This window comes from Aeromonas bivalvium (assembly GCF_000819765.1).
Taxonomy (GTDB): Bacteria; Pseudomonadota; Gammaproteobacteria; order Enterobacterales; family Aeromonadaceae; genus Aeromonas; species Aeromonas bivalvium.
The window spans coordinates 2,072-59,141 of the sequence record NZ_CDBT01000035.1; the positions used below are offsets into that span (position 1 = coordinate 2,072).

Here is a 57,070-nt window from a genome sequence, read left to right on the forward strand (position 1 = left end):
AGGCGAAGGCTTTACCGCCATAGTGCTTGGCCAGCACGTTGGTGATGGCTGCAGTCAGGGTGGTTTTACCGTGGTCAACGTGGCCGATGGTGCCCACGTTTACGTGAGGTTTGGAACGCTCAAATTTTTCTTTAGACACGACGTAGTCCTTCTAGGTTAAACCCGCCTACCGTCGTAGGCGGGGAATCTTAAATTACTTGGATTTACGCTCTTCGATCACGGCCTGGGCGACGTTGGTCGGGGCATCGTGATACTTGGCGAATTCCATGGCGTAGGAAGCGCGACCCTGGGTAGCGGAACGCAGGGCAGTTGCATAACCGAACATCTCGGCCAGCGGCACCAGAGCACGTACGATCTTGCCGGACGGACCGTCTTCCATACCTTCGATCAGGCCACGACGACGGTTCAGGTCACCGATCACGTCGCCCATGTAATCTTCCGGAGTCTCGACTTCCACTTTCATGATCGGTTCGAGCAGAACCGGGTTGGCTTTCATGAAGCCAGCCTTGAAGGCCATGGAAGCAGCGATCTTGAACGCCAGTTCGGAAGAGTCGACATCGTGGTAAGAACCGAAGTGCAGACGCACGCCCAGATCCATTACCGGATAGCCTGCCAGCGGGCCGGACTTCAGCTGCTCGCGGATACCCTTGTCAACGCCCGGGATGAATTCGCCCGGAATCACGCCACCTTTGATGTCGTTCACGAACTCGTAGGCTTTGCCTTCTTCCAGCGGGTACATGTCGATCACAACGTGACCGTACTGACCACGACCACCGGACTGCTTGGCGTGCTTGCCTTCGATATCCTTGACGGTATTGCGGATGGTTTCACGGTAGGCAACCTGCGGCTTACCTACGTTCGCTTCAACCTTGAACTCGCGACGCATACGGTCAACGATGATGTCCAGGTGCAGCTCACCCATACCGGCAATGATGGTTTGACCGGATTCTTCGTCAGTCCATACGCGGAAAGAGGGATCTTCCTGCGCCAGACGGCCGAGGGCCAGGCCCATCTTCTCTTGGTCAGCCTTGGTTTTCGGCTCAACCGCGATGGAGATTACCGGCTCAGGGAATTCCATACGCTCGAGGATTATCGGCGCTTTTTCGTCACACAGGGTGTCACCAGTGGTCACGTCTTTCAGACCGATGGCAGCAGCGATGTCGCCTGCGCGAACTTCTTTGATCTCTTCACGCTTGTTGGCATGCATCTGAACGATACGGCCGAAACGCTCGCGCTTCTCTTTGACAGAGTTCAGCACGGAGTCACCGGAGTTGACGATACCGGAGTAGACGCGGAAGAAGGTCAGGTTGCCCACGAACGGGTCCGTAGCAATCTTGAACGCCAGAGCAGCAAACGGCTCGTCGTCAGAAGCGTGACGCTCGTCTTTGGTCTCGCCGTCCAGCTTCAGACCGTCGATGGCAGCTACGTCGGTCGGAGCCGGCAGGTAGTCAACCACGGCATCCAGCATGGCCTGTACGCCCTTGTTCTTGAACGCGGAGCCACAGGTTACCAGGATGATTTCGTTGTTCAGCACGCGCTGACGCAGAGCTTTCTTGATCTCTTCCTCGGTCAGCTCTTCGCCGCCCAGGTATTTTTCCATCAGCTCTTCGGACGCTTCGGCAGCGGCCTCAACCAGGTTCATGCGCATTTCTTGCGCCTGCTCCAGCAGCTCGGCCGGCACATCTTCGTAGTCGAAGGTGACGCCTTGGTCAGCTTCGTTCCAGTTGATGGCTTTCATCTTGACCAAGTCAACGACGCCCTTGAAGTTCTCTTCTGCACCGATGTTCAGTTGCAGGGGAACCGGCACGCCTTTCAGACGGGTCTTGATGTGTTCAACGCAGCGCAGGAAGTTGGCACCGGTACGGTCCATCTTGTTGACGAACGCGATACGGGGAACCTTGTACTTGTTGGCCTGACGCCATACGGTCTCAGACTGCGGCTGTACGCCACCTACGGCACAGTACACCATCACGGCGCCATCCAGGACGCGCATGGAACGCTCTACCTCGATGGTAAAGTCCACGTGACCCGGGGTGTCGATGATGTTGATGCGGTGCGGCTGGAACTGTTTGCCCATGCCGGACCAGAATGCGGTGGTCGCAGCGGAGGTGATGGTGATACCACGCTCCTGTTCCTGTTCCATCCAGTCCATGGTGGCGGCGCCATCGTGAACTTCACCAATCTTGTGGCTTACACCGGTATAGAACAGAACGCGTTCGGTAGTAGTCGTCTTACCGGCGTCGATGTGAGCGGAGATACCGATATTACGGTAGCGCTCAATGGGGGTTGTACGAGCCATTGTCATCCTCTTACTAAGGAACCTGTCCCTAGATAATTGAAGGTGCGCAGGATCTTCAGCAGACCCTGCGCAAGCGGATTACCAGCGGAAGTGAGCGAAGGCTTTGTTCGCTTCAGCCATACGGTGAACGTCTTCACGTTTCTTGACAGACGAACCCTTATTGTCAGCGGCATCCAGCAGCTCGCCAGCCAGGCGCTGAGCCATTGATTTTTCACCACGTTTACGAGCGGCATCAACCAACCAACGCATTGCCAGGGCATTGCGACGTACCGGGCGAACTTCTACCGGCACCTGATAGGTTGCACCACCGACACGACGAGATTTAACCTCGACGGCCGGACGAATGTTGTCCAGGGCTTCTTCGAATACGGCCAGGTGCTCTTTGCCAGATTTGGTGGCAATGATGTCCAGAGCACCGTATACGATGGCTTCGGAAACAGATTTCTTACCGTCAACCATTACTACGTTGACGAATTTAGCCAGCAGCTCTGATCCGAACTTGGGATCCGGCAGGATTTTACGCTGACCAACAACACGACGTCTTGGCATTTCAAATTCTCCGTAACTTCAGGGGTTACCCAAAACTAGAAAGTTATCTAACTAGAAACGAATTAACGTTTGGCCTTACTTAACGGAGAACCATTAAGCTTTCGGACGCTTCACGCCGTACTTGGAGCGAGCCTGCTTACGGTCTTTAACACCGGCACAGTCCAACGCACCACGAACGGTGTGGTAACGAACACCCGGCAAATCCTTGACACGACCGCCACGGATCAGAACAACGGAGTGCTCTTGCAGGTTGTGACCTTCACCACCGATATAGGAGGTGACTTCGAAGCCGTTGGTCAGACGAACACGGCACACTTTACGCAGTGCAGAGTTAGGCTTCTTCGGGGTGGTGGTGTATACACGGGTGCACACGCCACGCTTCTGAGGGCACGCTTCCAGCGCAGGCACGTTGCTTTTTTCAACGAGCTTAGTGCGTGGCTTGCGAACCAACTGGTTAATAGTTGCCATCAAAAGGCTCCTGATAATGACTTCATAAACATGTGAAAAATCCTCCCCGCAGATACGGGGACGCGAAATTTTATGCCCTGTCGCCTAGGGAGTCAAGATTTATACAATCCGTGCCGTAAAAGGACACAGACTTTGGCACAGACACAGAGTCAAACTACTGAGTTATAACAAGAAATCATGACGCTAGCATGACCAGGTATGAGGCGAACCTTCAGCCTCAATCAGTGCCACCAACTCCCCCAGGGTCAGGGGTAGACCGGATCCCTGCCCCAAACCGCGGGCGGCGAGATCGTCGCTCATCACATAGAGTCGCTCCGAAGCCAGCCTTGCTTGCCAGAGCGGGCTCACCGCCGCCAGTACGGCATCCTGCATCAGTACCAGTGCATCCCCATGGCTGCGATAGCGCAGCGCCTGCTCCAGATCCTGGGTCAGAAACGGGGAGCTCAATATCAAATGGATCATGATCCCTCTCAGAAACTCAAATGCACGGGATAACCGGCCCAGAGACGAGTCAGCTCGGCCCTGGGCAGGCAACGCACCTCGATGGCGAGCGCGTCTGGCTGCACACCCCGCTCCCGCAGGGAGTCGGCGCAGACATAGACCTCTTCCACGTCGTACAGTTCGAGCAGCTTGAAGGTGGGCGCATAGTGGCGCTGCAAGATGGACTGGGGTCGCTGATCGGCCAGCAGCTGCAGCACCCCGTCTTCGATCAGGAATAGCGCCACCGCATCGGTCAGGGCCGAGCTGGCCAGCAAGGCATCCAGCCCCTCCCGACCCGCAGCCGAGCCATGGGGGGCATGACGACCGATAAAGGCAATCTTGTTCATGTCAGCTCCTAGAATTGCACGACGCGATCGGCAGTCAGGGCCGCTTCCGCCAGCTGGCCCAGGCCACTGAGACAGAAGGGCTCGGCCAGATTGAACTGGGCCTTGCCCACCTCGCTGGCCTGGGCCTGATCCAGCACACCGCGACGCATGGCCGCCGCCACGCAGACATCGATGCGGATCCCCTGCTCGATGGCGAGTTCGGCCCACAGCCGCACCAGATCGACCTCATCGGAGGCCGGGGCATGGAGCTGATTGCCGTTGCTCACCCCGTCCTGATAGAAGAAGAGGTGAGACAGGGTATGCCCCTCGGCCAGCAGGGCCCTGGCGAAGCGGTAGGCCGTGCTGGCCGCCTGGCTGCCATAGGCGGGCCCCGTCACCAGCAGTGCGAAACTCAGACTCATATCCGTATTCCCAAGAGGGTCCCCCCGGGGGACCGGAGACAAAAAAGCCCCTCCGGGAGGGGCTCATCACAGCGCTGCCGGATCAAAGATGGGCAATCGCTTCCACTTCAACCAGCACATCCTTGGGCAGACGCGCGACTTCGACGCAGGAGCGCGCCGGAGCGGACTCGCCGAAGTAGCGGGCATAAACCTGATTGAAGGCCACAAAGTTGTTCATGTCGCTCAGGAAGCAGGTGGTCTTCAGCACCTTGCTGGGATCAGAGCCAGCCGCCTTCAATACGGCAACCAGGTTCTTCATCACCTGCTCGGCCTGGGCCTCGACGCCACCGCTGACGATCTCCATGGTGGTGGGATCGAGCGGGATCTGACCCGAGGTGAACACCAGCTCTCCCAGCTTGGTGCCCTGCACGTACGGACCGATCGCGGCAGGTGCCTGCTCGGTTGCGATTACTTCTTTAGCCATTCATCTGTCCTCTTCTATGGCGCTCACTCGCTCTCATCTTCACCCTGCTTGCGCTGGCGGATGTAAAGATAGACGGTGTGTTTGGAAATATTAAGCTTGTCGGCGACCAGATTGATCGAATCCTTGATATCGAATATGCCCTTCTCGAACAACTGGGTCACGATAAAACGGTTCTTGGCGTTGTTCGCCACGGTCGGATCCCGGTTGATCTCGTCGATGGTGTTGTCCACCGTCTGGGCGACCAGCTCCTCCACGCTGTTGGCGAAGGTCTCGGGAGACTGACGCTCGACCTGCTGCGGCGTCGGGAAGAACTCGGCCACAAACTCGTGGAACGGCGCATTGATATGCAGGTTGATGCAGATAAGGCCGATCACCTGCTTGTCGCCGTTGCGAATGGCGATGGTGATCGACTTCATCAGAGCACCGGTCCGGCTGCGGGCGAAGTAGCTTTGCGTATAGTCCTGGCCGGTATTCTCGATGTCCTTGAGCATACGCAGTGCCAGATCCGTTATCGGCGCCCCCTCGTTGCGCCCGGTGTTGAAACCGTTCGCTATCTTGATCACCGACTCGTGCAGATTCTCCAGGGAGTGAAGTACCACCTCACAGTGCTTGCCGAACAGTTCGGCCAAGCCCTCGATCAGCCCCTCATAGGAGCGCAACAATTCCCTGTCTTCGTCTGTAAAAGTGCGACTGACCAGCTGTTCCTCGGGAAGCATTACATCCTCGATACCAACAGTCATCTTTTACCCCTGTAATCACGGTTACCTGACCCGAGTTTTCAATTGCGCACTGGCAATGTCAACTTTTTTTGATTTTTTGCTCTATAACCTTGCACTGGATCATCTGCTGCCCCGCGACGGTGCAGGCCAGGAGCGACACACAAGCAACAAAAAGGGCTCCTTGCAGGAGCCCTTTTTCAATCACGACAACGGAAGATTACTCTTCGTCGAAGCTACCGGATGCGTTGAGCAGATCCGCCAGATTTTGCTGGGCTTCATCGGCTGTCACCTGGGGCACACCGACAGCACGGGCTGCGGCGGCACGCTGGTTGATCCGGCTGTGGTGGTAGGCAAAGCCGGTACCAGCCGGGATCAGACGACCCACGATCACGTTCTCTTTCAGGCCACGCAGTTCGTCACGTTTGCCGCCAACGGCCGCTTCGGTCAGAACACGGGTGGTCTCCTGGAAGGAGGCCGCGGAGATGAAGGACTCGGTGCTCAGAGATGCCTTGGTAATCCCCATCAGGATATGACGGTAGGTGGCCGGGACCTTGCCCTCGGCAACCAGCTTACGGTTGGCAATCTTGACGCGAGCCACTTCAACCTGTTCGCCTTCGATCAGGTCGGTATCGCCGGCACTCAGGATCTCGCACTTGCGCAGCATCTGACGCACGATGACTTCGATGTGCTTGTCGTTGATCTTAACGCCTTGCAGACGGTAAACGTCCTGCACTTCGTTGGCGATGTAGTTGGCGACCGGGCTGATACCGCGCAGACGCAGGATGTCGTGTGCAGACTCAGGACCGTCAGCCAGCACTTCACCCTTCTCAACTTTTTCACCTTCGAACACGTTCAGGTTACGCCACTTCGGAATCATCTCCTCGTAGATATCGCCACCATCGGTCGGGGTGATGACCAGACGGCGTTTGCCCTTGGTCTCTTTCCCGAAGGAGATGGTGCCGGAGATCTCGGCCAGGATAGCCGGTTCCTTCGGAATACGTGCTTCGAACAGATCCGCAACGCGCGGCAGACCACCGGTGATGTCCTTGGTACCGCCGGATTCCTGCGGGATACGCGCAACCGCGTCACCCACACCCACGTTGGCACCATCCTCCAGGTTGACGATCGCCTTGCCCGGCAGGAAGTACTGGGCGGCTACGTCGGTACCCGGGATCATCACGTCTTTGCCGTTCAGGTCGACCAGTTTCACGGTCGGACGCATCTCTTTACCGGCGCTCGGACGCTCGTTGACATCCAGCACGACGATAGAGGAGAGACCGGTCAGCTCGTCGGTCTGACGGGTGATGGTCACACCATCGATCATGTGTTCGAACTGGAGGCGACCCGCCACTTCGGTGATGATCGGGTGGGTGTGCGGATCCCAGTTCGCCACGGTTTCACCGGCCGTCACGGCCTGACCGTCTTTCACTTCCAGCACGGAACCGTAAGGCAGCTTGTGGCTTTCCTTGGTACGGCCCATCTCGTCCATGATGGTCAGTTCGGTAGAACGGGAGGTGATAACCAGCTTGTCTTCGCTGTTGTGAACGAACTTGGCGTTCTGCAGCTTGATGCTACCTGTGTTCTTGACCTGGATGCTGCTCTCGGCAGCGGCACGGGATGCGGCACCACCGATGTGGAAGGTACGCATCGTCAGCTGGGTACCCGGCTCACCGATGGACTGGGCGGCGATAACACCGACAGCCTCACCCTTGTTCACCAGGTGACCACGGGCCAGATCACGGCCGTAGCAGTGAGCACAGTTACCGAAGTCGGTCTCACAGGTGATGGCAGAACGTACCTTCACGCGGTCAACGGAGTTGCGCTCCAGCAGGTCACACAGCTGCTCGTCGAGCAGGGTGTTGCGTGCTACCAGCACTTCGTCTTCGGTGCCCGGCTTGATCACGTCATCGGCCACCACACGGCCCAGCACGCGCTCACGCAGCGGCTCGACCACGTCGCCACCTTCGATCAGCGGAGTCATCCACAGACCGTCGGTCGTGCCGCAATCATCCTCGGTGATCACCATGTCCTGGGCCACGTCGACCAGACGACGAGTCAGGTAACCGGAGTTCGCCGTCTTCAGTGCGGTATCCGCCAGACCCTTACGAGCGCCGTGGGTAGAGATGAAGTACTGCAGTACGTTCAGACCTTCGCGGAAGTTCGCGACGATCGGGGTTTCGATGATGGAGCCATCCGGCTTGGCCATCAGGCCACGCATACCGGCCAGCTGACGGATCTGGGCGGCGGAACCCCGCGCCCCGGAGTCGGCCATCATGAAGATGCTGTTGAACGATGCCTGCTCTTCTTCTTCGCCCAGGGAGTTGACGTTACGCTCTTTGGACAAGTTCTCCATCATGGCCTTGGAGACGCGCTCGTTGGCGCTGGCCCAGATATCGATAACCTTGTTGTAACGCTCGCCCGCGGTCACCAGACCGGACAGGAACTGGTCCTGGATCTCGGCAACTTCGGCTTCGGCTGCCGCAATGATGTCTTTCTTGGCATCCGGGATGACCATGTCATCGATACCAACGGACGCACCGGACAGGGCCGCGTAATGGAAACCGGTATACATCAGCTGGTCAGCGAAGATGACGGTGTCCTTCAGGCCCTGCTTGCGATAGCAGGTGTTCAGCAGACGGGAGATGAGCTTCTTGCCCAACGCCTTGTTGGAGACGCACTTGATCCAGTTCTGCGGATTGGCATCGAGATCGGCCTGTTCGGCGGCAGTCAGTACCTTGGGCTCGTCGATCAGGGCGTATTCCATGCCTTTGGGCAGGATCAGGCTCAGGATCGCACGACCGACCGTGGTGTTCTTCATCTCGGTGTGTTCACGCAGGGAACCGTCTTCCTGACGCAGGTATTCGGTAATGCGTACTTTCACACGAGCATGGAGATCGGCCAGACCGGCGCGATACACTTTCTCGGCTTCTTTCGGGCCGGCCAGCACCATACCTTCGCCTTTGGCGTTGATACGGGCACGGGTCATGTAGTACAGACCCAAGACCACGTCCTGAGAAGGCACGATGATCGGCTCACCGGAGGCAGGCGACAGGATGTTGTTGGTAGACATCATCAGGGCGCGCGCTTCCAGCTGGGCTTCCAGGGTCAGCGGTACGTGGACCGCCATCTGGTCACCATCGAAGTCCGCGTTATACGCAGCACAGACCAGCGGGTGCAGCTGGATGGCCTTGCCTTCGACCAGAGTCGGTTCGAATGCCTGGATACCCAGACGGTGCAGAGTCGGTGCACGGTTCAGCAGAACCGGGTGCTCGCGGATCACTTCGTCCAGGATATCCCAAACGACAGCTTCTTCGCGCTCCACCATCTTCTTGGCGGCCTTGATAGTGGTCGCCAGACCGCGGGTTTCCAGCTTGCCATAGATGAAGGGCTTGAACAGCTCCAGCGCCATCTTCTTCGGCAGACCGCACTGATGCAGACGCAGGGTCGGGCCTACGGTGATAACGGAACGACCGGAGTAGTCGACACGTTTACCCAGCAGGTTCTGACGGAAACGACCCTGCTTACCCTTGATCATGTCGGCCAGGGATTTCAGCGGGCGCTTGTTGGAACCTGTGATGGCACGACCGCGACGGCCGTTGTCCAGCAGGGCATCGACGGACTCTTGCAGCATGCGCTTTTCGTTGCGCACTATGATGTCCGGTGCAGCCAGGTCCAGCAGACGCTTCAGGCGGTTGTTACGGTTGATCACGCGACGGTACAGATCGTTCAGATCGGAGGTCGCGAAACGGCCGCCGTCCAGCGGTACCAGCGGACGCAGGTCCGGCGGCAGCACGGGCAGCACTGTCATGATCATCCACTCCGGCTTGTTGCCGGACTGCAGGAAGGCTTCCATCAGCTTCAGACGCTTGGTGGTCTTCTTACGCTTGGTCTCGGAGTTGGTCTGATCCAGCTCCTCGCGCATGGTCTTGACTTCACCTTCCAGATCGATGGCGCGCAGCAATGCCAGGATTGCTTCGGCACCCATCTTGGCGTCGAATTCGTCGCCCCACTCTTCCAGTGCGTCCAGATAGTTCTCTTCGGACAGCATCTGGCTGCGCTCGAGGTTGGTCATGCCGGGTTCGATAACCACATAGGATTCGAAATACAGCACGCGCTCGATGTCACGCAGGGTCATGTCCAGCAGCAGACCGATACGGGACGGCAGGGACTTCAGGAACCAGATGTGGGCAGTCGGGCTGGCCAGCTCGATGTGGCCCATGCGCTCGCGACGGACCTTGGTCTGGGTCACTTCTACGCCGCACTTCTCGCAGATCACACCACGGTGTTTCAGGCGCTTGTACTTGCCGCACAGACACTCGTAGTCCTTCACCGGTCCGAAGATACGGGCGCAGAACAGACCATCACGTTCCGGCTTGAAAGTCCGGTAGTTGATGGTCTCAGGCTTTTTGACCTCACCGAATGACCAGGAGCGGATCATGTCAGGAGAGGCCAGACCGATCTTGATACTGTCAAACTCTTCGGTCTTGGTCTGAGCCTTCAAAAACTTGAGTAAGTCTTTCACGTGTTTCCCCTGTCAGGAGTCTAACCTCGGCGCCCCTGCTGCCAAAACAGCGGGGCGCCCACGTCAATTCTCGAACAATAAGAGCGGACTCTTACTCTTCGTCCAGCTCGATGTTGATACCCAGAGAGCGGATTTCCTTCAGCAATACGTTGAAGGATTCGGGCATGCCCGGCTCCATACGGTGGTCGCCATCCACGATGTTCTTGTACATCTTGGTACGGCCGTTCACATCGTCAGACTTGACGGTCAGCATCTCTTGCAGAGTGTATGCCGCACCGTAAGCCTCCAGGGCCCACACTTCCATCTCACCGAACCGCTGACCACCGAACTGCGCCTTACCACCCAGCGGCTGCTGGGTAACCAGGCTGTAGGAACCGGTAGAACGCGCGTGCATCTTGTCGTCTACCAAGTGGTTCAGCTTCAGCATGTACATGTAACCCACAGTGACCTTGCGCTCAAAGGTGTTACCGGTACGGCCGTCGAACAGGGAGATCTGACCGGATTCCGGCAGGTCGGCCAGCTTCAGCAGGGCCTTGATCTCACGCTCTTTGGCGCCGTCGAAGACAGGTGTTGCCACCGGCAGGCCCTTGCGCAGGTTACCGACCAGGGTACGCACGTCGTCGTCAGACAGCTCGGCGATGTTCACTTGCTGGGTGTCCTTCTCGCCCAGGTCATAGACCTTCTGCAAGAATTCACGCATCTCGTGCAGTTCGCGCTGTTCCTTGATCATGCGGTCGATCTTCTCGCCGATGCCCTTGGCCGCAAGGCCCAGGTGCACTTCGAGGATCTGACCGATGTTCATCCGGGACGGTACGCCCAGCGGGTTCAGTACGATGTCGACCGGACGGCCGAACTCGTCATGGGGCATGTCCTCGACCGGACAGATCTTGGAGATGACACCCTTGTTACCGTGACGGCCCGCCATCTTGTCACCCGGCTGGATGCGACGCTTGACCGCCAGGTAAACCTTGACGATTTTCAGTACGCCCGGCGCCAGATCATCACCCTGGATAATCTTGCGACGCTTGTTCTCGAACTTCTTGTCGAAGTCGGCGCGCAGCTCGATGTGCTGTTCGGCGATCTGCTCCAGCTCGATTTGCTTGGCTTCATCGTCGATGGCCAGTTCAAACCACTTGGAACGATCGAGCTTGTTCAGACGATCTTCGCTGTAACCGGCGGCCAGCAGCAGGTTGCGAGTACGGCCGAATACGCCGTCTTCCAGGATCTTGAACTCTTCGGTCAAGTCCTTCTTCGCTTCCTTCAGCTGCATCTCTTCGATTTCTTTGGCGCGCTTGTCTTTTTCCACGCCATCGCGGGTAAAGACCTGCACGTCAACTACGGTACCGTACACACCGTTCGGCACACGCAGGGAGGAGTCCTTCACATCGGACGCCTTCTCACCGAAGATGGCGCGCAGCAGCTTCTCTTCCGGGGTCAGCTGGGTTTCACCCTTGGGGGTGACCTTGCCGACCAGGATGTCGCCGCCCTTCACTTCGGCACCCACGTAGACGATGCCGGACTCGTCCAGTTTGGACAGAGCGGCTTCACCCACGTTCGGGATGTCGGCAGTGATCTCTTCCGGACCCAGCTTGGTGTCACGGGAGATACAGGCCAGTTCCTGGATGTGGATGGTGGTCAGACGATCTTCCTGCACCACACGCTCGTTCACCAGGATCGAGTCTTCGAAGTTGTAACCGTTCCACGGCATGAAGGCGACGCGCATGTTCTGGCCCAGCGCCAGCTCACCGAGATCGGTGGACGGACCGTCAGCCAGTACGTCACCGGCCATCACCGGCTCGCCCAGCATCACGCACGGACGCTGGTTGATACAGGTGTTCTGGTTGGAACGGGTGTACTTGGTCAGGTTGTAGATGTCGATGCCGGCTTCGCCAGGCAGCAGCTCATCTTCGTTGACCTTGATAACGATACGGGAAGCATCGACATAGTCGATCACGCCGCCACGCTTGGCCACCACGGTCACACCGGAGTCAACGGCCACAGCGCGTTCCATGCCGGTACCTACCAGCGGCTTGTCGGCACGCAGGGTCGGCACGGCTTGACGTTGCATGTTCGAACCCATCAGGGCCCGGTTCGCATCATCGTGTTCCAGGAAGGGGATCAGGGCCGCTGCCACAGAGACGATCTGTTGCGGGCTCACGTCCATGTACTGGATCTGATCGGCGTTCATAAAGGTGGATTCACCCTTGTGGCGGCACGGGATCAGTTCATCTTTCAGGCGACCATCTTCGCTGACTGCCGCATTGGCCTGAGCGATGACGTACTTGCCTTCTTCGATGGCGGAGAGGTAATCCACTTCGTCGGTGATCAGACCGTCGATGACCTTGCGGTACGGGGTCTCGAGGAAACCGTACTCGTTGGTGCGGGAATACACGGACAGCGAGTTGATCAGACCGATGTTCGGACCTTCAGGGGTCTCGATGGGGCACAGACGACCGTAGTGAGTCGGGTGTACATCTCGAACTTCGAAGCCGGCACGCTCACGGGTCAGACCGCCCGGGCCCAGCGCGGAGATACGGCGCTTGTGGGTCACTTCGGACAGCGGGTTGTTCTGGTCCATGAACTGGGACAGCTGGCTGGAACCGAAGAACTCTTTGACCGCGGCGGAGATCGGCTTGGCGTTGATCAGATCCTGCGGCATCAGGGTGTCGAGGTCGCCCAGGGAGAGACGCTCTTTCACCGCACGCTCGACACGGACCAGACCGACACGGAACTGGTTCTCGGCCATTTCACCGACGGAACGGATACGACGGTTACCCAGGTGGTCGATATCGTCCACCTCGTCATTGCCGTTACGGATGTCGATCAGGCGCTTCATGACTTCGACGATGTCGTCTTTGGTCAGGGTGCCCACGCCGGTCTCGTCTTCACGAGACAGACGGCGGTTGAACTTCATCCGACCCACGGTAGACAGGTCGTAACGCTCGGAAGAGAAGAACAGGTTTTCGAACAGCTGCTCTGCCGCTTCGCGGGTGGGTGGCTCGCCCGGACGCATCATGCGATAGATCTCGACCAGCGCTTCCAAACGGTTGGAGCTGTTGTCGATACGCAGGGTCTCGGACATGTAGGCACCGTGGTCCAGTTCGTTGGTGAACAGAACCTCGAAGTGCTTGAAGCCAGCTTGGGACAGGTTGGCGATCGCTTCCAGGCTCAGGGCCTGGTTGGCGGTCACGACCATTTCGCCAGTCTGGGGATGTGCGTAGTCCTTGGCTGCAACTTTGCCAACAACATACTCCACCGGCACCTCGATCTGGGTGATGGCGTCTTTTTCCAGCTGACGGATGTGGCGGGCGGTGACACGACGACCGGTTTCGACCACTACGGTGCCATTGGCAACGATGTCGAAGGTCGCGGTTTCGCCACGCAGGCGCTCGGGCACCAGATCCATCATCAACTTGCCATCCTTGACTTCGAAACCTATGGTCTCGAAGAAGGTGGCCAGGATTTCTTCGGAGCTGAAGTCCAGGGCGCGCAGAATGATGGACGCCGGCAATTTGCGACGACGGTCGATACGGACAAACAGGTTGTCTTTCGCATCGAACTCGAAGTCCAGCCAGGAGCCACGGTAGGGAATAACGCGGGCGTTATACAGTACCTTACCGGATGAATGTGTTTTGCCTTTATCGTGGTCGAAGAAGACGCCCGGGCTGCGGTGCAGCTGGGAGACGATGACCCGCTCGGTACCATTGATGACAAAGGTGCCGTTTTCGGTCATGAGCGGAATTTCGCCCATGTAAACTTCTTGTTCCTTGATGTCTTTGACGGTGCCGGCAGCTGCTTCACGGTCGTACAGAACCATACGAAGCTTGACACGCAGCGGCGCGGAGTAGGTCACTCCACGGATCTGGCATTCTTTTACGTCAAATACCGGCTCACCCAGGCGATAGCTGACATACTGAAGCTCAGCACTACCGGAGTAACTGGTGATCGGGAAAACGCTACGGAAAGCGGCCTCTAGGCCATATTCACCTTCCGGGTCAGCCTCGATGAACTGCTTGAAGGAGTCCAGCTGAATGGACAACAGATAAGGCGTGTCCAGTACCTGGTCTCGCTTACCGAAGTCCTTACGAATGCGTTTTTTTTCGGTATAAGAGTAAACCATAGGGTTCCTCAGCTCGCTGATAAGTGACCCACTCTGTCCCGCAGGACAGCTCTGTCTCAACACCGTTTTGTGTTGACCGGGCGAAAATGCGGCCCGGTTTGCTGGTGCACCGAGAGTCGCAAACGGTGTGAAAATGCTCTCAGTCTACAGCGCAAAAAGGCTGGTGAACAAAAATTCACCAGCCCTAGCCTGTTTTATCAGGCTAATCTACATGAATGCAGATTATTTGATCTCAACAGAAGCACCGGCAGCTTCCAGCTCTTTCTTCAGAGCTTCGGCTTCGTCTTTAGCGATGCCTTCTTTCAGGTTAGCCGGGGCAGCTTCAACCAGATCTTTGGCTTCTTTCAGGCCCAGACCGGTAGCGGCACGAACGGCCTTGATGACGGCAACTTTGTTGGCACCGGCAGCAGTCAGAACTACGTCGAACTCGGTTTTCTCTTCTACTGCTTCAGCAGCCGGACCGGCAGCAACAGCAACAGCGGCAGAAACACCGAACTTCTCTTCCATAGCTTCGATCAGCTCAACAACTTCCATTACGGACATGGAAGCAACGGCTTCGATGATTTGGTCTTTAGTGATAGACATGACAAAAATTCCTGATGTTGAATAAACTCAAACAGCCTAAATAGGTAAGAATCAAGCAGCAGCTTGCTTCTGATCGCGGACAGCAGCGATAGTACGAACCAGCTTGCCAGCAGAGGCTTCCTTCATGGTAGCCATCAACTTCGCAATTGCTTCATCGTAAGTCGGCAGGGTAGCCAGACGATCAATTTGTGCTGCGGCGATAAACTCACCGTTAAAAGCGCCAGCCTTGATTTCGAACTTTTGGTTCGCTTTGGCAAACTCTTTGAACAGACGAGCGGCAGCGCCCGGGTGTTCGTTAGAGAAAGCAATCAAGGTCGGACCGGTCAATACGTCGTTCAGGCACTCGTATTCGGTACCTTCTACCGCACGACGCAGCAGGGTGTTACGCACAACGCGCATGTACACACCGGCTTCACGAGCGGTTTTACGCAGGACGGTCATCTTGTCGACAGTCACGCCACGGGAATCGGCAACAACTGCGGACAGTGCGCCTTTGGCAGCTTCGTTGACTTCAGCAACAATTGCCTTTTTGTCTTCGAGTCCTAATGCCATTGGCTTAGCTCCTGGATTGAATCTGGGCCACCGAGACCCAGTACTGATACATCCCCCTGTTGCCAGAGGGAACGATGCGGTGGCAGGATTCCAGAAGAGAAAAGTCTTTCTCGCTGGGTTTCCGGCACCGTCTACGCAGGAAATATTAAGGCGTTGCCGCCTCCTGCGGTCTTGGACGGAGGTCGAAACCCCCAACCAATCAAGGCGCAAAATTATAGATTAAATTTTGCGCCTTGTAAAACCCATCAATTAGGCCTGAGCTTCCAGGGAAGCTTGGTCTACGGCAACACCGGCACCCATGGTGGTGGAGATGCTGACTTTCTTGATGAAGACACCTTTGGCGGAAGAGGGCTTGCCTTTTTTCAGGGCAACCAGCAGCGCTTCCAAGTTTTCTTTCAGCTGAACTTCGTTGAAAGAAACCTTACCCAGAGTGGTATGGATGATACCATTCTTGTCATTGCGGTAGCGGACCTGACCGGCTTTGGCGTTCTTGACGGCCTCGGCAACGTTCGGGGTCACGGTGCCCACTTTCGGGTTAGGCATCAGGCCACGCGGGCCCAGGATCTGGCCCAGTTGACCAACAACGCGCATGGCATCCGGGGATGCGATCACGACGTCGAAGTTCATCTCGCCTTTCTTGACCAGCTCGGCCAGGTCGTCCATACCAACCAGGTCAGCACCGGCAGCCTTGGCAGCTTCGGCGTTGGCACCCTGGGTGAATACGGCAACGCGAACGTCACGACCGGTACCGTGCGGCAGCACAGTGGCGCCACGAACGTTCTGGTCGGATTTACGAGCGTCGATACCCAGGTTGACAGCAACGTCAACGCTTTCAACGAACTTGGCAGTGGCCAGTTCTTTCAGCAGGGCAATGGCTTCGTTGATGCCGTACTCTTTGGTACCGTCAACTTTTTCGCGAATAACGCGCATACGCTTGGAAATTTTAGCCATTGTCTTAATCCTCCACTACCAGACCCATGGAACGAGCGGAGCCTGCGATGCAACGTACTTTTGCATCCAGATCGGCACCGGTCATGTCCGGCTCTTTGGTCTTGGCGATTTCTTGCAGCTGAGCAACAGTCACCTTACCAACCTTGTCTTTGTTCGGCTTGGCGGAACCAGACTGGATACCAGCGGCTTTCTTCAGCAGGAAGGAAGCGGGCGGGGTCTTGGTTTCGAAGGTGAAGGAACGGTCGCTGTAAACGGTGATCACGACCGGAGTCGGTGAACCTTTTTCCAGCTTCTCTGTACGGGCGTTGAATGCCTTACAGAATTCCATGATGTTGACACCGTGCTGACCCAGGGCCGGACCGACGGGGGGGCTTGGGTTGGCACTGCCAGCTTTAACTTGCAGCTTGATATAAGCTGTGACTTTCTTAGCCATTACAAAAATACCTCAAAAATGGGTTCAAACGCCTCGGAGACTTGCTCCTGCAAACGGCTCCCCAGCTAATAAAGGGGCAGCGAATTATAGAGATAATCGCTGCCCCTGACAACCGTTAAACGTACAGAATTCAATCAGCCCTTTTCGACCTGACCAAAATCCAGCTCGACCGGTGTCGAGCGGCCAAAGATCAGGACGGAGACCTTTACGCGGCTCTTTTCGTAATCCACTTCCTCGACGGTACCGTTGAAATCCGCGAACGGACCATCGGCAACACGCACCATCTCACCCGGCTCAAACAGGGTCTTCGGACGCGGCTTGTCGTGGGAGTCTTGCAGGCGATTGAGGATGGCATCGGCTTCCTTGTCGGAAATCGGCGCCGGGCGGTCGGAGGTGCCACCGATGAAGCCCATTACACGCGGTACGTTACGCACCAGGTGCCAGGTGGTTTCATCCATCAGCATCTGAACCAGCACATAGCCCGGGAAGAACTTGCGCTCGCTCTTGCGCTTCTGGCCGGCACGCATCTCGACCACTTCTTCGGTCGGCACCAGCACTTCGCCAAACATGTCTTCCATGCCATGCATCTTGATATGTTCACGCAGAGACTTTGCAACCCGGCCTTCATAGCCGGAGAATGCCTGTACGACATACCATCTCATGCGTTGTTCACGTTGTTCAGTCATGGCTAATCCTTACACGCCGGTAATCAAGTTGACCAACCAGACCAAGGCGCCGTCCAGAACGAACAGCAGCAAGCCCATGATGGCGGTCACCGCCAGCACAATCAGGGTTGTCTGAATGGCTTCCTGACGGGTTGGCCATACGACCTTGCGGACTTCCAGGCGAGACTCACGGGCGAAAGCCAGTGTTGCCTTACCCTTGGTGGTTTGCAGGGCTACCGCACCAGCGACAGCAATGACAACGACCACACCCAAGGCGCGGACGGCAGCGGCTACGTCGTGCAGCAGGTAGTTACCCACTACAGCGGCCGCCAGGATAATGAAAACCAGGCCCCAAAGCAGGGTATCCTTGCTTCCGCCCTGATTCTCAGAACTCACACTCATACAACCTACCTGTATCTGACGTTACCAAAGACACAAAAGCCCCGTACGAGACGAGGTGCATGGCAGGGGCGGAGGGATTCGAACCCCCAACCATCGGTTTTGGAGACCGCTGTTCTACCAATTCGAACTACGCCCCTGCATAAGAAAGCCCCTATTATAGGGGCTTTGCTTTATTTATGTAAGCCAAGATTAAGCGATAACTTTGGCTACAACACCAGCACCTACGGTACGGCCACCTTCACGGATGGCGAAACGCAGGCCGTCGTCCATCGCGATCGGGGCGATCAGGGTGACAACCATCTTGATGTTGTCGCCCGGCATTACCATCTCTACGCCTTCCGGCAGTTCGATGGTACCGGTCACGTCGGTGGTACGGAAGTAGAACTGCGGACGGTAGCCTTTGAAGAACGGGGTGTGACGACCACCTTCTTCTTTGGACAGCACGTACACTTCGGATTCGAACTTGGTGTGCGGCTTGATGGTGCCCGGCTTGGCCAGTACCTGACCACGCTCCACGTCTTCACGCTTCACGCCACGCAGCAGCGCGCCAACGTTCTCACCGGCACGGCCTTCGTCCAGCAGTTTGCGGAACATTTCAACGCCGGTACAGGTGGTCTTGGTGGTATCTTTGATACCAACGATCTCCACTTCTTCACCAACCTTCACGATACCGCGCTCTACACGACCGGTTACTACGGTACCACGGCCAGCGATGGAGAAGACGTCTTCGATTGGCATCAGGAACGGCAGGTCGATCGCACGCTCCGGCTCCGGGATGTAGCTGTCCAGGTGGCCAGCCAGTTCCAGGATCTTCTCTTCCCATGCGGCGTCGCCTTCCAGCGCTTTCAGCGCGGAACCACGGATCACCGGCAGGTCATCACCCGGGAAGTCGTACTCGGACAGCAGTTCGCGAACTTCCATCTCGACCAGTTCCAGCAGCTCTTCGTCATCGACCATGTCGCACTTGTTCATGAACACGATGATGTAAGGTACGCCTACCTGGCGGCCCAGCAGGATGTGCTCACGGGTCTGCGGCATCGGGCCGTCAGTCGCAGCAACCACCAGGATAGCGCCGTCCATCTGGGCAGCACCGGTGATCATGTTCTTAACGTAGTCGGCGTGACCCGGGCAATCTACGTGGGCGTAGTGACGGGTCGGGGTGTCGTATTCTACGTGGGAGGTGTTGATGGTGATGCCACGCTCACGCTCTTCCGGGGCCTTGTCGATCTGGTCGAAGGCGAAGGCTTTACCGCCGTAGTGCTTGGCCAGCACGTTGGTGATGGCTGCAGTCAGGGTGGTTTTACCGTGGTCAACGTGGCCGATGGTACCCACGTTAACGTGCGGTTTACTACGCTCAAATTTTTCTTTAGACATGATCGTCCCTCTAAACTAACGCTGAGTACGCGGTGGCAAGCTAACCACAGAACAGTTTATATGATGGATTTGAATTGGGTGGGAAAGAGAGGCTGGTACTGACTGGCCGATTTGAACTGCCGACCTCACCTTAGGTGTGACTCTCGGCATTGCCTGAGCCATATCAGCATCTTGGAGCGGGCAGCGGGAATCGAACCCGCATCATCAGCTTGGAAGGCTGAGGTAATAGCCATTATACGATGCCCGCATTTCTCTAACCCAAAGAACTCAAACCGCAGAGAAATATGGTGGAGGGAGAAGGATTCGAACCTTCGAAGGCAGAGCCGTCAGATTTACAGTCTGATCCCTTTGGCCACTCGGGAACCCCTCCATACTCGATTGTCACAACGGTAATTCTGCTTGCACCCGTTGTTTTGTCGCTCTTGTCTAGCAAATAGACGACTGACATCTAAGCGTCGCGCATTTTATTGTAAGGTTTTTGGTGATGCAACTGTTGCGCTCGGCAAAATGGCGATTATTGCCGGCATCCCGCCAAAAAACCGGCCCTGGCCGCACGATCCTGACGTGTCCCTTGTCGCTCTCCCCCCCTTGGTGTATGGTCGCCCAGCCCCAGAAACAGTGATGAACCCATGACGACAGAGCACAACCCCTATCTGCAATTTACCCGCGAACAGTGGGCTGTGTTGCGCGATGCAGTCCCCCTGACCCTGACCGAGCCCGCGCTCAAGACCCTGCAGGGCATCAACGAAAAGGTATCGCTGCAGGAGGTGGAAGAGATCTATCTGCCCCTCTCCCGCCTGCTCAATCTCTACGTCAAGGCCAAGCAGCGCCGCAGCCGGGTGCTGGAGCAGTTTCTCGGCCAATCCCGGGGCAAGGTGCCCTATGTGATCAGCATCGCGGGCAGTGTGGCGGGGGGCAAGAGCACCACGGCCCGCATCATGCAGGCCCTGCTGGAGCGCTGGCCCGAACACCCCAGGGTGGAGCTGGTCACCACGGATGGCTTTCTCTACCCCAACAAGGTGCTGGAAGAACGTGGCCTGATGCGGCGCAAGGGCTTTCCCGAGTCCTATGACATCCGCCGCCTGGTGGAGTTTGTCGCCGACATTCGCGCCGGACACGAGCGGGTCGAGGCCCCCGTCTATTCCCATCTGATTTATGATGTCATCCCCGACGAGACCAAGGTGATCGAGCAGCCGGACATCCTGATCCTGGAGGGGCTCAACGTGCTGCAAAGCGGCATGGATTACCCGCAAGACCCCCACAGGGTCTTTGTCTCGGACTTCGTCGACTTCTCCATCTATGTGGATGCGGATGCCGACCTGCTACGCACCTGGTATATCGAGCGCTTCCTCAAGTTTCGCAGCGGTGCCTTCGCCGACCCCGACTCCTACTTTCATCACTATGCCAAGCTGGCGGAGAGCGAGGCGACCCGGATCGCCGGCAATATCTGGCAGGAGATCAACTATCTCAATCTGCAAGAGAACATACTGCCGACCCGGGAGCGGGCCAATCTGATCCTCACCAAGGGGGCGGAACACGCCATCGAGCAGATCAAGCTGCGCAAATAACCGCAGCTGTCGGCAAACGAAGAGGGGGCCCGCAGGCCCCCTCTTCCGTTATCTGGGTCTCCTCAATCCCCCCGACGCAGGGAGAGCTCCCCCCCCAGGTAGAATTTGATCCCCTCCCCCGTCTCCAGTCGCAGAGCGCCACGATCATCTATGCCACGGGCGATGCCCCGGATCTCCTGCTCCCCCATCAGGAGGCGCACCGGCCGGCCGGCGAAGTGATCGAGCCGGTTCCAGGCCTCGACGAAACTGGCCAGCCCGTGCAGCTCGAAGGTCTGCATCGCCCGTTGCAGGTGGACTATCATGCGGGCGGCCAGTTGATTTCTATCCACCAGCTCAGGCTGGATATGGCGCAGCTCGGCCCAGGCCTGATCTATCTTCTCCCCTTCCCGGCTCGGCATCGCCAGGTTGAGGCCGACCCCGATCACCAGGTGGCAGCTGGCCCCTGCACTGCCGCTCATCTCCACCAGGATCCCGGCCAGCTTGCGCCCTTCATAATAGAGGTCGTTCGGCCACTTCAACTCCACCCCGGGATAGCCAAGGGATTCGAGCGCCTCGACCACGGCCACCCCCACCGCCAGGCTCAATCCCATGGCGGCCGCCATACCTTGCTCGAGCCGCCAATACATGCTGAGCAGCAGCTGGCAACCGAATGGCGAGACCCAGGGCTTGCCGCGCCGACCCCGCCCTGCAGTCTGGCATTCGGCCAGGCAGCTCTCGCCAGAGCGCAGCTGGTTGACCCGCTCCAGCAGATACTGGTTGGTGGAGTCGATCACCGCAAAGCTGTGGATGGGGGCCAGGGGCGCCAGACCCTGCAGCAGATCCCGATCGTAGAGCGCGAGAGGGAAGGCGAGGCGATACCCCTTGCCGGTCAGGCTGAACAGATCCAGCCCCAGCCCCTTGAGCGCCGCCATGTGTTTGCTCACCGCCGCCCGGCTGATGCCAAGCTGCTCGCCGAGCTGCTCGCCCGAGTGAAACTGGCCGTCGCTGAGCAGGCCTATCAGGGTCTGGCGGATCGGCGTCAGGCTCATGCCAGCACCTCGTCGAGCCAGGTCTCGCCACTGGCTCCCATGAAGCGCACCTCATGCTCCAGCAGGACCCCGAAGCGCTGCTGCACCGCATCGCGCACATGGGCGGCTAGGGCGATCAGCTCTACAGCCGTCGCGCCACCGCGGTTGACCAGCACCAGGGCCTGCTGCCCATGGACCTGGGCGCCGCCGATGGCGAACCCCTTGAGGCCGCACTGATCGATGAGCCAGCCCGCCGCCAGCTTGCTCTGCCCCTCCCCGGCCCCATAGACGGGCAGCGTCGGCCATCTCTCCTTGAGGGCATCGGCCTGGGCCGCGGACACCACGGGATTCTTGAAAAAACTGCCGGCATTGCCGAGCACGGCCGGATCCGGCAGCTTGGCCATGCGGGTGGCGCAGACAGTCTCGAAGATGGCCTGCGGGGTGGGCGCCGCCAGGGCGCCCAGGGGGCCATAGCCGAGCACGGGCAGCCAGGCCTTGGGGAGCGCCAGCCCCACCGCGGTGATCAGGTGACTCTCCTGATAGTCGTGCTTGAAGATGCTGTCCCGATAACCGAAACGGCACGCCTCGGCCGGGATCCGCTCCTGCTGGCCAGTATGCCAGTTGAAGGTGTCCACATGACGACAGAAGGAGGCCAGCTCCACCCCGTAGGCGCCTATGTTCTGCACCGGAGCGGCACCCACAGTACCCGGGATCAACGCCAGGTTCTCCAGCCCGGGCATCCCCTGGGCCAGAGTGTGACAGACCAGCTCATGCCAGGATTCGCCGGCCGCCACCTGCAGCAACCAGTGATCCCCGCCATCCTCCACCTGGATGCCCCGCAGGCGATTGTGGATCACCAGCCCCTCGAAATCGCAGGTGAACAGCAGATTGCTGCCCCCGCCCAGGATGAGACGTGGCTGATCCAGAAACTCGGGGGTCGCCATCAGGGAGGGCAGCTCGTCCACCCGGGTGAGTTCGGCCAGCCAGCGGCAGCGGGCCGCGAGAGAGAAGGTATTGAGGGCCGACAAGTCGGCGTGAGCGGTGAGTTTCATCTGCGGGTCCCGGCAATGACAGGCCGCCAGTCTACCTCAACTGGGTTCGAGGCGAGAAATCCCGCGGCCGATCGTCCCACGCCCGCCTTCGCCCCCGAGCCATGGCGATGCCGATATGGCCCCCGGCAGGGCGAGCCCCCTTTGCGGACTCACACGGCTGGTTTAGAGTAGAAAACTCACCCTCCTGAAGGACAACTGATGAACAACCAATTTGCCGTGATTGGCCTGGGACTGTTTGGCACCGCCCTGTGCGAAGAGCTGGAGCGTCAGGATGCCGAGGTCCTGGCCATCGACATCGATGAGGTGAGGACCCGCCAGGTGGCCACCTTCTGCAGCCATGTGATAGTGGCGGACGCCACCGACGAGAACACGGTCGCCGAACTGGGCCTGGCCGAGTTTGACATCGTCTTCGTCGCCATCGGCGACAGCCTGGAGACCAGCATACTCACCACCCTCGTCCTGAAGGAGGCGGGAGTGAAGAAGGTGTGGGTCAAGGCCCGCGACAAGTTCCACGCCAAGATCCTGAAGAAGGTCGGGGCAGACAAGGTGATCAATCCCGAGTGGGACATGGGCCGCCGCGTCGCCCAGAGCATGTTCGATACCCGGCTGGTCGACTACCTGGAGCTGGGGCACGACATGGTGCTGACCGAATTCGTGATCGGTCTGCAACTCAACGATCGTACCCTTGCCGACCTGGACCTGCTGCAACAGACCGAGTTTCAGCTGCTGGCGATCAAGCGGGGGCAGACCCTCCACAACGTGCTGACCGGCACCCTGACCCTGGCCCTCGGCGATATCCTGATCCTGGCGGGCAACAAGCATGCCATCGACCGCTGGCTGGACAAGCAATGAGCTCCCTGTGGCGTGATACCTACACCTTCGCCATCCGCCCGGATAATGCCTCCCGCTGGAGCGAGCCCAAGCTCATCCTCGGCAGTTTTCTGGCCATACTGGCGGTGGGCACCCTGTTTCTGGCCCAGCCCTCCAGTCACTATGGCGAGGTAAGCTTCATCAATGCCCTCTTCACCGCCACCTCGGCCATCAGCGTGACCGGGCTGGGGGTGGTGGACACCGGCAGTGCCTTCACCCTGCAGGGCCAGCTGTTCCTGCTGGTGCTGATGGAAATTGGCGGTCTGGGGCAGATGACCATGACGGTGCTGTTGCTGGCCCTGCTCAGCAAGCGGGTCGGGCTGCGCCAGCAGGTGCTCGCCAAGGAGGCCCTGGGTCAGGAGGGGTCGATCAACATAGTGCGCCTGGTCAAGCGCATCATAGTGTTCGCCTTCCTGGCCCAGCTGATCGGCGCCGCCATCATGGCCCTGCGCTGGGTGCCCGAGCTGGGGTGGCATCATGGCCTCTACATCAGCTTCTTCCACGCCGCCTCGGCCTTCAACAACGCCGGTTTCTCGCTGTTTGCCAACAATCTCATGGACTACCGGGACGACCCCCTCATCAGCCTGACCATCTGCGCCCTGCTGATCCTGGGGGGCATAGGCTTCACCGTCATCATGGATCTGGTGCGCACCCGCAAATTTCGCAAGCTCAAACTCCACAGCAAGCTGATGCTGGTGATGACTCCGGCCCTGCTGCTGGTCGGGACCCTGATGTTCTGGCTGCTGGAGCACAACAATCCGGGCACCCTGGGTGGCCTCACCCCGGGCCAGCAGTGGCTGGCCGCCTTCTTTCAGTCCGCCAGCGCCCGCACCGCCGGCTTCAACACTGTGGATCTGGGTCAGTTCGGGCCACCCGCCCTGCTGTTCATGATGATGCTGATGTTCATCGGCGCGGGGACCACCTCCACCGGGGGCGGCATCAAGGTCACCACCTTCGCCGTGGTGGTACTGGCGACCCGGGCCTTCCTCACCAAGCGGCCCCATGTCACCGCCTTCGATCGCACCATAGCGCCCCAGGTGGTGACCCGATCGCTCGCCATCATCATCGTCAGCGCCATGGTGCTGATGCTGGCCATGTTCCTGCTGATGGTGACCGAGGATCTGCCGTTCGACCGCATCATGTTCGAGACCATCTCGGCCTTTGCCACCGTGGGGCTCAGCACAGGGATCACGGCCCAGCTCAGCGAGCCGGGCAAGCTGATCCTGGTATTGGTGATGATCTGTGGCCGTCTCGGCCCCCTGACCCTGGCCTTCATGCTGGCCAGGCCGAGCGAGACCCGCATCCGCTATCCGGAAGAGAACGTGCACACCGGCTGACCGTCTGCCACATGACAACGCCGCAATACCAACGGGGCCCGAGGGCCCCGTTGGTATTGCGCTTTGACCTTGTTCCTCAGACCGCCTTCCCCTTGCCGGCCCTGCGCGGTGCACCGCGCCCCGTCGACGAGGTGGCGGAACCGGGTTTGGTGCCGGGCTTCCTGCCCCGCCCCGCAGCGGCCGACTTGCGTTTCGGGAAGGAGCGACGCCCGGCGCCCTCCTTGGGCAGACCGCTGAAATCGGCCCCCGAGCTGTGGCGAGCCCCCTCAATCAGGCCATTGAGCTGCTCGGTGAGTGGCCCCATGAAGTGCTGGTAACTGCCATGACGCTCGGCAATCTGGCCCAGGCTCTGCTCCCACAGCGCCGTCATGTCCGGGGTGGTGGCACTCTCGGGCAAGGCCTGTACCAGGGCGCGGCCGGTCGGGGTCGCCTTGATGCTCTTGCCCTGGCGATGCAGAAACTGGCGCTTGAACAACAAGTCTATGATGCCGGCCCGGGTCGCTTCCGTGCCCAGGCCATCCGTCTCTCTGAGCGTCTTGCGGATCTCGGGATCCTGTACGAAGCGGGCTATCCCCGTCATGGCGGCCAGCAGGCTGGCATCGGTGAAGGCCTTGGGGGCCTGGGTCATCTTCTCCAGCAGCTCGCCCCGCTCGCAGAGCAGTTGCTCCCCCTCTTTCAGGGCAGGCAGGGTGCCGGCCTTCTCTTCGTCGTCCTCTTCTTCCACCCCGAGCAGCGCCTTCCAGCCAGCCTTGACGATGCGCCTGGCCTTGGCCTGAAACAGCCCCCCCTCGATGCGCAGCAGCACCCGACTGTCGTTGTACTCGAACGGCGGGTAGAACTGCAGCAGATATTGGCGCGCCACCAGGCCGTAGATCTTGTTCTCATCCGCCGACAGAGTGGCGCCGTTGCCCTGTTTTTCGGTGGGGATGATGGCGTGGTGGGCATCCACCTTGCTGTCGTTCCACGCCTTGCTGCGCAGGCTGCCATCCGCCTCGGCCACGGCGCTGGCCAGCGCCGGTGCCGTGGCGGCGATGGCATCGCGCACCCGGGGGGCCCGACCGAGATGATCCCCGGGCAGGTGCCGGCTGTCGGACCTGGGATAGGTGATGAGCTTGTGGCGCTCGTAGAGGCTCTGGCAGATATCCAGCACCCGCTTGGCGTCCATGCCGAACCGCTTGGCGGCATCGATCTGCAGGCTGGAGAGGTTGTAGGGCAGCGGCGCCGCCTGTTTCCGGGCCTGCTCCTCCACCTCTTCGACCCGTGCGGCCTTGCCCGCGATGCGGTTGACCACGTTCTCGGCCAGGGCACGCCTGAGCACCCGCCCCTCCTCGTCCTGCCAGGGCTGGCAGGCCTCTGATGGCAGCCACTTGGCGCAGAAGCGCTCATTGCCCGTGGTCGCCACATGGGCCAGCACCTCGTAGAAGGGTTTGGGGACGAAGGCCTCGATCTCGAGATCCCGGCGCACCACCAGACCGAGCAGGGGGGTCTGCACCCGGCCGACCGAGAGCAGGGCGCTGCAACCTGCCTTGCGCCCAAGCAGGGTATAGGCCCGGGTCATGTTGATGCCATAGAGCCAGTCGGCGCGGCTGCGGGCCAGGGCCGACACCGCCAGCGGCACGAACTCCTTGTTGTCGCGCAAGCCTTCGAGGGCACGACGTACCGCCGGGGGGTTGAGATCGCTGATGAGACAGCGCTGCACCGGCCTGGATTTGGGGTAGCCGAGAAAGTCGATCACCTCGTCCACCAGCAGCTGCCCCTCCCTGTCCGGGTCGCCGGCATTGACCACGCAATCGGCCCGCTTGATGAGCCCCTTAATGACGGTGAGCTGGCTGCGGGTCTTGGGCTTGGCCACCAGTTGCCACTGGGCCGGGATGATGGGCAGCTGCTCCATGCGCCACTGCTTGTAGGCGGCGTCGTAGGCATCGGGCTCGGCCTGCTCCAGCAGATGGCCGATGCACCAGGTCACCACATCTCCCTGGGCCGTTTCGATGTAGCCCTCCCCCTTCTTGTGAGGCTTGGGCAGCACATCGGCGATGGCACGTCCCAGGCTGGGTTTTTCCGCGATGAAGAGTCGCATGGCTGACACACCTGAATACTGTATATGTAGCCAGTATACCCAGTCCGCCGACAAAGCCCAAGTCGGCTCCAGCGGGCAGGCAGCGACCGATACGACTCGTAGTGACGCAGCGTCCGGGCAGCTTGGACTAAGCTGCTGAAGACTGCCCGCCCCATGAGAGCGGCAGGCTGCCGGCGCAGACATCCCGGCCTGGCGCCAGAAGGGACTCATTTGTGAAAATTATTCAGCATTCCTATATGCTATGAATTAAGAATCAGAATAATAACGACTTTTTGGATTTCGCAATGATGGGTGTCAAGCTTTCATCTGGCGCCAACTACTACCATATGGGTATTAACCACCTAGGAACTGCCACCATGCTTGGATCCCTCTTCAAGAAGACCTGGTTCTGGCTCCTGCTGCTCGGGGCCCTGCTGGGCGTCGCGGCACTGGGCGTCACCGCCACCATACTGCACAAGACCAGCTCCACCGAGTTCTGCGTCTCCTGCCACTCCATGCAGACCCCGCTCGCCGAATACCAGGGCAGCGTCCACTTCCAGAATCCCAGGGGCATACGGGCCGAGTGCGCCGACTGCCACATCCCGGGGGATCCCACCTCCTACCTCTGGACCAAGATCCGCGCCGTGAAGGACATCTATCACGAGGCGATCGGCACCCTGGATACGCCGCAGAAATATCAGGATCGCAAGCTCTTGATGGCTCAACATGTCTGGGACGAGCTCAAGGCCAATGATTCGGCCACCTGTCGCAGCTGTCACAGCTATGAAGCGATGGACGTGCTGGCCCAGCGCCCCAATGCCCGCGCCGAACACCCGGTCGCCATCAAGGAGGGGCAGACCTGCATCGACTGCCACCGCGGCGTCGCCCACATCATGCCTGACATGAGCGGCCTGGCCGCCGCCGGGGCGAGCGAGCTGGCCCAGGCCGCCGCCAAGACGCCGGCCAGTGTCACCACCCGCTACGCCATCGCCACCACGCCGCTGTTCATGGATGCCAAGACAGACGCCAACCAGGGCAACCTGATGCCCTCGACCCAGGTGCAGATCCTCGCTAACGACAATGGTCGTGCCCAAGTCGAGATCGCCGGCTGGCAGCAAGAGGGGGTCGCCGATGTCTTCTACGCCGCCCCCGGCAAGCGCATCCTGAGCGTACTGCTCGGCGACGAGGCCAAGAAACAGCTGGTCACGGGGACGAGCGAGACGGATGCCAGCACCAAGCTCACCTGGCATCAGGTGAAACTGACCGCCTGGGTCGACGAGACACAACTGATCGGCGACCAGGAGAAGCTGTGGCAATACGCCTCTTCCCTGATGTCCGCCAACTGCACCGGCTGCCATGGCCTGACCGCCCTGGATCACTTCAATGCGAACCAGTGGATCGGCGTCATCAAGGGCATGGAACCCCGCACCTCCCTCACCCCGGAGCAGGCGCGCATGCTGACCCAGTACGTGCAAAAACACGCCAGTGACACCCATTCGGCTCTCTGAGGCAGGACACCAAGGAACTGTTATGACTCTCTTCAACGATAAAACCGCGAACCTGTCCCGCCGCCGCCTGCTCAAGGGCATGGGCGCCTGTGCCGCCCTGCCCCTGCTCGGCGGCCTCTTTCCCAAGAGCGCACTGGCCAACGCCATCAGCACGGCGCTCGATCAGTTCACCACCCTGGTACCGGCCCAGAAGGGCATACTCACCGGGGCCCATTGGGGTGCCTTCGAGGCCATCGTCGAAGATGGCCGCATGGTGCGTGTCCAGCCGGTGGCGGACGATCCTGCCCCGAACGACCTCATCGACATGGCCCCCTATCAGGTCCATGCCAAGAACCGCATCAAGTACCCCATGGTGCGCAAGAGCTGGCTCGAGCATGGCCCCGGCGCCAGCCCCGAGCTGCGCGGGGCAGACGAATGGGTACGGGTGAGCTGGGACCAGGCCATCGACCTGGTGGCGGGCGAGATCAAGCGGGTGCAGAACCAGTTCGGCCCTCAGGCGATCCATGCCGGCTCCTACGGCTGGAAGAGCGTGGGCCTGTTCCACAACAGCCGCACCCTGCTGCACCGGCTGATGAACCTCTCTGGCGGCTTCACCGGCTATGCCGGCGACTACTCCACCGGGGCCGCCCAGGTGATCATGTCCCACGTCATGGGCTCCATCGAGGTGTACGAGCAGCAGACCGCCTGGCCCAACGTGGTCGAACATGCCGAGCTGGTGGTGCTGTGGGGCGTCAATGCCCAGGTCACCCTCAAGAACAGCTGGAACATGCCGGACCATGAGGGGCAGGCCGGTTTCCAGGCCCTGAAGGAGAAGGGTACCCGGGTCATCAGCATAGACCCCGTCTATAACGAGACCGCCAAGCTGCTCGGCGCCGAGTGGCTGGCCCCCAACGCCTACACCGACGTGGCCATGATGCTGGGGGTGGCCCACAGCCTCTACAGCGCCAAAAAGCACGATCAGGCCTTCCTGGATCGCTACACCAGCGGCTTCGACCAGTTCCTCGACTACCTGCTCGGCAATACGGACGGCCAACCCAAGAGCGCCGAGTGGGCGGCGGCCATCTGCGGGGTCGAGGCCGGGCAGATCACCCAGCTCGCCCTGGACATGGCCGCCAAGCGCACCATGATCATGGCGGGCTGGGGCATGCAGCGTCAGCACCACGGCGAGCAGCCGAACTGGATGCTGGTGACCCTGGCCGCCATGCTGGGCCAGATCGGCCTGCCGGGCGGCGGCTTCGGCTTCAGCTATCACTACTCCTCCGGCGGCAGCCCGACCGCCAAGGGAGGCATACTGTCCGGCATCTCGGCCGGGGACGCCCCCAAGAACAGCCCGGCCCCCATTCCGGTGGCCCGCATCGCCGACTGCCTGGCCAATCCCGGCAAGACCATCGACTTCAACGGCCGCAAGGTCACCTATCCGGACATCAAGCTGGTCTATGTGGCGGGCGGCAACCCCTTCCACCACCATCAGGATACCAACAACCTGCTCCAGGCCTGGCGCAGACCCGAGACGGTGATCGTCCACGAACCCTATTGGACTGCCACCGCCAAACATGCCGACATAGTGCTGCCGGTCACCACCAGTTACGAGCGCAACGATCTGGAGATGGGGGGCGACTACTCCCAGCGTTACGTCTTCCCCATGCACCAGTGCGTGCCGCCCCAGTTTGAGGCCCGCAACGATTTTGACATCTTCCGCGCCGTGGCCGCCAAGCTGGGCATGGAGGAGGCCTATACCGAAGGCAAAGACGAGACTCTCTGGCTCAAGCAGATGTATGACGCCATGGCCCTCCAGGCCCGGGGCGCCAAGGTGGCGCTGCCGCCGTTCACCATGTTCTGGGAGTCGAACAACTATGTGCGCTTCCCGGTGCCCGAGGCCAACAAGCAGTGGATCCGCCACGGCGATTTTCGCGAGAACCCGCTGCTCAACCCCCTGGGCACCCCGTCCGGCAAGATAGAGATCTTCTCCAACACCATCGCCAGAATGGGCTATGCCGACTGCGCGGGCCACGCCAAATGGTTCGAGCCCAAGGAGTGGAAACAGGGCCCGGCGGCGGCGCAGTATCCCCTCTCCCTCAACACCTCCCACCCAACTCAGCGGCTGCACTCCCAGCTCGACAACACCCCCCTGAGGGACAAGTTCGCGGTGGCGGACAGGGAAGCCATCATGATCCATCCCGACGACGCCAAGGCCCGAGGCATAGCGGATGGGGATCTGGTGCGCGCCTTCAACGATCGCGGCCAGATCCTGGTGGGGGCGCTGATCTCCAAGGATGTGCGTCCCGGGGTGGTGCGCATCTGTGAAGGGGCCTGGTTCGACCCCGCCGAGCCCGGCAAGGTGGGCGCCCTGTGCAAGAACGGCAACGTCAACTGCCTCACCTTCGACGAAGGGTCGTCGAGCCTGGCCCAGGGCAACTGCGGCCACATGGCCCAGCTGCAGATAGAGAAGTTTGCCGGCACGGCGCCCGCCAATACGGCCCATGCCGTCCCCGCCAACGCCTGACCCTGCCTGCTGACCATGAAAAACGGCGCCGAAAGGCGCCGTTTTTATGACTATTGAGACACTGGCCGGGTGATCCGAGCATGGCTTGATGGCTCAACCCCCTTTTTCAGAAGTCCCCTTCTGCCATAGACTCCTGACACACTCCACCCACGAGGGGGGGCCAGAGCCCGGGCCGATAATTCAGAAGTCCCCTTCTTCCATATACTCCTGGGCACACTCCACCCACGAGGGGGGCCAGAGCCTGGGCCGATAATTCAGAAGTCCCCTTCTTCCATATACTCCTGGGCACACTCCACCCACGAGGGGGCCAGAGCCCTGGCCGATAATTCAGAAGTCCCCTTCTTCCATATACTCCTGGGCACACTCCACCAGCTGCGGCCAGAGATCTTCCGGTACCCAGGCATCCGGGTCATCCTCGTCACCGTCATACTGGGTCCAGAAATAGGCACGCAGCCCGCTGGCGAATTCGTCGCTCACCTCTGCCAGCTCGGAGAGGGGCCCCAGCCAGGCGATGCGGCGCAGGCCGCTGGCGAGATCATTGATGGCATCGACCAGGGCGCGATTGTCCGGGTTCTGCTCCACCAGCAGGGTGAAGCGCTCCCGGGCCTGCTCGGTCTGGTCCTCATCCAGCTCACCCACGTCGGCCAGCAGGTCGATGAACTCTTCCAGCAGGTACTCGATCAGTCCCTCCCTCTCTTCAAACCACTGGATCTGGGCCCCTTTGGTACCCAGTACGGAGGCATCAAACGAATCATCAAGATGGCACAATGCCCACGGATCGTCGGTCATGAATCTTTTCCTCAGGCGTCAACAGATGCCACATAGTAAGCCCGGCCCGCCCCCCTCGCCACTCTGGATGGGGGGAGGCCCGGCATGAAACAAGGGGTTGGCGTCGTGCGGCCTCAGCCGTCGACTCGCGCCACCTTGGGCAGGGAGAGGGAGGCCGCCAGCCCCCCCAGTTCGGCACGCCCCATGATGAGGCTGCCGCGATAGGCTTCCGCCAGATCGGAGACGATATTGAGGCCGAGCCCGGAGCCGGGCACCTTCTCATCGAGGCGTACCCCGCGCAGCACGGCGCGGGCGATCTGATCCTCCGTCATGCCGGGACCATCATCCTCGATGCGCAGACTGATCCAGCCCCCCAGCTCGGCGCTGGAGACCCGCAGCCGACCCGCCGACCACTTGTAGGCGTTTTCCAGCAAGTTGCCGACCATCTCGTCGAAGTCCTGCTCCTCGACACCGACCGCCAGGGTGGCAGGTACCTGCAGATCCAGCTCCCTGCCCGGATAGAGGCGGGAGAAGGCGCGGCAGATGTACTCCACCCGTGCCCGCACCGGGGTGGAGACCCCGAGCACCTTGGCGGCGCCGGTCACCCGCGCCTTGCCCAGGTGATAGTCGATGTGGCGCTGTATCTTGTCGAGCTGCTCCAGCATGGGCCCCTGCTCCTCGGGGGGCAGCTGGGTCAGCTGGTTGCGCATGATGCTCAGCGGCGTCTTGAGGGCATGGGCCAGGTTGCCCGTGTGGGCCCGGGCCCGCTGCAACAACTCGCCATAGTGGTGCAGCAGGCGGTTGATATCCTCCACCAGGGGCTGGATCTCCAGGGGATAGCGCAGGCGGAACCCCTCCTGGTGCCCCTGATGGACTCGCACCAGCTCGCGCCGCAACAGGTGGAGCGGGCGCAGGCCATAGACTATCTGGAAGGTGAAGCCGAGCAGCAGGCCGGCGGCGGCGAAGCCCAGGCCGAGGAAGAGGCCGATCCGGGTCTTGCGCAGCGTCTCGGTCAGGGCCGTACTGTCCTTGGCCATCACCAGGGTAAACACCCGATCCGAGCCGGGCAGCAGGACATTGCGGGTCATGATCAGCAGGGGCTCCTGATTGGGCCCCCTGCCGAGGAAGAGATCCGGATCCCCGAAGGCGGACTTGAGGCCATGGCTCTTGAGGTTGGTGTCCCAGAGCGAGCGGGAACGACTGACGATCTGCTCCCCCAGCTCCAGCTGCCAGTAATAACCGGAATAGGGCTGCCGGTAGCGGGGATCGGCCATGGGTTCGGTGACCGCGGGCAGGCCGCTGTGCTGCACCTCCAGTCGCGCCAGCAGATCATAGAGCTGCAACCTCAGGCTGTCGGCTTCCGCCTCCTGCCAGTAGTTGCGCATCATGGTCTGCAGGCTGAAGCCGGTGGCGGAGAGGAAGAGGCCGCACCAGATGAGGGCGATGGCCACCAGCCGTCCCCGCAGGGTCCGTACCAGCCTCATTCAGGGCGCCCCTGTGCCCCTTGCTGCCGAACCAGGCTCATTCGTTGATCCGGTAGCCGAGTCCGCGCACCGTCTCGATCAGGTCGGCGTGGGTCTTCTTGCGGATCCGGCCGATGAAGACCTCCACCGTATTCGAGTCGCGGTCAAAGTCCTGGGCGTAGATGTGGTCGATAAGCTCGCTGCGGGACACCACCTTGCCCTTGTGCTGCATCAGGTAGCCGAGCACCCGGAATTCGTGGGCGGTGAGCTTGATGGGGGTTCCCTCGTACCACACCTGAGAGGCGGCCATGTCCAGGCGAACGCCGCCAATCTCCAGGATGGAGCTGGCGTTGCCGGCGGCGCGGCGCACCAGGGCATGGACCCTGGCCACCAGCTCGGCGACCTGGAACGGCTTGGTGAGGTAGTCATCGGCCCCGGCGTTGAGCCCCTCTATCTTCTCGTGCAGCTGGCCACGGGCGGTCAGCACCAGCACGGGCGTCGTCATCTCCTTGCTGCGCCACTCCTTGAGGATGCTCAGGCCATCGCGCCCCGGCAGGCCGAGATCCAGGATGATGGCGTCATAGGGTTCCGTCTCCCCGAGGAAACCGGCCTCGTTGCCGTCGTGGCAGAGATCGGTGACGAAACCGGACTGTCGCAGTTGCTCGGCCAGCTGGTTGGCCAGGGTCTTTTCATCTTCAACGATCAGAATGCGCATGGATTGGGTCCAATGAATGGGATATCACTCGGCGACGGGCGCCGGCGGAATGAAGAGGTGTTCGAGATGATGGCCCTTGAGCCACACCATTTCCAGGGTATCGGCGCGGTAACCGACCTTGATGACGCTGTTTTCCCGATCGATCATCCTGAGCTCGTAGAGCCAGAGCCCATCCTGTTCGCTCAGGTCGACCCGCAGCACCCGCCCAGGCAGATGAGCCGCCGCCGCCATCACCTCGTGGAAGGGTTTCACCCGTCCCTCGCTGACCGCCTGTTGCAGCTGCGCCTCGCTCGGCTCGCCATGGGCAGCCAGGGAGCACAACAGGGCAAACAGACCCAGGGCTCTATTCATGGGGGATTCATCTCCAGAAACCTAGCATAATCGCGGTTATAGTCTGCCAGCCCTGAATCCGGAATGAATATGATCCCGCGCACGTTTTTCCCCATACTGGCCCTGTTGCTCAGCCTGACACCGCTCTGGGCGGGGGCACAGCAGGCGCGGCTCGAGATGGCAGAACTGATGAAACTGCTGGTGGCGAAAGGGTATCACGATATCCGGGAAGTCACCCTGACCGAAGATCGGTTCGAGGTCGATGCCCTGGACGACGCCTCCCGACGGGTGCGCCTGGTGGTGGATGCCCGCAGCGGCGAGCTGCTGAGCCAGGAGCGGCAGTAAGGGCCACCCCTTCCGTTTCCAATGCAAAAGAGGCCATCAGGCCTCTCTTGCATTGAGCTTGTCGCGACGCTGCGCCTTGGGGCGACCGCGCCAGGGCTTGAGCAGCTTGTCCCGCCGCGGCCAGAGCAACGCCAGGGCCAGCAGCAGATAGATGAGCGGCTCCTGCCAGCCGCTCTTGACCGACCACCAGTAGTGCACAGGCACCAGCAGGGCCACGGCATAGATCCAGTTGTGCAGCCGCTGCCAACTCGGCCCCATGGCCCGCAGCAGGGCCGGGATCGAGGTGATGCCGAGCGCCAGCAGCAGCAACAGCGCCACCATGCCCACCACTATGTAGCTGCGCTTCACCAGCTCGCCACCGATGAGCCCCCAGTCGAACTGCAGATCCAGCCCCAGCCACACCATGAAATGCAGGCCGGCCCAGGCCGCACACCAGAGCCCGAGGGGGCGGCGCAGCTTGACGAGCTGGCCCTGGCGCCAGCGTCTGGCCAGGGGTGACACCAGCAGGGTGAGCAGCAGCAGATGCAGGGCCCCCTTGCCGAGATAGTGGGTCAGCCCCTGCACCGGATCTCCCCCCAGCAAGCCGGCCGGCACGGCATAGCCCAGCCAGAGCAGGCACCCCAGCGCCCCCAGATGCACCAGGGCCCGCAACAGGGTGATATGGCGCGTGGTCAGTCTCAGAGCCATGAATTCAATCTCCTCCTGTGTCTGTTCTCAGAACCTGCTCACGATCTGTCGCGAGAGGTCGTCAGCAAGGTAACGAGCTGCGCAGTAACCGGGGCGTATCGATATACGTGAGCTTCTTGATGACAAACAAGCGAGCAGCACATGAGCCTTGATCACGGCCTCGCAGCAAGAGCGTGCACGGGTGCTCAATACCATTTGCGCAGATCCATTCCCTGATAGAGGGAGGCAACCTCCTCCCCGTAGCCGTTGAACATCAGGGTGGGCTGGCGCTTGGCGCCAAAGATCCCCCCCTCGCCGATGAAACGCTCGCTGGCCTGGCTCCAGCGCGGGTGATCCACCTGCGGGTTGACGTTGGCGTAGAAGCCATATTCGTTCGGCGCCAGCAGGTTCCAGGTGGTGGGCGGCATCTCTTCCACCAGCCGGATGGAGACGATGCTCTTGATGCTCTTGAAGCCGTACTTCCAGGGCACCACCAGCCGGATGGGGGCGCCATTTTGCCCTGGCAGCGTCTTGCCATAGAGGCCGACCGCGAGGAAGGCGAGCGGGTGCATGGCCTCGTCGATGCGCAGCCCCTCCACATAGGGGTAATCGATGCCGCCGCCAAGGGAGCGGGAAGCCTGTCCCGGCAGCTGCTCAGGGTCATACAGGGTCTCGAACGCCACGAACTTGGCACGACTGGTGGGGGCGGCCCGCTTGATGATGTCGGCCAGGGAGATGCCACTCCAGGGCAGCACCATGGACCAGGCCTCGACGCAGCGCAGCCGGTAGATGCGCTCCTCCAGGGGCCCCTTGTCCACCAGATCCTTCACGTCCAGGGTGAAGGGGCGCTCGACCTCGCCACCCACCTTCAGGGTCCAGGGCTCGGTCTTGAGGTAGTGCGCGTTGCGAGCCGGATCCCCCTTGCCGGTACCCAGCTCATAGAAGTTGTTGTGGCTGGTCGCCTTGTCATAGGGAGTCAGTACCAGGCCTTCGGGGCGCGGCGCCGGGCTGACCTTGAGGGGCTTGCCCGCCGGAGCCGGCGCGGCGTCATCCTTGAACAGATCGAGCAGACTGGCCTGGGCGGGCAGGGCCAGGCTGGCGGCCCCGAGCCCCAGGCCCTTGAGCACCAGGCGCCGGTCCCGGTAGACCGGCTCCGGGGTGACATCGGCCTCGGTCGGATGAGGGGAAGAAGAAGATTTGATCAGCATGCAGGACTCCCGCCGGGATGAGGTGTTAATGATGAGACCGCCTCACTACCCGATCCATTTCATCCCCTGACAAAAAAGCAACCGGGCGGGTCATGGGATGTAAGGGAGTGCCTTGCACAGGGTGCCGACCAGAAACAGGATGACGAAGACCATCAGGGGCACCAGGACGTTGGACGACATGAGACTCACTCCTTCGAGGCGACTGGGCCCTTCACTATGGTGCAGCCAGGAAGGGTCGGCCAGTGAATCTTTTTCGCGAGCGCAAGCGTATTCCTGTCGGCCAAAACGTGATCAGGATCACGGTGCGCGCCCCCCCGCCTTGCCGCTTCTTTGCACAGGGGTATTCTCCCGCCCTTTCCACATCACCAGGGATATATCGCCATGTCTCCGCTGCTCGCCATCGCCCTCACCACGGGCCTGCTCTCCGCCCTCTGGGGCTGGCTGGCCGTGGCCCTGGGCCTCCTCTCCTGGGTCGGTTTCCTCGGCTGCACCAGCTATTTCGCCTCCCAGGGCGGCGTACGCGCCCTGGGTCAGACCCTGCTGTGCAATGCCAGCGGCATGCTCTGGGCCCTGCTGCTCATTCATGGGGAGTCCTGGTGGGGTGCCGGCGTGGCGGGCTATCTGATGACCGGGGTGGTGGCGACCCTGATGTGCATGCAGGCCAGGCAACAGTGGCTGGCCTATATTCCCGGCACCTTCGCCGGTTGCTGCGCCACCTTCGGCGCGGCGGGGGAGTGGCGCCTGGTCCTGCCCTCCCTGGTGCTGGGCGCCCTGTTTGGCTACCTGATGAAGGCGAGCGGCCTCTGGCTGTCGCGCCGCAGCCAGCGGTCGGCCCCGTCCGCCCGGCAGACCAGCCCTTCGGCCTGACCCTTCACCCCTTGGGCTTGAAGTTGGCGGCCTCTATGTTGTGGCGGTTGAGCAGCTTGTAGAAGTCGGTGCGATTGCGTCCCGCCATGTTGGCGGCCAGGGTGACATTGCCCTCTGTGGTGCGCAGCAGGCGGATCAGATACTCCTTCTCGAACTCGGCCCTGGCCTCGTTGAAGGAGGGGATGCCGCCGCTGTGACCGCTCAGGGCGGACTCCACCATGACGGCCCCGATCACCGGGCTGCTGCACAGGCTCGCCAACTGCTCCACCAGGCTGGATAGCTGGCGCACATTGCCCGGCCAGGCGGCACTGGCCAGCATGGCCAGCGCCTCGGGGGAGAAGCCCATCGCCAGACAGTCGGGGTGGCGCGCCCGGTAACCATCGAGCGCCTGTCTGGCCAGCAGGGGGATGTCCTCGCTGCGGTTGCACAGGGGCGGCAGGGTAATATTGGCGACGTTGAGCCGATAGAAGAGATCCTCGCGAAACCGCCCCTCGTCCATGGCCGCCACCAGATCCTGATGGCTGGCGCTGATCACCCTTACCTCGGGGGTGCCCTGGCCATACTCCTGCAGCACCTGCAACAGCTTGGCCTGCAGCGAGGCCGACAGGTTGCCTATCTCGTCGAGAAACAGGGTCGCCCCCCTGGCCTGGGCGAACAAGCCGGAGCGGCCATCCTCCCCGAACAGCTCCCTGTCCAGTGCCTCCCAGGAGAGGGCCGCACAGTTGATGACATGGAACGGCCGATCCCGCCGGCTGCTGGCCTGGTACAGGGTCTGGGCCATCAGCCCCTTGCCGGCACCTGACGGCCCCAGGATCAGCACGGGCACCTCCATGCCGGCAATGGTGCTGGCCTGGATCAGGATCTGCTCCATCTGGGGGTTGCGGGTCAGGATCTGGGATTGCCACTCCCGCGTCTGCTTGGGACGGGTCAGGCTGAGGGCATGCTCTATGGTGCTCAGCAGCTCGTCCTTGTCGACGGGCTTGGTCAGGAAGCTGAACACCCCGGAACGGGTCGCCTGAATCGCATCGGGAATGGTGCCGTGGGCCGTCATGATGATGACGGGCATCCCCAGCCACTGGGCCTGGATCTTCTCGAACAGCGCCAGTCCGTCCATGCCCCCCATCCGCAGATCGCTCAGCACCAGATCGGCCCGCCGCTGGCGCAGTCGATCGAGGGCCGCCTCGGCACTGTCGGCGGTGTCCACCTCATAACCCTGGCTGCGCAGCCGCATGCTCATCAGCTTGAGCAGGCTGGCATCATCATCCACCAGCAAGATACGGCTCATGGCAAGGCGCTCCCCGTCTCCTGATATTTGCGTCGGTTGAGCTGCTCATCGATGGCGGAGAGCTGCTCTATCTGCCGCTTGAGCCGCTGCACCTCCTTGCTCTGATCGTCGCGGCGGCTGTCGCGGGCCAGCAGCTGCTCGCCCAGGGCAATCCAGCTGCGCAGGAAGGCCTGGGCGTCCAGTCCGAGTTCGGGCTGCAGCCCCTTGAGGGCATCGAGTCCGGCGCGGCGGCTCGCCACCGGCTCGTCAGGATGGCTGTTGACCATGGCCAGGCTGACCCGGCTCTCCAGATCCGGCTGATTGTGCAGCCGCTCACGCTCCTGCTCCCGCTGTTGCGGCTGGCTCGCCAGCAACCAGTCGGAATATTGCAGGCGCACCTGCATCTCCTTGTTGGCAAACTCCATGCGCTGGGTCAGCTCGGCATCCGTGACCGAGGCGGGTTCCTGGCGCGGCAGCAGGCCGCACCCCGTCAACATGCCCGCCAGCAGGACGGGAAACATCAGTCGTTTGATCATAGGTATCACTTCAGCGTCAACCGGAAACAGACGGAGGCCTGGTCATCGTCCACCAGACCCAGCTCGCCGCCGAGGCTGATGGCCGACTCACGGGCAATGGAGAGCCCCATGCCAGATCCTTTCAATACTCCCTCACGAGCGATACTGCCCTGCTCGAAGGGTTCGAAGATACGTTCGCGTTCATCCTGGGGGATGGTGGGGCCCTCATTGGCCACTTCCAGCCAGCTTTGCTGTTCATCCTGGCCCCAGCGGATCCAGATCTGGCCGCCCCGTGCCCCATAGCTGACCGCATTGGAGAAGAGATTGTCGATGATGAGCCGCAGCCGGTAAGGGTCGGCCTGCAGGGTCAGCTCCCGCTCCGGCAGATGGACTCTGCTTCCCTTGGATTCGAGCGTCAGCCGGTATTCGGCGCACAGGGACTCGAGCAGCGGCGTCAGCGCCACCGGCACCCGCTCGAACTCCTCCTGCTGGCTCAGGCGGTTGAAGTCGAGCAGGCGCTCGATCAGGGTCTGCAGGCGACGACTGTTCTGCTCCAGCATCTGGCAGATCTCCTGCTGGTCCGGGGTGAGGGGCCCCACCAGCTGCTCACTGAGCAGATCCGCCCCCTCTCGCAGCACCGCCAGCGGCGTCTTCAGCTCATGGGAGACATGGCGCAGGAACTGATACTTCTGCTGTTCCAGCTCCTTGAGCTTGTCGTGCAGCCAGCCGATCCGCTCCCCCAGCACCACCAGTTCGGCCGGGCCATCGACCGGTTTCTTGTCCGGCTCGATCCCGGCGCCCAGGCTGAGGATACGCGACTCAATCTGGCGCACCGGGTGGATGATCAGGTAAGTAAACAGCAGGATCAACAGCAGGCTGAGCACGGCGACCAGGCCGCTGACCCACCAGATCTCCTTCATGAGCGCATCGATGGCGAGCCGCACCCTGAGCACATGCTCATCCACCTGGCTGCGGGTCGCCACCTCCAGCTGCATGTTGGCCTGGCTGAGATCCTCGAAACGCAGGCTGGTCGATTCGGCCTTGGCCCGGGTCAGATCCTGCAGGCCATCGAGCCAGCCGATCAGTTCGTCCAGCTGGCCATAGACAGGGGCATCGGGAATGGAGGCCTGGTGCTCCTTGAGCAGGCCCCGATAGTGGCCGAGCTGCTGCTGGTAGCTGGCGAGGATGCGACTGTCCCCGAGCACGGCGTAGCGGCGCAGGGTGCGTTCCAGATCCACCGCCAGATTGGTGAGCAGGGTCGCCCGGCGCGTGTCGCGCACCGCCCGCTCCATCTCGTCACTGGTGAGCTGACTCAGGTGTTCGAGGGCGCGGCTGTCGTGCCAGATCATGCCGCCGAGGGGCATCAGCACCAGCGCGAAGCCCATCAGGACCACTTGTAACAGTGAGCGCGGTCTTACCCGTGTCATCTTGCACTCTCAGCTCATCATTGGGGTGGCAAGCATATCCGCAGTCGCCCAAAAAACAAAACCGGCCCAGGGGCCGGTTGAATCACATCTGCCGGGCTAGGCAAACAGGACGGAGACGGTGCTGATGATGAGCACCAGGGCAAGGGCCCCTGTCGCCGCCGCCATAGCCCACTTCATTTCTGCACTCATAACCCCTCCTTAGTTGCTCAATCAGAGCCCGATCACAACATACCGGATTGATGTTAATGCATAGTTAAGGTAATTAACGTGAGCCAGATAACCATTTTCAGATGAGCCTCAACGCAAGGGAAAGCGCCATGTTCTATCTGTGTAGCATAGGATCCAACCTCGAACCCGAACAGCATGTCGATCGTGCCCTCGGCGAACTGCTGACGCGTTTTCAGCGCCTGCAGCTGAGCTCGGTGATCAAGACCAAGCCGGTCGGCATGCACTCGCGCCACGATTTCCTCAACTGCCTGTTCGTGATCGAGAGCGAGCACAGCCCCCAGAGCCTCAAGGCGGAGTTCATCGCCATGGAGCAAGCCCATGGCCGCAATCGCAGCGACCCCCTGTGCAAGGTGCACGACCGGCCCCTCGACATCGACATCCTGGCCATGCGCGACGACGATGATTTTCACGCCGCCGAGGTCGATGCCTACCTCCAGGATCTGCTGGCCGAGCTCTATGGCGAACAGCCCGCCAACGTCCAGAAAGTGGTGCTGACCCCCTGCGGGGTGGCCATAGGCCAGGCCCCGGTCTACCTCAGTCAGGGGTCAGATGATGGCCAGGGAGCGGCCACCGTCCACCTTGATGCTCGCCCCCGTCATGTAGTGATTGCCCAGCAGTAACTGCACCGCCTGCCAGATAGGCTCAAGCCCCCCCTCCCGCGCCAGCGGCGTCCTGGCCAGCACCTGCTGGCGCCAGGCCTCATCATGCTCATCGAGAAACAGGATGGGACCTGGCTCTATGGTATTGACCCGCACCGCCGGGGCCAGCTGGCGCGCCAGACTCATGGCCAGGGAGTGAGCCCCCGCCTTGGTCGCCACATAGTTGGCAAAACGGGGGGCAGGCCCGTGAATGTAGATGTCGGTGATCTGGATGATGCTGGCGTTGGCATTGCACGCCAGCCTGGGGGCCAGCACCTGGTTGAGCTGGAAGGGGGCCGCCATGTGCACCCGGTAGAAGCGATCGAACTGGGCCAATTGTTCGGCGGGATCCTCGGCCAGGGGCTCGAAGGCGGAGGCGTTGTGGATGATGAGCCCCAGATCCTCATGGCGCGCCGTGGCATGGGCCAGGGCGGCCACCTCTTCGGGCCGGGTGAAGTCGGCCTGGATGAGCTCGACCCCGAGCGCCCTCAGCCGCCCCAGCTCGGGACGCTCGGAGCGATACTGCCCCGTCACCTGCCAGCCCGCCGCCGCCAGTTGCTCGCACAGATAAAACCCGAGTCGTCGACCCGCTCCCGTCACCAAGGCACGCATAATCCCTCCTCATCATCCCTGAATCGACCAGTGTCATTTGTCACAAAATTGCCCGGCCGATCGCATCTTCACCCCATCGCCAATGATATGGTCTATCAATCCCTGCGGCACCACCCATTGGTGCCAGCGGAGCGACTGTCTCATAGTGCAGGCAACCAGAACCGTGGAGCAATCAATATGTTACAAGTACGCGATCACATGAGCCGCCTGAGCCACTCCCTCTCTCCCCAACAGGGACTGGCCGCCGCCCTCGACAGCCTGCATGCCTCCGGCCTGAGCGGTCTGCCCGTGCTCAATGACCAGCATCAGCTGGTGGGGTTTCTCTCCGAGCAGGACTGCATCCCCAGCCTGCTGACCGGCAGCTACCACTGCGACACCCGCACCCAGGTGCAGGACATGATGAGCAAGACGCCCCTCTCCATCCGCCCCGACGAGAGCATCCTGGATCTGGCCCGCCAGATGACGGGGGCCAAGCCTCGCATCTACCCCGTGGTCGAGCATGGCAAGGTGATAGGCATCATCAGCCGCCGCCAGGTGATGCAGGTGCTCAATCAACAGCTCAAGGGTTGCCAGCAGACCTGAGTTCGGGACTCAAGCATCGACCAGGGATGGTCGATATGATCTCGACAACCGCGGCCAAGACGCCGCCCCCATGGCTTTTGGAGAAGCTGATTGCGGATCTTGTTCCTGTTATGGCTGCTGCTGCCCTGCGCCCTCACCGCCAAGACGCTGGTGATTGGCGGTATGCTGGAGCCACCGCTCAAGTACCTCGACGCCCAGCAACGCCCGACCGGCATGGACGTCGAGCTGCTCACCGAGATCTTCACCGCCATGGGAGTGCCCATCGAGATCACCCTGACCGATTCGAGTGCTCGCCTCACCCGCAATGCCAGGACGGGGCGCTACGATCTGCTGATGAGCCACTCCTTCCAGCCCGAACGGGAAGCCTACCTCCTCTATCCGAAGCAGTCCCACATCCGCCACAGCTGGCACTTCTTCGTGCGCAAGGCCGACAAGGCGCGCATCCAGTATCAATCGATCGCGGATCTCAAACCCTGGCGTATCGGTCTCACCCGGGATTACGCCTACACCCCCGAACTCAGCGCCGTACTGGATGCCCCCGGTTACCAGTTTCAGGAGATCCCCCTCAACCAGCTGCAACTGCGCAAACTGGTGGCCGGGCGTATCGACCTGGTGCCCATGTCCCTGGTCACCGCCTTCGGCCAGATCCGCGAAGAGGGGCTGACCGACCAGGTTGATTACCTGCCCAAACCCCTCAAGAGCAGCCCCTACTACCATGTCTGGTGCAAGGCCAGGGCCGATGCCGACACCCCGGCCCTGATGGCGGCCTACGATGCCGAGCTGCTGCAGATGAAGCGCGATGGTCGCCTCAAGGCCATCTACGACAAATACGGCATCCCCTATATCGAACCCTGATGGCTCCCGTCAGGGTCTGCGTCTCCCAACATCGGGTATTGCCGCGAGGCCGGCGTTTCCATCTCGCCCCCTCCATTCCCTGCCCCTTCAGGGCTTCACGTCCCGCAGTATGGGGTTTTGCAGCGAGATCAGGGTTTCGGTGGACTGGATCTCGTCTATGGTCTGGATCTTGTGGATCAGCACGGTCTGCAACTCGTCGATGGAACGGGTCATCACCTTGATGAAGATGCTGTAATTGCCCGTGGTGTAGTAGGCCTCCACCACCTCGTCCAGCGCCTGCAACCTGGCCAGGGCCGAGGGGTAATCCTTGGCACTCTTGAGGTTGATGCCGATAAAGCAGCAGACGTCGTAGCCCAGCCGCTTGGCATTCACCTGCACCCTGGTCCCCTCTATGATCCCCGCCTGCTTCATCTTCTCCACCCGCACATGGATGGTACCCGGGCTGACCAGCAGTTGTTTTGCAAGCTCGGCGTAAGGGATGCGCGCATTCTCCATCAAGGCGGTGAGGATGGCCTGATCGAGATTATCGATCCGATAATTTTCTGACACTTTTTTGCACTCCCGTTGACGATATCTCATTAATGGCCGGGTTATTTTGAAGAAAAAAATAGCCAAAGCCTATTTCTATTATCGAATATTGAATTTGGTGCGCAGTCTGTTGAAGAATCGCCACATCCAACGGCTTTGAGACAGGTATTTCCTCATGAAACAGCACTACATTCGCAGCCAGCAGCAGATCAGCTTCGTCAAAGAGATGTTCTCCCGCCAACTCGCCCAGCAACTGGGTCTGATGGAGGTGCAAGCCCCCATCCTGAGCCGGGTCGGCGATGGTACCCAGGACAACCTCTCCGGCCACGAGCATGCGGTGCAAGTGAAGGTGAAGACCCTGCCGCAGCACAGCTACGAAGTGGTGCATTCGCTCGCCAAGTGGAAGCGCCAGACCCTGGGCCGCTTCGGTTTCGGCCCGGGTGAAGGCATCTACACCCACATGAAGGCCCTGCGTCCGGACGAAGACAGGCTGACCCCCATCCACTCCGTCTACGTCGACCAGTGGGACTGGGAGAAGGTGATGCCAAGCGAGCGCCGGGATCTGGCCTATCTGCAGGAGACGGTGCGCGGCATCTGGACTGCCATCAAGGCCACAGAGCGCGCGGTCTGCGCCGAGCACGAGCTGACCCCCTTCCTGCCGGCGGAGATCCAGTTCCTGCACAGCGAAGCGCTGCTGACCCGTTACCCGGATCTCGACGCCAAGGGGCGCGAGCGGGCCATCGCCAAGGAGCTGGGGGCCGTGTTCCTCATCGGCATCGGCGGCGCCCTCTCCCACGGCGAGCGCCACGACGTGCGCGCCCCGGACTATGACGACTGGAGCAGCGAGAGCGAACTGGGTCTGGCCGGTCTGAACGGCGACATCCTGGTGTGGAACCCGGTGCTGCAAGACAGCTTCGAGATTTCCTCCATGGGGATCCGGGTGGACGCAGAGGCCCTGCGCCGCCAGCTCGCCATCACCGGCGACGAGGATCGCCTGCAGTACGACTGGCACCAGGACCTGCTGGCCGCACGGATGCCGCAGACCATAGGCGGCGGCATAGGCCAATCCCGTCTGGCCATGCTGCTGCTGCAAAAAGAGCACATAGGTCAGGTGCAAGTCGGTGTCTGGCCATCCGAAATGAAGGCAGCTATCCCAGGCATGCTGTAAGCAGGTCATGGGCATAGGGTCATCCCGGGTCGGCACAGAGGAGCACATAGACCAGCAGATACAGGTCGGCGTCTGGCCATCCGAGATGAAGGCCGCCATCCCGGGCATGCTGTAAGCAGGTCAGGGTCATGGGCATAGGGTCATCCCGGGTCGGCACAGAGGAGCACATAGACCAGCAGATACAGGTCGGCGTCTGGCCATCCGAGATGAAAGCTGCCGTCCCGGGCATGCTGTAAGCAGATTGATGGTATCCGGCAACCCATGCCGGATGCTGAAGGTGTGTGGCGGTGCGGACTGAAAGAGCGCAGTCCGGACAGGCTGTAAGCAGGGCGTTCATCCTGGATGACTCGCTGCGAAACCGGGGCTTGCCCCTGCGGCCCGCTCAACCCACGCAAGGTCGCATCGAATACATTCCTCCCGGCAATCCTCGGATTGCCGTTTTTTTTTTGCCTGCACCCGGGCAGCCCATGAAAAAAGGGGCCTGAGCCCCTCTGTCATCCTGCCTCAGCCCTCAATACGCCTTGCTGCCCAGCAGGTGCCCATCCACCGGGGAAGGCAAGCCGTACTGGGAGTAGGAGCCATGGAACGCCTTGGTGGTCTGGCCGAGATCCCCCTTGAACCTGGGATCCTGAGGGCGCTCGTGGCTGTTGATGTAAAGGGAGACATCCCAGGCCTGCTGATCGCTCAGGCTCCCTCCCTGGGAGAGCGGCATGTTGCTCTTGATGAAGGCGGCCGCCTTGTCGATGCCGTGCATGCCCGCGCCCCAGTTGTAGCTCTCCTTGCCCCACAGGGGCGGGAAGACGTAACGATCCGCCACCTTCTTGCCCTCCCCCTCGTCGCCGTGGCAATCGGCACACCGCTCGGCATAGACACTCTGGCCCCGCTTGAAGTCGGGGGCCTGGGGAGGGGTGGCGATGGCGAAGAAGTTGCGCCCTGGCAGTTTGTCACTGATGGGGGCGCCGCTCGCCAGCCAGTAGGAGTAGGCCACCAGATCCCGGATAGCCTGGCTGTCATAGGCGGGGGGCCGGCCCTCTCTGGCATTCATCGAATAGAGGAAGCAGCCTTGCAGCCGATCCTCATAGGTGTTCACCTTGTTGTTCTTCTTGCGATAGGCGGGATAGGCCGGATAAGCCCCCCACATGGGGCTGGCACCGGCAATGATGCCGGCGCCCAGGTGACAGTTGCTGCACTGCAAGCCGTTCCCCGGCTGGCCCTGCCCCTTGAGCTGCTGGGTGTTGACGAACAGGCTGTAGCCACGCTTGATGGCCGCTCCCATCTCCCCCTCCGGCACGGCAGACCAGTCGGGCACCTTGTGGTAGTTGCCATCGGGCGCCTTCTCCCCGAGCGGGACGCTGAACTGATCCTCGAACGATTCGGCATGAGCCAGACCGGCCAGCAGGCAGGCCATCAGATATGCATGCTTCATTTCGCCACCCCCTGCGCCGCGAAGTAGTTGGCCACGGCGTCCATTTCCGCCTCGCTGAGGGACTTGGCGATGGCAGGCATGGAGCCCATGGCGCCAAGGGGGCGTTTGTCGGCCTTCCAGTAGATCAACTGGCGCTTGAGATAGGCGGGATCCTGACCGGCGAGACGGGGAAACAGTGGCATGACGCCGACGCCACTCGGGCCGTGGCAAGCCACGCAGGCCGGCAGATTGCGCTCGGGTTTGCCGGCCAGGGCCAGCCGCTCCCCCGTCTCCATGTCCCCGGGCCACTTGTCGCCGCTCCAGTGCAGGCTCACCTCCTTGGCGGCGGCCTGGCTGGCGAAGTGGTTGGCGGCACGCTTTATCTGCTCGTCGCTCAACTGGTAGATGATGGGATTCATGAAGTCGCTGACCCGTTTGCCGCTGCGAAAGGCGCGCAGTTGCTCGCTCAGGTAGGTTTCGGACTGTCCCCAGAGATTGGGAATATTCGACTCCTTGGGCACGCCGTTCATCCCGTGACAGGTGGCGCAGATCTGGGGCACATCCTGGCTTGCTTGCGCCCCCTGTACCGCCAGGGGCACCAGGCTGCTGCACAGCAGCAGGAACGAAAATCGTGTTCTCATCGGCAAAGGCTCCCTCTCCTGGTAATAACAATGAAATCATTAATGGTATGAAGCGTATCACCACAATGCGATGACCCATAGTTATCGCCATGTTGGCACCCGCATGCTGCGCCAAAAAAAACGCCAGCCCGAGGGCTGGCGTTGTGAACGAGGGTGAGAGCCATCACTGAGTCATGGTGAGTCCGTTGCTGTCGGCACCCAGCAGCAGCCGCTTGCCGGGGATGACCCGACCGCTGAGCAGGGCCTGGGCCAGCGGGTTTTCCACCTTCTGCTGAATGGCCCGCTTGAGGGGACGCGCCCCGTAGACGGGATCGAAGCCCGCGTGGACCAGCTTGGTCAGCAGCTCCTCGCTCACCTCCACCTCGAAGCCCTGGGACTCCAGACGACCCATCAGGCTCCCCAGCTGGATGCGGGCGATGGACTTGATGTGCTCCTCGCCGAGCGGATGGAACACCACGGTCTCGTCGATCCGGTTGATGAACTCCGGGCGGAAGCTGCGGGTCAGCAGCTCCATCAGCAGGGACTTCATCTCCTCGTAGTCCTTCTCGGCGTAGTGCTCCTGGATGAGATCCGAGCCGAGGTTGGAGGTCATGATGACCACTGTGTTGCGAAAATCGACGGTGCGGCCCTGACCATCGGTCAGGCGGCCATCGTCCAGCACCTGCAGCAGTATGTTGAACACGTCCGGGTGGGCTTTTTCCACCTCGTCCAGCAGGATCACCGAGTAGGGGCGACGGCGTACCGCCTCTGTGAGATAACCCCCCTCCTCGTAACCCACGTATCCCGGAGGCGCCCCCACCAGACGGGCCACGCTGTGCTTCTCCATGAACTCGGACATGTCGATGCGCACCATGGCGTCCTGGGTATCGAACAGGAACTCCGCCAGCGCCTTGCACAGCTCTGTCTTGCCCACCCCGGTGGGCCCCAGGAACAGGAAGGAGCCGATGGGGCGGTTCGGATCGGACAGCCCGGCCCGGGAGCGGCGGATGGCGTTGGAGACGGCGTCCACCGCCTCTTCCTGGCCGATCACCCGGCTGTGCAGCTGATCTTCCATCCGCAGCAGCTTGTCACGCTCCCCTTCCAGCATCCGCGCCACCGGAATCCCGGTCCAGCGCGCCAAGACGTCTGCGATCTCCACGTCGGTGACCCGGTTGCGCAGCAGGCTGGTCTCCTGCATCTCCGCCTGGGTGGCGAGATCCAGCTGTTTCTCAAGCTCCGGGATGCGGCCATATTGCAGCTCGGACATGCGGCCCAAGTCCCCGGCCCGGCGCGCCACCTCGAGATCCTGACGGGCCTGCTCCAGCGCCGCCTTGATGTGCTGGGTCCCGGCGAGGGCGGCCTTCTCGGCCTTCCACACCTCTTCCAGCTCGTTGTATTCCCGCTCTTTTTCCGTCAGCTCCTGATTGAGCAGATCGAGCCGCTTGCGGCTGGCGTCGTCGTCCTCCTTCATCAGCGCCTGCTGCTCCAGCTTGAGCTGGATGATGCGCCGCTCGAGCCGGTCCAGGGACTCCGGCTTGGAGTCGATCTGCAGCCGGATGCTGGCCGCCGCCTCGTCGATGAGATCGATGGCCTTGTCAGGCAGCTGGCGATCCGCGATATAGCGGTGCGACAGCTGGGCCGCCGCGACGATGGCGGGGTCGGTGATCTGCACATGGTGGTGCAGCTCGTAGCGCTCCTTCAGGCCGCGCAGTATGGCGATGGTGTCCTCCACCGAGGGCTCCTCCACCAGCACCTTCTGGAAGCGGCGCTCCAGGGCGGCGTCTTTTTCCACGTACTGGCGATACTCATCGAGGGTGGTGGCACCGACGCAGTGCAGCTCGCCACGGGCCAGGGCCGGTTTGAGCATGTTGCCCGCGTCCATGGCCCCCTCGCCCTTGCCGGCGCCGACCATGGTGTGCAGCTCATCGACGAAGAGGATGACGCTCCCCTCCTCCTTAGCCAGATCATTCAGCACCGCCTTGAGCCGCTCCTCGAACTCGCCGCGATATTTGGCACCGGCCACCAGGGCCCCCATGTCCAAGGAGAGCACCCGCTTGTTCTTGAGCCCCTCCGGCACCTCGCCGTTGATGATGCGCTGGGCCAGCCCCTCGACGATGGCGGTCTTGCCGACGCCGGGGGCACCGATCAGCACGGGGTTGTTCTTGGTACGACGCTGCAGCACCTGGATGGTGCGGCGGATCTCTTCATCCCGGCCGATCACGGGGTCGAGCTTGCCGAGTTCGGCCCGCTCGGTGAGGTCTATGGTGTACTTCTCCAGCGCCTGGCGATTCTCCTCGGCGTTGGCATCATCCACCTTCTTGCCGCCACGCACCTTGTCGATGGCCGCTTCGAGTTTTTCCTTGGTCAGTCCCTGGGCACGCAGCAACTCTCCCAGGTTGCCCTTCTCGTCCAGGGCCGCCAGCACGAACAGCTCGGACGAGATGAACTGATCCTTGCGCTGCTGGGCCAGCTTGTCGCAGACGTTGAGCAGGCGGCCAAGGCCGTTGGAGAGCTGCACGTCCCCTTCGACGCCGCTCACCTTGGGCAGGCGGTCCAGCTCCTCGCCCAGACGCGAGCGCAGGGCATTGATGTCGAGCCCGGTCAGGGTCAGCAACGGGCGAATGGATCCGCCGTCCTGATTGAGCAGGGCGGCCATCAGGTGGACGGGCTCGATGAATTGGTGGTCACGACCCAGTGCGAGAGACTGGGCATCGGAAATAGCAACTTGGAATTTGCTGGTCAGGCGATCGAGGCGCATTGCACTCCCCCCTTGAAAACGGACACCGCTTGCGCGGCAAACAACAGAACTTTCTGACTAGGAAGATGAGGCCCGTGCGGGCTATTTCAAGGGGCAGGGCTGGTTATTTTTTCTGCAAGGCACAGGAGCGGAAGGATCACGGCCCCTTGGCAGGCAAGGGGCCGGTGAGTGTTCACTCGGCCAGCCAGATGATGGAGGCCATGCGGCCGGTCTGACCGTCACGACGATAAGAGTAGAAACGTTCGGCATCGCTGAAGGTGCAGTGCTCGCCGCCATAAATGGCGGTGACACCGGCGCGGGCCAGACGCAGCCGGGCCAGCTGGTAGATATCCGCCAGCCACTTGCCCTCATTGCTGGAAGGCACGAAGGCGGCAGCCGCCTCGCCCTGCACCGCCATAAAGGCCTCGCGCACCTCGCTCCCCACTTCAAAGGCCGCAGGGCCGATGGCGGGGCCGAGCCAGGCCAGGATCTCCCCAGGCTCGCAGCCCATGGCCCGGATGCTCGCCTCCAGCACGCCACCCTCTTCATTGCCCAGCAAGCCGCGCCAGCCGGCATGAGCGGCGGCCACCACGGTACCGGACCGATCACAGAACAGCACTGGCAGGCAGTCGGCGGTCATCACTATGCAGGCCAGCCCGGCCTCGTGGGCGCAGGCGGCATCGGCATCCGGTGCACTCTCATACCGCTTGCTGACCCGATGCACGGCGATGCCATGCACCTGATTGAGCCAGTTAAGGGGCTCGGGGATCCCCGCCGCCAGCTGCAATCTGGCCCGGTTGTCCTCTACTCTGGCGGGTTCGTCGCCCACATGGGCCCCCAGATTGAGGCCGTCGAAGACCCCCTGGCTCACGCCACCGTCCCGGGTGGTGGAGAGGGCTCGCACCCGCGCCGGGGCGGGCCAGTCCGGTTGAATGGTCTTCATCTGTCACTCCTTTATGCGGCCTCTGCCTGCTGCCATAAAAAGCGGGGCACCCACTGGGTGCCCCGCCGCCATGCTCACGGGATCTGTGCGACCCTGACCCTCAACCCCAGATCAGGTCATCCGGGTTGGCCAGGGTATCGGCGCGCATCGCCGCCATCAAGTCCACCATGTCCTGAGGGGTGGGCGAGTGCCACTGCATCACCTCACCCGTGATGGGGTGTGCCAGTTGCAGCATGGTGGCGTGCAGGGCCTGGCGATGGAAGCCCCGCAGCGCGGCGGTCAGCTCAGGGGTGGCGTTGCGCAGCAGACGCATGCGACCACCATAGACGGGGTCGCCCACCAGCGGGTGCTTGATGTGCGCCATGTGAACCCGGATCTGGTGAGTACGACCGGTTTCCAGCCGCAGTCGCAGCCGGGTATGGCCGCGGAACTTCTCGTGCACCCGATAGTGGGTCACGGAATCACGACCGTTGGGAATGACGGCCATATGGGTACGCTGGGTCGGGTGACGGCCGATGGGAGCGTCGACCGTGCCCCCAGCGGTCATGTGGCCGATGGCGACCGCCTCGTACTCACGGGTGATCTGGCGCGCCTGCAGCGCCTCCACCAGATGGGTCTGGGCGGGGATCGTCTTGGCGATCACCATGAGACCCGTGGTGTCCTTGTCCAGACGGTGCACGATACCGGCGCGGGGCACCTCGGCGATGTCGGGGTAGCGGTGCAGCAAGGCGTTGAGCACGGTACCGTCCGGCGTGCCTGCCCCCGGGTGCACCACCAGACCGGCCGGCTTGTCGATCACCAGGATGTGTTCGTCTTCGAAGACGATGTTGAGGGCTATGTTCTGGGCATCCCAGCGGGTGTCATCTTCCAGCTCGACCGTCACATGGACCTGCTGCCCGGAGATGACTTTCTCCCTTGGTGTGTTGGCAACCTGACCATCCAGGGTCACTCTGTCTTGCAGGATCCACTCCTTGATCCGGGTGCGGGAGTAGTCGGGAAATATTTCTGCCAGAGCCTGATCGAGTCGCTGCCCGAATTGGTGATCCTGGAATTCGCCTGTTAATTCAATATGCTGGCTCATGTATGGTCTCTTGAGCGGGGGTTTCAATTCGAAATAATCCGGGTATTCTAGCTTTTCTTTTAGCCAAGCATAACGGATACTTTGCCAATTTCGTGGAAATGGACCGGATGTTGTTGATGGGAAAGAAGTCTCACCTGCTGATGTCGCTCGCCTTGGTCGCTACCCTGATCACTGGCTGTTCCAGCACCAAACCCAAGGTTCCCGACGAACCGCCGGAAACCCTGTACCAGAAAGCACGCCTCAAGCTGGATGCCGGCAACTATGTGAATGCCATCGAGTTATTGGAAGCATTGGACTCCCGCTACCCGTTCGGAGCTTACTCCAACCAGGTGCAGCTCGACCTCATCTATGCCTACTACAAACAGGATGACACCGCCCAGGCGACCGCCAACATCGACCGTTTCATCCGTCTCAATCCGGCGCACAAGAACATCGATTACGTCTTCTACATGCGCGGCCTGACCAACATGGCGGCAGATTACAACTTCTTCCAGGATCTGTTCGGCATCGATCGGGACGACAAGGATCCCTCCTACGCCCGCCAGGCGTTCCAGGATTTCAAGACCCTGCTGCAGAACTACCCCAACAGCAGCTACGCGGCCGATGCCCGTGCCCGCATGATAGGCCTGAAGAACCGCCTCGCCCGCTACGATCTCAGCGTCGCCCAGTATTACGTGAAGCGTGATGCCCTGATCGCCGCCGCCAACCGGGCCAAGCAGGTGGTCGAAACCTATCCGGACACCCCCCAGACCGAAGAGGCGCTCGTCATCATGATCGAATCTTACGAGACCCTCAAGATGCCGACCCTGGCCCAGCATGCCCGAGAGGTGCTGGCCAAGAACTACCCGGAGAACCGCCACGCCAAGGGTTGATGGCGCTGCAACTCCCCACGAAAAACCGATGGCCATGGCCATCGGTTTTTTTGCCTGACGCTGGGGCGGCGGGCCGCTCGCTCCCGCCGCTGGCTCAGTTGCGCTGCTTGGCCCGCATGATGTTGATGATCTCGATGTCGGTGTCCAGCATGCCCTGCCTGGAGAGCTGCCCCAGATTGGCGATGGTCTGATCCACGTCGTCGGAGACGATGCCCTCGCTCTGGGGCACCCTCAGGTTGTTGACCGCCATCAGGGACGACTTCACCGCCGCCGAGGTGGAGGTGGAGACCTTCATGGAGCAGGCGCTGCCGGCGCCGTCGCAGATGATGCCGGACACATCCCCAATCATGTTGTTGATGCAGTGGCTGATCTGCTCGAACCTGCCGCCCAGCAGCCAGGTGATGGCGGCGCCGGCTCCCATGGCGGCCGTGCTGGCGGCGCACAGGGCGGAGAGCTTGTTCTGATACATCTTGATATAGATGGCCACCAGATGGCTCATCACCAGCGCCCGGGTCAGCTGCTCCTCGCTGGAGCCGAGGAAACGGGCGGCGGCGACCACCGGCATGGTGGCGGCGATCCCCTGGTTGCCCGAGCCCGAGTTGGACATGGCGGGCAGCATGGCGCCATCCATGCGCGCGTCCGACGCGGCGGAGGAGAGGCGCATGGCGAGCGTCATCAGATCGTCGGAGAGCAGCTTGCGCTCAACCTGATCGGTCAGCATCTTGCCGATACTCAGGCCATAGCCCTGCAAGCCTTCGTCCGCCAGGGCCTGGTTCATGGTGGCGGCCTCACCGATGAAGGCAATCTCGGCGAGCGGCACCTCGAGGGCAAACTCGACTATCTCCTTCAGGGTCAGGGCGGGACTGGCCGATCTGGCTGGCTGGATCTGTACCCCGGGGGCGCTGGCCTGGGTCATCAGCACCTCGCCATCCTGCTCCATCAGCACGATGCGGGTGTGATCCGTGCAGATCACCACCCGGGCGCTGTGACCATCGGCTTCGGCCAGCACCTCGGCGTAGAGCACGTCGGGCACATCCTTCACGTCCACCTTGATGAGGGGCAGCAGCGCCTTGGCGGCGTCCACCTGCGCCGGGGTGAGGCCCTTGAGCACCTCCAGACCCGCATCCGGGTTGCCCCCCGTGATGCCGACCGCGGCAGCCACCGGCAGGCCTATCATGCCGGTGCCGGGCACCCCGACCCCCATGCCGTTCTTGAACAGGTTGCCGCTGACCCAGACGCTGATGCGGGTCGGATCCTGCCCCAGCAGCTTGCGGCAGTTGGCGGCGGCCAGGGCCACCGACATGGGCTCGGTACAGCCCAGGGCAGGCACCACTTCGCGCTTGAGCAGGGCAATAAATTCGATCCATTGTGACTTCATCTGCGTGTGCTCCATGGTCGGGCGCTGCCCCTCTTTCATCTCATCAAATATGTATTATTGCGGAAAATCTCAAATTTAGTTGAGTCGCCCCGCGCGGATGGCAGGCATTATGCCCGACTTTTGAGCGATTGCCACGGTCGGGTGGTGACGCTGGCGTCACCTGGCTATCGAGTGATGCCCGAGGCGACAGGCTGAGCGATACCAGGGGCGGCCGGGGACGTGCGGACATGAAAAAGGGGGGCCTGAGCCCCCCTGGATATGCGTTGCGAAACAGGCGATCAGAGCGCCTTGAGGATCGCCTCGACGCTGGCCTTGGCATCGCCAAACAGCATCTGGGTGTTGTCCTTGAAGAACAGCGGATTCTGCACACCGGCGTAGCCTGTGTTCATGGAGCGCTTGAAGCCGATGACGTTCTGCGCCTTCCACACTTCCAGCACCGGCATGCCGGCGATGGGGCTGCCCGGATCTTCCATCGCAGCCGGGTTGACGGTGTCGTTCGCACCGATCACCAGCACCACGTCGGTGTCGCCGAAGTCTTCGTTGATCTCGTCCATTTCCAGCACGATATCGTACGGCACCTTGGCTTCCGCCAGCAGCACGTTCATGTGGCCAGGCAGACGACCGGCCACCGGGTGGATACCGAAGCGCACCTTGACGCCGCGCTCGCGCAGCTTGTGGGTGATCTCGGCCACCGGGTACTGGGCCTGCGCCACCGCCATGCCGTAGCCCGGGGTGATGATGACGGAGTGGGCATTCTTGAGCATATCCGCCACGTCTTCGGCATTGGTCTCGCGGTATTCACCCATCTCCTGATCCGCCGTGGAGGCGACACCATCGGAGCCGAAGCCACCGGCAATGACGGAGATGAAGGAGCGGTTCATCGCCTTGCACATGATGTAGGAGAGGATGGCACCGGAGGAACCCACCAGGGCACCTACCACGATCAGCAGGTCGTTGGAGAGCATGAAGCCCGCCGCCGCCGCCGCCCAACCGGAGTAGGAGTTGAGCATGGAGACCACCACCGGCATGTCGGCGCCGCCGATGGAGGCGACCAGATGCCAACCGAACGCGAAGGCGATCAGGGTCATCAGGATCAGCGCCATGGTGGAGCCACCGACGTTGACGAAGTAGACCAGCAGCGCCAGGGAGACCAGCACCGCCAGCAGGTTCAGCTTGTGGCGATGGGGCAGCATCAACGGCTTGGAAGAGATGAGACCGCGCAGCTTGCCGAACGCCACCACGGAACCGGTGAAGGTCACGGCACCGATGAAGACGCCCAGGAACACTTCCACCAGGTGGATGTTCAGCATGGCACCGGAGAGGTGCTCGGCCTGTACGGCCTGGGCCGCCTGCTCGAACGCCGCCCGGGCCGCGGCCAGGGTCGCATCCAGGTTGGAGCCGACGGAGACGACCACTTCAGCGGGCGCGGAGGGGTGCAAGTCGATGAAGCTGTTGAAGCCCACCAGCACCGCCGCCATGCCCACGAAGCTGTGCAGCACGGCCACCAGCTCGGGCATCTCTGTCATCTCGACCTTGAGGGCCAGACGCACGCCGATGGCGCCGCCGATCACCATGGCCAGCACTATCCAGTGCACGCCACTGGTTTCCGGGTTGAGTACGGTGGCGATGAGGGCGATGGCCATCCCCGCGATACCGAACAGGTTGCCATGCTTGGCCGTTTCTTGCTTCGACAGTCCCGCGAGACTGAGGATGAAGAGCACGGCGGCAACGATATAGGATGCTGTTACCAGTCCTTGAGACACGTTAAACCCCCTTAATCCTTACGGAACATCTTCAGCATGCGCTGAGTGACGGTGAAGCCACCGAAGATGTTGATACTGGCAATCAGCACGGCGACAAACGAGAGCGCGGTGACGAGCGTTGAACCCTGACCAATCTGCAGCAGAGCGCCGACCACGATAATGCCGGAGATGGCATTGGTGACCGACATCAGCGGCGTGTGCAGGGCGTGAGAGACGTTCCACACCACGTAGTAACCGACCACGCAGGCCAGGATGAAGACGGTGAAGTGGGAGAGGAAGGCGGCAGGCGCCACCGCGGCCACCCAACCGAAGGCGGCGATGCCGAGGGCACCGAACACGAACTTCTTGTTGGAGGGCTTCTTCTCTTCGGCCTTCTTGGCCTCGACCTTGGCGGCAGGCTTCTGCGGCGCGGCGGAGACGGCGATGGCGGGGGGCGGGAAGGTCACGTCACCAGCCTGGATCACCGTCATGTTGCGCTGCACCACGTCTTCGAAGTCGATGGCGACGTTGCCGTCCTTCTCCTTGCACATCAGCTTCATCAGGTTCACCAGGTTGGTGCCGTAGAGCTGGGAGGATTGGGCAGGCAGACGACCCGGCAGATCGGTGTAACCGAGCACCTTGACGCCGTTGTCGGTGACATGCAGTTCACCCGAGACAGTGTATTCGCAGTTGCCGCCGGCCTGGGCCGCCATGTCCACGATGACGGAACCCGGCTTCATGCTGTCCACCATCTCTTTGGTGATCAGCTTGGGTGCCGGCTTGCCCGGGATCAGGGCGGTGGTGATGATGATGTCCACTTCCTTGGCCTGCTGGGCGAACAGCTCCATCTCGGCCTTGATGAACTCTTCGCTCATCACCTTG

Annotated in this window: 53 protein-coding genes and 3 tRNA genes (1 of these 56 only partly in view); 12 read left to right on the forward strand and 44 right to left on the reverse strand. The window is 61.3% G+C overall.

Features of this window, described 5'->3' with window-relative positions:
* From BN1119_RS20065 to BN1119_RS11320, 21 genes are all read right to left on the reverse strand, one after another.
* Nucleotides 1-139, reverse strand: a 139-nt coding sequence (locus BN1119_RS20065; RefSeq protein ID WP_244463733.1) for a GTP-binding protein, incomplete at its 3' end; no start/stop codon positions are given.
* Between the two features lie 54 nt (nt 140-193).
* Nucleotides 194-2,299 (reverse strand): elongation factor G, encoded by a 2,106-nt coding sequence (fusA, locus tag BN1119_RS11225; RefSeq protein WP_041997833.1) that lies wholly within the window; start codon nt 2,297-2,299, stop codon nt 194-196.
* Between the two features lie 78 nt (nt 2,300-2,377).
* A complete protein-coding gene (gene rpsG / locus BN1119_RS11230; RefSeq protein WP_041997835.1) occupies nt 2,378-2,848 on the reverse strand; it encodes a 30S ribosomal protein S7 in 471 nt (156 codons plus the stop codon).
* 93 nt (nt 2,849-2,941) lie between these two features.
* Nucleotides 2,942-3,316: a 30S ribosomal protein S12 gene (rpsL, locus tag BN1119_RS20070; protein WP_084205426.1), complete on the reverse strand. Its 375-nt coding sequence runs from the start codon at nt 3,314-3,316 to the stop codon at nt 2,942-2,944.
* A gap of 183 nt (nt 3,317-3,499) precedes the next feature.
* Nucleotides 3,500-3,778 carry a sulfurtransferase complex subunit TusB gene (gene tusB / locus BN1119_RS11240; protein WP_041997839.1) on the reverse strand — a complete coding sequence of 93 codons (279 nt, stop codon included), beginning with the start codon at nt 3,776-3,778 and terminating at the stop codon, nt 3,500-3,502.
* Between the two features lie 8 nt (nt 3,779-3,786).
* Complete coding sequence (gene tusC, locus BN1119_RS11245; protein ID WP_041997841.1) at nt 3,787-4,143, reverse strand: sulfurtransferase complex subunit TusC; 357 nt, start codon at nt 4,141-4,143, stop codon at nt 3,787-3,789.
* An 8-nt stretch (nt 4,144-4,151) separates the two neighbouring features.
* Nucleotides 4,152-4,544, reverse strand: a complete 393-nt coding sequence (gene tusD, locus BN1119_RS11250; protein WP_041997843.1) for a sulfurtransferase complex subunit TusD — start codon at nt 4,542-4,544, stop codon at nt 4,152-4,154.
* An 82-nt stretch (nt 4,545-4,626) separates the two neighbouring features.
* Nucleotides 4,627-5,007 carry a RidA family protein gene (locus BN1119_RS11255; protein ID WP_041997845.1) on the reverse strand — a complete coding sequence of 127 codons (381 nt, stop codon included), beginning with the start codon at nt 5,005-5,007 and terminating at the stop codon, nt 4,627-4,629.
* A 23-nt stretch (nt 5,008-5,030) separates the two neighbouring features.
* A complete protein-coding gene (locus BN1119_RS11260) occupies nt 5,031-5,747 on the reverse strand; it encodes a helix-turn-helix transcriptional regulator (RefSeq protein WP_041997847.1) in 717 nt (238 codons plus the stop codon).
* Nucleotides 5,748-5,943: 196 nt separating this feature from the next.
* Nucleotides 5,944-10,248, reverse strand: a complete 4,305-nt coding sequence (gene rpoC / locus BN1119_RS11265) for a DNA-directed RNA polymerase subunit beta' (protein WP_041997849.1) — start codon at nt 10,246-10,248, stop codon at nt 5,944-5,946.
* Nucleotides 10,249-10,339: 91 nt separating this feature from the next.
* Complete coding sequence (gene rpoB, locus BN1119_RS11270; protein WP_041997851.1) at nt 10,340-14,368, reverse strand: DNA-directed RNA polymerase subunit beta; 4,029 nt, start codon at nt 14,366-14,368, stop codon at nt 10,340-10,342.
* Nucleotides 14,369-14,590: 222 nt separating this feature from the next.
* Entirely contained in the window at nt 14,591-14,953 is a 363-nt protein-coding gene (rplL, locus tag BN1119_RS11275; protein WP_041997853.1) for a 50S ribosomal protein L7/L12, read from the reverse strand.
* A 51-nt stretch (nt 14,954-15,004) separates the two neighbouring features.
* Nucleotides 15,005-15,505: a 50S ribosomal protein L10 gene (gene rplJ, locus BN1119_RS11280; protein ID WP_041997855.1), complete on the reverse strand. Its 501-nt coding sequence runs from the start codon at nt 15,503-15,505 to the stop codon at nt 15,005-15,007.
* A gap of 249 nt (nt 15,506-15,754) precedes the next feature.
* Complete coding sequence (rplA, locus tag BN1119_RS11285) at nt 15,755-16,456, reverse strand: 50S ribosomal protein L1 (protein WP_041997857.1); 702 nt, start codon at nt 16,454-16,456, stop codon at nt 15,755-15,757.
* Between the two features lie 4 nt (nt 16,457-16,460).
* Nucleotides 16,461-16,889, reverse strand: coding sequence for a 50S ribosomal protein L11 (rplK, locus tag BN1119_RS11290; protein WP_016352267.1), 429 nt, complete (start codon nt 16,887-16,889; stop codon nt 16,461-16,463).
* 134 nt (nt 16,890-17,023) lie between these two features.
* Nucleotides 17,024-17,575, reverse strand: a complete 552-nt coding sequence (gene nusG / locus BN1119_RS11295; protein ID WP_041997860.1) for a transcription termination/antitermination protein NusG — start codon at nt 17,573-17,575, stop codon at nt 17,024-17,026.
* A 9-nt stretch (nt 17,576-17,584) separates the two neighbouring features.
* Nucleotides 17,585-17,956 (reverse strand): preprotein translocase subunit SecE, encoded by a 372-nt coding sequence (secE, locus tag BN1119_RS11300; protein WP_041997862.1) that lies wholly within the window; start codon nt 17,954-17,956, stop codon nt 17,585-17,587.
* Nucleotides 17,957-18,016: 60 nt separating this feature from the next.
* Nucleotides 18,017-18,093, reverse strand: a tRNA-Trp gene (locus BN1119_RS11305).
* A 52-nt stretch (nt 18,094-18,145) separates the two neighbouring features.
* A complete protein-coding gene (gene tuf, locus BN1119_RS11310; RefSeq protein WP_041997865.1) occupies nt 18,146-19,330 on the reverse strand; it encodes an elongation factor Tu in 1,185 nt (394 codons plus the stop codon).
* Nucleotides 19,331-19,502: 172 nt separating this feature from the next.
* Nucleotides 19,503-19,577 (reverse strand) — tRNA-Gly (locus BN1119_RS11315).
* Between the two features lie 38 nt (nt 19,578-19,615).
* Nucleotides 19,616-19,700: transfer RNA gene (locus BN1119_RS11320), tRNA-Tyr, on the reverse strand.
* Nucleotides 19,701-19,959: 259 nt separating this feature from the next.
* Here BN1119_RS11320 and coaA point away from each other — a divergent pair.
* Entirely contained in the window at nt 19,960-20,898 is a 939-nt protein-coding gene (coaA, locus tag BN1119_RS11325) for a type I pantothenate kinase (protein WP_041997867.1), read from the forward strand.
* Between the two features lie 62 nt (nt 20,899-20,960).
* On the opposite strand, the gene birA is transcribed toward coaA, so the two are convergent.
* Both birA and murB read right to left on the reverse strand, forming a co-directional pair.
* Nucleotides 20,961-21,926: a bifunctional biotin--[acetyl-CoA-carboxylase] ligase/biotin operon repressor BirA gene (gene birA / locus BN1119_RS11330; protein ID WP_041997869.1), complete on the reverse strand. Its 966-nt coding sequence runs from the start codon at nt 21,924-21,926 to the stop codon at nt 20,961-20,963.
* Nucleotides 21,923-22,957 carry a UDP-N-acetylmuramate dehydrogenase gene (gene murB / locus BN1119_RS11335; protein ID WP_041997871.1) on the reverse strand — a complete coding sequence of 345 codons (1,035 nt, stop codon included), beginning with the start codon at nt 22,955-22,957 and terminating at the stop codon, nt 21,923-21,925. The genes birA and murB overlap by 4 nt, the downstream gene beginning before the upstream one ends.
* 198 nt (nt 22,958-23,155) lie before the next feature.
* On the opposite strand from murB, the gene BN1119_RS11340 reads away from it, so the two are divergent.
* Together BN1119_RS11340 and BN1119_RS11345 are read left to right on the forward strand one after the other, a co-directional pair.
* Nucleotides 23,156-23,809, forward strand: coding sequence for a potassium channel family protein (locus tag BN1119_RS11340; protein ID WP_041997873.1), 654 nt, complete (start codon nt 23,156-23,158; stop codon nt 23,807-23,809).
* On the forward strand, nt 23,806-25,164 hold the full coding sequence (locus BN1119_RS11345) for a TrkH family potassium uptake protein (protein ID WP_041997874.1): 1,359 nt from the start codon (nt 23,806-23,808) through the stop codon (nt 25,162-25,164). The genes BN1119_RS11340 and BN1119_RS11345 overlap by 4 nt, the downstream gene beginning before the upstream one ends.
* A gap of 76 nt (nt 25,165-25,240) precedes the next feature.
* On the opposite strand, the gene BN1119_RS11350 is transcribed toward BN1119_RS11345, so the two are convergent.
* Nucleotides 25,241-27,241 carry a DNA topoisomerase III gene (locus BN1119_RS11350; RefSeq protein ID WP_041997876.1) on the reverse strand — a complete coding sequence of 667 codons (2,001 nt, stop codon included), beginning with the start codon at nt 27,239-27,241 and terminating at the stop codon, nt 25,241-25,243.
* 356 nt (nt 27,242-27,597) lie between these two features.
* On the opposite strand from BN1119_RS11350, the gene BN1119_RS11355 reads away from it, so the two are divergent.
* Together BN1119_RS11355 and torA are read left to right on the forward strand one after the other, a co-directional pair.
* On the forward strand, nt 27,598-28,728 hold the full coding sequence (locus BN1119_RS11355; RefSeq protein ID WP_041997878.1) for a NapC/NirT family cytochrome c: 1,131 nt from the start codon (nt 27,598-27,600) through the stop codon (nt 28,726-28,728).
* Nucleotides 28,729-28,750: 22 nt separating this feature from the next.
* Nucleotides 28,751-31,231 (forward strand): trimethylamine-N-oxide reductase TorA, encoded by a 2,481-nt coding sequence (gene torA, locus BN1119_RS11360; protein WP_041997881.1) that lies wholly within the window; start codon nt 28,751-28,753, stop codon nt 31,229-31,231.
* 327 nt (nt 31,232-31,558) lie between these two features.
* On the opposite strand, the gene BN1119_RS11365 is transcribed toward torA, so the two are convergent.
* The 4 genes from BN1119_RS11365 to BN1119_RS11380 form a co-directional block, all read right to left on the reverse strand.
* Nucleotides 31,559-32,020: a hypothetical protein gene (locus BN1119_RS11365; RefSeq protein ID WP_041997884.1), complete on the reverse strand. Its 462-nt coding sequence runs from the start codon at nt 32,018-32,020 to the stop codon at nt 31,559-31,561.
* Nucleotides 32,021-32,133: 113 nt separating this feature from the next.
* Entirely contained in the window at nt 32,134-33,483 is a 1,350-nt protein-coding gene (locus BN1119_RS11370; RefSeq protein ID WP_041997886.1) for a sensor histidine kinase, read from the reverse strand.
* A 37-nt stretch (nt 33,484-33,520) separates the two neighbouring features.
* On the reverse strand, nt 33,521-34,177 hold the full coding sequence (locus tag BN1119_RS11375; protein WP_041997888.1) for an AHA_4052 family stress response regulator transcription factor: 657 nt from the start codon (nt 34,175-34,177) through the stop codon (nt 33,521-33,523).
* A 24-nt stretch (nt 34,178-34,201) separates the two neighbouring features.
* Nucleotides 34,202-34,528 (reverse strand): PepSY domain-containing protein, encoded by a 327-nt coding sequence (locus BN1119_RS11380; protein WP_041997890.1) that lies wholly within the window; start codon nt 34,526-34,528, stop codon nt 34,202-34,204.
* Between the two features lie 69 nt (nt 34,529-34,597).
* Between BN1119_RS11380 and BN1119_RS11385 the strand changes: the two genes are divergently transcribed.
* Nucleotides 34,598-34,852 (forward strand): PepSY domain-containing protein, encoded by a 255-nt coding sequence (locus BN1119_RS11385; RefSeq protein WP_374704030.1) that lies wholly within the window; start codon nt 34,598-34,600, stop codon nt 34,850-34,852.
* Nucleotides 34,853-34,888: 36 nt separating this feature from the next.
* Here BN1119_RS11385 and BN1119_RS11390 read toward each other — a convergent pair whose 3' ends face one another.
* Nucleotides 34,889-35,539 carry a protein-methionine-sulfoxide reductase heme-binding subunit MsrQ gene (locus BN1119_RS11390; protein ID WP_041997894.1) on the reverse strand — a complete coding sequence of 217 codons (651 nt, stop codon included), beginning with the start codon at nt 35,537-35,539 and terminating at the stop codon, nt 34,889-34,891.
* A 185-nt stretch (nt 35,540-35,724) separates the two neighbouring features.
* Nucleotides 35,725-36,726 (reverse strand): protein-methionine-sulfoxide reductase catalytic subunit MsrP, encoded by a 1,002-nt coding sequence (msrP, locus tag BN1119_RS11395; protein WP_041997896.1) that lies wholly within the window; start codon nt 36,724-36,726, stop codon nt 35,725-35,727.
* Between the two features lie 381 nt (nt 36,727-37,107).
* Between msrP and BN1119_RS11400 the strand changes: the two genes are divergently transcribed.
* Nucleotides 37,108-37,593, forward strand: coding sequence for a DUF1097 domain-containing protein (locus BN1119_RS11400; protein WP_041997898.1), 486 nt, complete (start codon nt 37,108-37,110; stop codon nt 37,591-37,593).
* A gap of 4 nt (nt 37,594-37,597) precedes the next feature.
* Here BN1119_RS11400 and BN1119_RS11405 read toward each other — a convergent pair whose 3' ends face one another.
* From BN1119_RS11405 to BN1119_RS20480, 4 genes are all read right to left on the reverse strand, one after another.
* On the reverse strand, nt 37,598-38,878 hold the full coding sequence (locus BN1119_RS11405) for a sigma 54-interacting transcriptional regulator (RefSeq protein ID WP_041997900.1): 1,281 nt from the start codon (nt 38,876-38,878) through the stop codon (nt 37,598-37,600).
* Complete coding sequence (locus BN1119_RS11410) at nt 38,875-39,393, reverse strand: hypothetical protein (RefSeq protein WP_174217924.1); 519 nt, start codon at nt 39,391-39,393, stop codon at nt 38,875-38,877. The genes BN1119_RS11405 and BN1119_RS11410 overlap by 4 nt, the downstream gene beginning before the upstream one ends.
* 5 nt (nt 39,394-39,398) lie before the next feature.
* The gene (locus BN1119_RS11415; protein WP_041997901.1) at nt 39,399-40,799 is read right to left on the reverse strand and encodes a sensor histidine kinase; all 1,401 of its coding nucleotides are present in this window, start codon (nt 40,797-40,799) and stop codon (nt 39,399-39,401) included.
* Between the two features lie 96 nt (nt 40,800-40,895).
* Entirely contained in the window at nt 40,896-40,988 is a 93-nt protein-coding gene (locus BN1119_RS20480; RefSeq protein WP_111874219.1) for a YnhF family membrane protein, read from the reverse strand.
* Nucleotides 40,989-41,116: 128 nt separating this feature from the next.
* On the opposite strand from BN1119_RS20480, the gene BN1119_RS11420 reads away from it, so the two are divergent.
* Nucleotides 41,117-41,647, forward strand: coding sequence for a 2-amino-4-hydroxy-6-hydroxymethyldihydropteridine diphosphokinase (locus tag BN1119_RS11420; RefSeq protein ID WP_041997903.1), 531 nt, complete (start codon nt 41,117-41,119; stop codon nt 41,645-41,647).
* Here BN1119_RS11420 and BN1119_RS11425 read toward each other — a convergent pair.
* Nucleotides 41,573-42,277 (reverse strand): SDR family oxidoreductase, encoded by a 705-nt coding sequence (locus BN1119_RS11425; RefSeq protein ID WP_041997905.1) that lies wholly within the window; start codon nt 42,275-42,277, stop codon nt 41,573-41,575. The two genes, BN1119_RS11420 and BN1119_RS11425, sit on opposite strands and share 75 nt — an antisense overlap.
* Nucleotides 42,278-42,454: 177 nt before the next feature.
* On the opposite strand from BN1119_RS11425, the gene BN1119_RS11430 reads away from it, so the two are divergent.
* Nucleotides 42,455-42,859: a CBS domain-containing protein gene (locus BN1119_RS11430; protein ID WP_041997907.1), complete on the forward strand. Its 405-nt coding sequence runs from the start codon at nt 42,455-42,457 to the stop codon at nt 42,857-42,859.
* A 90-nt stretch (nt 42,860-42,949) separates the two neighbouring features.
* The gene (locus tag BN1119_RS11435) at nt 42,950-43,714 is read left to right on the forward strand and encodes a substrate-binding periplasmic protein (RefSeq protein ID WP_041997909.1); all 765 of its coding nucleotides are present in this window, start codon (nt 42,950-42,952) and stop codon (nt 43,712-43,714) included.
* Nucleotides 43,715-43,801: 87 nt separating this feature from the next.
* Here the strand turns inward: BN1119_RS11435 and asnC are convergent, their stop codons facing one another.
* Nucleotides 43,802-44,263 (reverse strand): transcriptional regulator AsnC, encoded by a 462-nt coding sequence (gene asnC, locus BN1119_RS11440; RefSeq protein ID WP_041997911.1) that lies wholly within the window; start codon nt 44,261-44,263, stop codon nt 43,802-43,804.
* 154 nt (nt 44,264-44,417) lie between these two features.
* On the opposite strand from asnC, the gene asnA reads away from it, so the two are divergent.
* Nucleotides 44,418-45,410, forward strand: coding sequence for an aspartate--ammonia ligase (gene asnA, locus BN1119_RS11445; protein WP_041997913.1), 993 nt, complete (start codon nt 44,418-44,420; stop codon nt 45,408-45,410).
* A 511-nt stretch (nt 45,411-45,921) separates the two neighbouring features.
* On the opposite strand, the gene BN1119_RS11450 is transcribed toward asnA, so the two are convergent.
* The 5 genes from BN1119_RS11450 to rluD all read right to left on the reverse strand — a co-directional run bounded on the left by BN1119_RS11450 (nt 45,922) and on the right by rluD (nt 52,196).
* Complete coding sequence (locus BN1119_RS11450; protein WP_041997915.1) at nt 45,922-46,836, reverse strand: c-type cytochrome; 915 nt, start codon at nt 46,834-46,836, stop codon at nt 45,922-45,924.
* On the reverse strand, nt 46,833-47,456 hold the full coding sequence (locus BN1119_RS11455; RefSeq protein ID WP_052448057.1) for a c-type cytochrome: 624 nt from the start codon (nt 47,454-47,456) through the stop codon (nt 46,833-46,835). Before BN1119_RS11455 ends, BN1119_RS11450 begins: the two co-directional genes overlap by 4 nt.
* Nucleotides 47,457-47,619: 163 nt before the next feature.
* A complete protein-coding gene (gene clpB / locus BN1119_RS11460) occupies nt 47,620-50,193 on the reverse strand; it encodes an ATP-dependent chaperone ClpB (RefSeq protein ID WP_041997917.1) in 2,574 nt (857 codons plus the stop codon).
* Between the two features lie 172 nt (nt 50,194-50,365).
* Nucleotides 50,366-51,115, reverse strand: a complete 750-nt coding sequence (gene pgeF, locus BN1119_RS11465) for a peptidoglycan editing factor PgeF (RefSeq protein WP_041997919.1) — start codon at nt 51,113-51,115, stop codon at nt 50,366-50,368.
* A 100-nt stretch (nt 51,116-51,215) separates the two neighbouring features.
* A complete protein-coding gene (gene rluD / locus BN1119_RS11470) occupies nt 51,216-52,196 on the reverse strand; it encodes a 23S rRNA pseudouridine(1911/1915/1917) synthase RluD (RefSeq protein WP_041997921.1) in 981 nt (326 codons plus the stop codon).
* Nucleotides 52,197-52,312: 116 nt separating this feature from the next.
* Here rluD and BN1119_RS11475 point away from each other — a divergent pair, with 116 nt between their 5' ends.
* A complete protein-coding gene (locus BN1119_RS11475; RefSeq protein ID WP_041997923.1) occupies nt 52,313-53,068 on the forward strand; it encodes an outer membrane protein assembly factor BamD in 756 nt (251 codons plus the stop codon).
* 94 nt (nt 53,069-53,162) lie between these two features.
* Here the strand turns inward: BN1119_RS11475 and BN1119_RS11480 are convergent, their stop codons facing one another.
* The 3 genes from BN1119_RS11480 to pntA all read right to left on the reverse strand — a co-directional run.
* Nucleotides 53,163-54,461, reverse strand: a complete 1,299-nt coding sequence (locus tag BN1119_RS11480; protein ID WP_041998084.1) for an L-cysteine desulfidase family protein — start codon at nt 54,459-54,461, stop codon at nt 53,163-53,165.
* A gap of 263 nt (nt 54,462-54,724) precedes the next feature.
* Complete coding sequence (gene pntB, locus BN1119_RS11485) at nt 54,725-56,209, reverse strand: Re/Si-specific NAD(P)(+) transhydrogenase subunit beta (protein ID WP_041997926.1); 1,485 nt, start codon at nt 56,207-56,209, stop codon at nt 54,725-54,727.
* 11 nt (nt 56,210-56,220) lie between these two features.
* On the reverse strand, nt 56,221-57,070 hold the 3' portion of the coding sequence (pntA, locus tag BN1119_RS11490; RefSeq protein ID WP_041997928.1) for a Re/Si-specific NAD(P)(+) transhydrogenase subunit alpha. Its footprint extends 677 nt past the window's final position; the window shows 850 of its 1,527 coding nt (coding positions 678-1,527); the start codon falls outside the window, past its right edge; its stop codon occupies nt 56,221-56,223.

Coding starts and splice junctions, on each gene's coding strand:
- fusA (WP_041997833.1), bottom strand. CDS start 2,299: ATGGCTCGTACAACCCCCATTGAGCGCTACCGTAATATCGGTATCTCC.
- rpsG (WP_041997835.1), bottom strand. CDS start 2,848: ATGCCAAGACGTCGTGTTGTTGGTCAGCGTAAAATCCTGCCGGATCCC.
- rpsL (WP_084205426.1), bottom strand. CDS start 3,316: ATGGCAACTATTAACCAGTTGGTTCGCAAGCCACGCACTAAGCTCGTT.
- tusB (WP_041997839.1), bottom strand. CDS start 3,778: ATGATCCATTTGATATTGAGCTCCCCGTTTCTGACCCAGGATCTGGAG.
- tusC (WP_041997841.1), bottom strand. CDS start 4,143: ATGAACAAGATTGCCTTTATCGGTCGTCATGCCCCCCATGGCTCGGCT.
- tusD (WP_041997843.1), bottom strand. CDS start 4,544: ATGAGTCTGAGTTTCGCACTGCTGGTGACGGGGCCCGCCTATGGCAGC.
- BN1119_RS11255 (WP_041997845.1), bottom strand. CDS start 5,007: ATGGCTAAAGAAGTAATCGCAACCGAGCAGGCACCTGCCGCGATCGGT.
- BN1119_RS11260 (WP_041997847.1), bottom strand. CDS start 5,747: ATGACTGTTGGTATCGAGGATGTAATGCTTCCCGAGGAACAGCTGGTC.
- rpoB (WP_041997851.1), bottom strand. CDS start 14,368: ATGGTTTACTCTTATACCGAAAAAAAACGCATTCGTAAGGACTTCGGT.
- rplL (WP_041997853.1), bottom strand. CDS start 14,953: ATGTCTATCACTAAAGACCAAATCATCGAAGCCGTTGCTTCCATGTCC.
- rplJ (WP_041997855.1), bottom strand. CDS start 15,505: ATGGCATTAGGACTCGAAGACAAAAAGGCAATTGTTGCTGAAGTCAAC.
- rplA (WP_041997857.1), bottom strand. CDS start 16,456: ATGGCTAAAATTTCCAAGCGTATGCGCGTTATTCGCGAAAAAGTTGAC.
- rplK (WP_016352267.1), bottom strand. CDS start 16,889: ATGGCTAAGAAAGTCACAGCTTATATCAAGCTGCAAGTTAAAGCTGGC.
- nusG (WP_041997860.1), bottom strand. CDS start 17,575: ATGACTGAACAACGTGAACAACGCATGAGATGGTATGTCGTACAGGCA.
- secE (WP_041997862.1), bottom strand. CDS start 17,956: ATGAGTGTGAGTTCTGAGAATCAGGGCGGAAGCAAGGATACCCTGCTT.
- tuf (WP_041997865.1), bottom strand. CDS start 19,330: ATGTCTAAAGAAAAATTTGAGCGTAGTAAACCGCACGTTAACGTGGGT.
- coaA (WP_041997867.1), top strand. CDS start 19,960: ATGACGACAGAGCACAACCCCTATCTGCAATTTACCCGCGAACAGTGG.
- birA (WP_041997869.1), bottom strand. CDS start 21,926: ATGAGCCTGACGCCGATCCGCCAGACCCTGATAGGCCTGCTCAGCGAC.
- murB (WP_041997871.1), bottom strand. CDS start 22,957: ATGAAACTCACCGCTCACGCCGACTTGTCGGCCCTCAATACCTTCTCT.
- BN1119_RS11340 (WP_041997873.1), top strand. CDS start 23,156: ATGAACAACCAATTTGCCGTGATTGGCCTGGGACTGTTTGGCACCGCC.
- BN1119_RS11345 (WP_041997874.1), top strand. CDS start 23,806: ATGAGCTCCCTGTGGCGTGATACCTACACCTTCGCCATCCGCCCGGAT.
- BN1119_RS11350 (WP_041997876.1), bottom strand. CDS start 27,241: ATGCGACTCTTCATCGCGGAAAAACCCAGCCTGGGACGTGCCATCGCC.
- BN1119_RS11355 (WP_041997878.1), top strand. CDS start 27,598: ATGCTTGGATCCCTCTTCAAGAAGACCTGGTTCTGGCTCCTGCTGCTC.
- torA (WP_041997881.1), top strand. CDS start 28,751: ATGACTCTCTTCAACGATAAAACCGCGAACCTGTCCCGCCGCCGCCTG.
- BN1119_RS11365 (WP_041997884.1), bottom strand. CDS start 32,020: ATGACCGACGATCCGTGGGCATTGTGCCATCTTGATGATTCGTTTGAT.
- BN1119_RS11370 (WP_041997886.1), bottom strand. CDS start 33,483: ATGAGGCTGGTACGGACCCTGCGGGGACGGCTGGTGGCCATCGCCCTC.
- BN1119_RS11375 (WP_041997888.1), bottom strand. CDS start 34,177: ATGCGCATTCTGATCGTTGAAGATGAAAAGACCCTGGCCAACCAGCTG.
- BN1119_RS11380 (WP_041997890.1), bottom strand. CDS start 34,528: ATGAATAGAGCCCTGGGTCTGTTTGCCCTGTTGTGCTCCCTGGCTGCC.
- BN1119_RS11385 (WP_374704030.1), top strand. CDS start 34,598: ATGATCCCGCGCACGTTTTTCCCCATACTGGCCCTGTTGCTCAGCCTG.
- BN1119_RS11390 (WP_041997894.1), bottom strand. CDS start 35,539: ATGGCTCTGAGACTGACCACGCGCCATATCACCCTGTTGCGGGCCCTG.
- msrP (WP_041997896.1), bottom strand. CDS start 36,726: ATGCTGATCAAATCTTCTTCTTCCCCTCATCCGACCGAGGCCGATGTC.
- BN1119_RS11400 (WP_041997898.1), top strand. CDS start 37,108: ATGTCTCCGCTGCTCGCCATCGCCCTCACCACGGGCCTGCTCTCCGCC.
- BN1119_RS11405 (WP_041997900.1), bottom strand. CDS start 38,878: ATGAGCCGTATCTTGCTGGTGGATGATGATGCCAGCCTGCTCAAGCTG.
- BN1119_RS11410 (WP_174217924.1), bottom strand. CDS start 39,393: ATGATCAAACGACTGATGTTTCCCGTCCTGCTGGCGGGCATGTTGACG.
- BN1119_RS11415 (WP_041997901.1), bottom strand. CDS start 40,799: ATGACACGGGTAAGACCGCGCTCACTGTTACAAGTGGTCCTGATGGGC.
- BN1119_RS20480 (WP_111874219.1), bottom strand. CDS start 40,988: ATGAGTGCAGAAATGAAGTGGGCTATGGCGGCGGCGACAGGGGCCCTT.
- BN1119_RS11420 (WP_041997903.1), top strand. CDS start 41,117: ATGTTCTATCTGTGTAGCATAGGATCCAACCTCGAACCCGAACAGCAT.
- BN1119_RS11425 (WP_041997905.1), bottom strand. CDS start 42,277: ATGCGTGCCTTGGTGACGGGAGCGGGTCGACGACTCGGGTTTTATCTG.
- BN1119_RS11430 (WP_041997907.1), top strand. CDS start 42,455: ATGTTACAAGTACGCGATCACATGAGCCGCCTGAGCCACTCCCTCTCT.
- asnA (WP_041997913.1), top strand. CDS start 44,418: ATGAAACAGCACTACATTCGCAGCCAGCAGCAGATCAGCTTCGTCAAA.
- BN1119_RS11450 (WP_041997915.1), bottom strand. CDS start 46,836: ATGAAGCATGCATATCTGATGGCCTGCCTGCTGGCCGGTCTGGCTCAT.
- BN1119_RS11455 (WP_052448057.1), bottom strand. CDS start 47,456: ATGAGAACACGATTTTCGTTCCTGCTGCTGTGCAGCAGCCTGGTGCCC.
- clpB (WP_041997917.1), bottom strand. CDS start 50,193: ATGCGCCTCGATCGCCTGACCAGCAAATTCCAAGTTGCTATTTCCGAT.
- pgeF (WP_041997919.1), bottom strand. CDS start 51,115: ATGAAGACCATTCAACCGGACTGGCCCGCCCCGGCGCGGGTGCGAGCC.
- rluD (WP_041997921.1), bottom strand. CDS start 52,196: ATGAGCCAGCATATTGAATTAACAGGCGAATTCCAGGATCACCAATTC.
- BN1119_RS11475 (WP_041997923.1), top strand. CDS start 52,313: ATGGGAAAGAAGTCTCACCTGCTGATGTCGCTCGCCTTGGTCGCTACC.
- BN1119_RS11480 (WP_041998084.1), bottom strand. CDS start 54,461: ATGGAGCACACGCAGATGAAGTCACAATGGATCGAATTTATTGCCCTG.